This window comes from Amycolatopsis sp. A133 (genome assembly GCF_031082405.1).
Lineage (GTDB): Bacteria > Actinomycetota > Actinomycetes > Mycobacteriales > Pseudonocardiaceae > Amycolatopsis.
In genome coordinates this window covers 342,536-400,081 of the sequence record NZ_JAVHJU010000004.1, presented here as the reverse complement: position 1 = coordinate 400,081, position 57,546 = coordinate 342,536, and the positions used below count along the sequence as shown (strand labels likewise).

General features: G+C 72.1%; 51 protein-coding genes and 1 pseudogene (1 of these 52 running past the window's edge). 37 read left to right on the top strand and 15 right to left on the bottom strand.

Translation table 11 applies throughout. The features are described 5' to 3' along the window. Positions 1 to 102: 102 nt before the first annotated feature. The gene (locus Q5425_RS06060) at positions 103 to 516 is read right to left on the bottom strand and encodes a B-4DMT family transporter (protein WP_308671092.1); all 414 of its coding nucleotides are present in this window, start codon (positions 514 to 516) and stop codon (positions 103 to 105) included. Positions 517 to 584: 68 nt separating this feature from the next. On the opposite strand from Q5425_RS06060, the gene Q5425_RS06055 reads away from it, so the two are divergent. The 3 genes from Q5425_RS06055 to nusB are packed head-to-tail and all read left to right on the top strand — an operon-like array spanning position 585 to position 2,737. Further along, positions 585 to 1,673 (top strand): Xaa-Pro peptidase family protein, encoded by a 1,089-nt coding sequence (locus tag Q5425_RS06055; protein ID WP_308671091.1) that lies wholly within the window; start codon positions 585 to 587, stop codon positions 1,671 to 1,673. A gap of 45 nt (positions 1,674 to 1,718) precedes the next feature. Further along, complete coding sequence (gene efp, locus Q5425_RS06050; RefSeq protein ID WP_285989998.1) at positions 1,719 to 2,282, top strand: elongation factor P; 564 nt, start codon at positions 1,719 to 1,721, stop codon at positions 2,280 to 2,282. Continuing rightward, positions 2,282 to 2,737 (top strand): transcription antitermination factor NusB, encoded by a 456-nt coding sequence (gene nusB, locus Q5425_RS06045; RefSeq protein WP_308671090.1) that lies wholly within the window; start codon positions 2,282 to 2,284, stop codon positions 2,735 to 2,737. Before efp ends, nusB begins: the two co-directional genes overlap by 1 nt. Before the next feature lie 190 nt (positions 2,738 to 2,927). Here the strand turns inward: nusB and Q5425_RS06040 are convergent, their stop codons facing one another. After that, positions 2,928 to 3,416 carry a transcriptional regulator gene (locus tag Q5425_RS06040; protein ID WP_003096372.1) on the bottom strand — a complete coding sequence of 163 codons (489 nt, stop codon included), beginning with the start codon at positions 3,414 to 3,416 and terminating at the stop codon, positions 2,928 to 2,930. 249 nt (positions 3,417 to 3,665) lie between these two features. Here Q5425_RS06040 and pyrR point away from each other — a divergent pair, with 249 nt between their 5' ends. The 15 genes from pyrR to Q5425_RS05965 all read left to right on the top strand — a co-directional run bounded on the left by pyrR (position 3,666) and on the right by Q5425_RS05965 (position 20,141). Beyond that, positions 3,666 to 4,283, top strand: coding sequence for a bifunctional pyr operon transcriptional regulator/uracil phosphoribosyltransferase PyrR (gene pyrR / locus Q5425_RS06035; protein WP_308671089.1), 618 nt, complete (start codon positions 3,666 to 3,668; stop codon positions 4,281 to 4,283). Further along, a complete protein-coding gene (locus Q5425_RS06030; RefSeq protein WP_308671088.1) occupies positions 4,280 to 5,212 on the top strand; it encodes an aspartate carbamoyltransferase catalytic subunit in 933 nt (310 codons plus the stop codon). The genes pyrR and Q5425_RS06030 overlap by 4 nt, the downstream gene beginning before the upstream one ends. Beyond that, a complete protein-coding gene (locus tag Q5425_RS06025) occupies positions 5,209 to 6,495 on the top strand; it encodes a dihydroorotase (RefSeq protein ID WP_308671087.1) in 1,287 nt (428 codons plus the stop codon). The genes Q5425_RS06030 and Q5425_RS06025 overlap by 4 nt, the downstream gene beginning before the upstream one ends. After that, entirely contained in the window at positions 6,495 to 6,989 is a 495-nt protein-coding gene (locus tag Q5425_RS06020) for a transporter (protein WP_308671086.1), read from the top strand. Before Q5425_RS06025 ends, Q5425_RS06020 begins: the two co-directional genes overlap by 1 nt. Then, positions 6,986 to 8,107, top strand: coding sequence for a glutamine-hydrolyzing carbamoyl-phosphate synthase small subunit (gene carA, locus Q5425_RS06015; protein ID WP_308671085.1), 1,122 nt, complete (start codon positions 6,986 to 6,988; stop codon positions 8,105 to 8,107). The genes Q5425_RS06020 and carA overlap by 4 nt, the downstream gene beginning before the upstream one ends. Further along, positions 8,104 to 9,261, top strand: a complete 1,158-nt coding sequence (locus Q5425_RS06010) for an AAA family ATPase (RefSeq protein WP_308671084.1) — start codon at positions 8,104 to 8,106, stop codon at positions 9,259 to 9,261. Before carA ends, Q5425_RS06010 begins: the two co-directional genes overlap by 4 nt. Beyond that, the gene (locus tag Q5425_RS06005) at positions 9,258 to 9,869 is read left to right on the top strand and encodes a DUF4276 family protein (RefSeq protein ID WP_308671083.1); all 612 of its coding nucleotides are present in this window, start codon (positions 9,258 to 9,260) and stop codon (positions 9,867 to 9,869) included. The genes Q5425_RS06010 and Q5425_RS06005 overlap by 4 nt, the downstream gene beginning before the upstream one ends. Continuing rightward, positions 9,869 to 13,183: a carbamoyl-phosphate synthase large subunit gene (gene carB / locus Q5425_RS06000; protein WP_308671082.1), complete on the top strand. Its 3,315-nt coding sequence runs from the start codon at positions 9,869 to 9,871 to the stop codon at positions 13,181 to 13,183. The genes Q5425_RS06005 and carB overlap by 1 nt, the downstream gene beginning before the upstream one ends. Then, positions 13,180 to 14,028 carry an orotidine-5'-phosphate decarboxylase gene (pyrF, locus tag Q5425_RS05995; protein WP_308671081.1) on the top strand — a complete coding sequence of 283 codons (849 nt, stop codon included), beginning with the start codon at positions 13,180 to 13,182 and terminating at the stop codon, positions 14,026 to 14,028. Before carB ends, pyrF begins: the two co-directional genes overlap by 4 nt. Positions 14,029 to 14,135: 107 nt before the next feature. After that, positions 14,136 to 14,453 carry an integration host factor, actinobacterial type gene (gene mihF / locus Q5425_RS05990; protein ID WP_013224622.1) on the top strand — a complete coding sequence of 106 codons (318 nt, stop codon included), beginning with the start codon at positions 14,136 to 14,138 and terminating at the stop codon, positions 14,451 to 14,453. Continuing rightward, positions 14,450 to 15,106 (top strand): guanylate kinase, encoded by a 657-nt coding sequence (gmk, locus tag Q5425_RS05985; protein WP_308671080.1) that lies wholly within the window; start codon positions 14,450 to 14,452, stop codon positions 15,104 to 15,106. Before mihF ends, gmk begins: the two co-directional genes overlap by 4 nt. Continuing rightward, a complete protein-coding gene (gene rpoZ / locus Q5425_RS05980) occupies positions 15,103 to 15,372 on the top strand; it encodes a DNA-directed RNA polymerase subunit omega (protein WP_308671079.1) in 270 nt (89 codons plus the stop codon). Before gmk ends, rpoZ begins: the two co-directional genes overlap by 4 nt. Further along, positions 15,365 to 16,585: a bifunctional phosphopantothenoylcysteine decarboxylase/phosphopantothenate--cysteine ligase CoaBC gene (gene coaBC, locus Q5425_RS05975; RefSeq protein ID WP_308671078.1), complete on the top strand. Its 1,221-nt coding sequence runs from the start codon at positions 15,365 to 15,367 to the stop codon at positions 16,583 to 16,585. Before rpoZ ends, coaBC begins: the two co-directional genes overlap by 8 nt. Before the next feature lie 94 nt (positions 16,586 to 16,679). Further along, complete coding sequence (gene metK / locus Q5425_RS05970) at positions 16,680 to 17,882, top strand: methionine adenosyltransferase (protein ID WP_308671077.1); 1,203 nt, start codon at positions 16,680 to 16,682, stop codon at positions 17,880 to 17,882. A 162-nt stretch (positions 17,883 to 18,044) separates the two neighbouring features. Next, complete coding sequence (locus Q5425_RS05965) at positions 18,045 to 20,141, top strand: primosomal protein N' (RefSeq protein ID WP_308671076.1); 2,097 nt, start codon at positions 18,045 to 18,047, stop codon at positions 20,139 to 20,141. Positions 20,142 to 20,212: 71 nt separating this feature from the next. On the opposite strand, the pseudogene Q5425_RS05960 reads toward Q5425_RS05965, so the two are convergent. Both Q5425_RS05960 and Q5425_RS05955 read right to left on the bottom strand, forming a co-directional pair. Beyond that, positions 20,213 to 21,564, bottom strand: a pseudogene (locus Q5425_RS05960) (hypothetical protein). A gap of 79 nt (positions 21,565 to 21,643) precedes the next feature. Then, positions 21,644 to 22,453, bottom strand: a complete 810-nt coding sequence (locus Q5425_RS05955; protein ID WP_308671075.1) for a lysozyme — start codon at positions 22,451 to 22,453, stop codon at positions 21,644 to 21,646. Between the two features lie 204 nt (positions 22,454 to 22,657). Between Q5425_RS05955 and ggt the strand changes: the two genes are divergently transcribed. The 4 genes from ggt to Q5425_RS05935 all read left to right on the top strand — a co-directional run bounded on the left by ggt (position 22,658) and on the right by Q5425_RS05935 (position 27,712). Continuing rightward, complete coding sequence (gene ggt / locus Q5425_RS05950; protein ID WP_308671074.1) at positions 22,658 to 24,454, top strand: gamma-glutamyltransferase; 1,797 nt, start codon at positions 22,658 to 22,660, stop codon at positions 24,452 to 24,454. A 416-nt stretch (positions 24,455 to 24,870) separates the two neighbouring features. After that, positions 24,871 to 25,797, top strand: coding sequence for a methionyl-tRNA formyltransferase (gene fmt, locus Q5425_RS05945; RefSeq protein ID WP_308671073.1), 927 nt, complete (start codon positions 24,871 to 24,873; stop codon positions 25,795 to 25,797). Continuing rightward, positions 25,794 to 27,218 carry a transcription antitermination factor NusB gene (locus Q5425_RS05940; protein ID WP_308671072.1) on the top strand — a complete coding sequence of 475 codons (1,425 nt, stop codon included), beginning with the start codon at positions 25,794 to 25,796 and terminating at the stop codon, positions 27,216 to 27,218. Before fmt ends, Q5425_RS05940 begins: the two co-directional genes overlap by 4 nt. After that, on the top strand, positions 27,215 to 27,712 hold the full coding sequence (locus Q5425_RS05935; RefSeq protein ID WP_308671071.1) for a flavoprotein: 498 nt from the start codon (positions 27,215 to 27,217) through the stop codon (positions 27,710 to 27,712). The genes Q5425_RS05940 and Q5425_RS05935 overlap by 4 nt, the downstream gene beginning before the upstream one ends. A 179-nt stretch (positions 27,713 to 27,891) precedes the next feature. On the opposite strand, the gene Q5425_RS05930 is transcribed toward Q5425_RS05935, so the two are convergent. The 4 genes from Q5425_RS05930 to Q5425_RS05915 form a co-directional block, all read right to left on the bottom strand. After that, positions 27,892 to 28,998, bottom strand: a complete 1,107-nt coding sequence (locus Q5425_RS05930; RefSeq protein WP_308671070.1) for a serine hydrolase domain-containing protein — start codon at positions 28,996 to 28,998, stop codon at positions 27,892 to 27,894. 101 nt (positions 28,999 to 29,099) lie between these two features. Then, positions 29,100 to 30,491, bottom strand: coding sequence for an alkaline phosphatase (phoA, locus tag Q5425_RS05925; protein ID WP_308671069.1), 1,392 nt, complete (start codon positions 30,489 to 30,491; stop codon positions 29,100 to 29,102). Between the two features lie 171 nt (positions 30,492 to 30,662). Continuing rightward, positions 30,663 to 31,322, bottom strand: coding sequence for a response regulator transcription factor (locus Q5425_RS05920; protein ID WP_308671068.1), 660 nt, complete (start codon positions 31,320 to 31,322; stop codon positions 30,663 to 30,665). Beyond that, positions 31,319 to 32,518 (bottom strand): histidine kinase, encoded by a 1,200-nt coding sequence (locus Q5425_RS05915; protein ID WP_308671067.1) that lies wholly within the window; start codon positions 32,516 to 32,518, stop codon positions 31,319 to 31,321. Before Q5425_RS05915 ends, Q5425_RS05920 begins: the two co-directional genes overlap by 4 nt. Positions 32,519 to 32,640: 122 nt before the next feature. On the opposite strand from Q5425_RS05915, the gene rpe reads away from it, so the two are divergent. From rpe to Q5425_RS05890, 5 genes are all read left to right on the top strand, one after another. After that, a complete protein-coding gene (gene rpe, locus Q5425_RS05910) occupies positions 32,641 to 33,312 on the top strand; it encodes a ribulose-phosphate 3-epimerase (RefSeq protein ID WP_308671427.1) in 672 nt (223 codons plus the stop codon). A 91-nt stretch (positions 33,313 to 33,403) separates the two neighbouring features. After that, positions 33,404 to 34,033 (top strand): riboflavin synthase, encoded by a 630-nt coding sequence (locus Q5425_RS05905; RefSeq protein ID WP_308671066.1) that lies wholly within the window; start codon positions 33,404 to 33,406, stop codon positions 34,031 to 34,033. Next, complete coding sequence (locus Q5425_RS05900) at positions 34,030 to 35,358, top strand: bifunctional 3,4-dihydroxy-2-butanone-4-phosphate synthase/GTP cyclohydrolase II (protein WP_308671065.1); 1,329 nt, start codon at positions 34,030 to 34,032, stop codon at positions 35,356 to 35,358. The genes Q5425_RS05905 and Q5425_RS05900 overlap by 4 nt, the downstream gene beginning before the upstream one ends. Further along, positions 35,355 to 35,861 carry a 6,7-dimethyl-8-ribityllumazine synthase gene (gene ribH / locus Q5425_RS05895; RefSeq protein WP_308671064.1) on the top strand — a complete coding sequence of 169 codons (507 nt, stop codon included), beginning with the start codon at positions 35,355 to 35,357 and terminating at the stop codon, positions 35,859 to 35,861. The genes Q5425_RS05900 and ribH overlap by 4 nt, the downstream gene beginning before the upstream one ends. Next, positions 35,858 to 36,301, top strand: a complete 444-nt coding sequence (locus Q5425_RS05890; protein WP_308671063.1) for a PH domain-containing protein — start codon at positions 35,858 to 35,860, stop codon at positions 36,299 to 36,301. The genes ribH and Q5425_RS05890 overlap by 4 nt, the downstream gene beginning before the upstream one ends. A 143-nt stretch (positions 36,302 to 36,444) precedes the next feature. Here the strand turns inward: Q5425_RS05890 and Q5425_RS05885 are convergent, their stop codons facing one another. Both Q5425_RS05885 and Q5425_RS05880 read right to left on the bottom strand, forming a co-directional pair. Next, positions 36,445 to 37,221 carry an exodeoxyribonuclease III gene (locus Q5425_RS05885; RefSeq protein WP_308671062.1) on the bottom strand — a complete coding sequence of 259 codons (777 nt, stop codon included), beginning with the start codon at positions 37,219 to 37,221 and terminating at the stop codon, positions 36,445 to 36,447. Positions 37,222 to 37,291: 70 nt separating this feature from the next. Next, entirely contained in the window at positions 37,292 to 38,008 is a 717-nt protein-coding gene (locus Q5425_RS05880) for a trypsin-like serine protease (protein WP_308671061.1), read from the bottom strand. A gap of 167 nt (positions 38,009 to 38,175) precedes the next feature. Between Q5425_RS05880 and uvrC the strand changes: the two genes are divergently transcribed. The 4 genes from uvrC to whiA are packed head-to-tail and all read left to right on the top strand — an operon-like array spanning position 38,176 to position 43,017. Further along, positions 38,176 to 40,131 carry an excinuclease ABC subunit UvrC gene (uvrC, locus tag Q5425_RS05875; protein WP_308671060.1) on the top strand — a complete coding sequence of 652 codons (1,956 nt, stop codon included), beginning with the start codon at positions 38,176 to 38,178 and terminating at the stop codon, positions 40,129 to 40,131. A gap of 42 nt (positions 40,132 to 40,173) precedes the next feature. Next, complete coding sequence (gene rapZ / locus Q5425_RS05870) at positions 40,174 to 41,031, top strand: RNase adapter RapZ (RefSeq protein ID WP_003101350.1); 858 nt, start codon at positions 40,174 to 40,176, stop codon at positions 41,029 to 41,031. A 1-nt stretch (position 41,032) separates the two neighbouring features. Beyond that, positions 41,033 to 42,025 carry a uridine diphosphate-N-acetylglucosamine-binding protein YvcK gene (gene yvcK, locus Q5425_RS05865; protein WP_308671426.1) on the top strand — a complete coding sequence of 331 codons (993 nt, stop codon included), beginning with the start codon at positions 41,033 to 41,035 and terminating at the stop codon, positions 42,023 to 42,025. Then, positions 42,025 to 43,017: a DNA-binding protein WhiA gene (gene whiA / locus Q5425_RS05860; RefSeq protein ID WP_308671059.1), complete on the top strand. Its 993-nt coding sequence runs from the start codon at positions 42,025 to 42,027 to the stop codon at positions 43,015 to 43,017. Before yvcK ends, whiA begins: the two co-directional genes overlap by 1 nt. Positions 43,018 to 43,033: 16 nt before the next feature. On the opposite strand, the gene Q5425_RS05855 is transcribed toward whiA, so the two are convergent. Then, entirely contained in the window at positions 43,034 to 43,558 is a 525-nt protein-coding gene (locus tag Q5425_RS05855) for a hypothetical protein (protein WP_308671058.1), read from the bottom strand. A 146-nt stretch (positions 43,559 to 43,704) separates the two neighbouring features. Between Q5425_RS05855 and Q5425_RS05850 the strand changes: the two genes are divergently transcribed. Next, positions 43,705 to 44,664, top strand: coding sequence for a glucosyl-3-phosphoglycerate synthase (locus tag Q5425_RS05850; protein ID WP_308671057.1), 960 nt, complete (start codon positions 43,705 to 43,707; stop codon positions 44,662 to 44,664). Here the strand turns inward: Q5425_RS05850 and Q5425_RS05845 are convergent. Continuing rightward, positions 44,614 to 45,516, bottom strand: coding sequence for a sterol desaturase family protein (locus Q5425_RS05845; RefSeq protein ID WP_308671056.1), 903 nt, complete (start codon positions 45,514 to 45,516; stop codon positions 44,614 to 44,616). The two genes, Q5425_RS05850 and Q5425_RS05845, sit on opposite strands and share 51 nt — an antisense overlap. A gap of 70 nt (positions 45,517 to 45,586) precedes the next feature. Here Q5425_RS05845 and Q5425_RS05840 point away from each other — a divergent pair, with 70 nt between their 5' ends. Next, the gene (locus Q5425_RS05840) at positions 45,587 to 46,195 is read left to right on the top strand and encodes a TetR/AcrR family transcriptional regulator (RefSeq protein WP_308671055.1); all 609 of its coding nucleotides are present in this window, start codon (positions 45,587 to 45,589) and stop codon (positions 46,193 to 46,195) included. 235 nt (positions 46,196 to 46,430) lie between these two features. After that, complete coding sequence (locus tag Q5425_RS05835) at positions 46,431 to 46,799, top strand: hypothetical protein (RefSeq protein WP_308671054.1); 369 nt, start codon at positions 46,431 to 46,433, stop codon at positions 46,797 to 46,799. Positions 46,800 to 46,847: 48 nt separating this feature from the next. Here the strand turns inward: Q5425_RS05835 and Q5425_RS05830 are convergent, their stop codons facing one another. From Q5425_RS05830 to Q5425_RS05820, 3 genes are all read right to left on the bottom strand, one after another. Continuing rightward, positions 46,848 to 49,412, bottom strand: a complete 2,565-nt coding sequence (locus Q5425_RS05830; RefSeq protein ID WP_308671053.1) for a PQQ-dependent sugar dehydrogenase — start codon at positions 49,410 to 49,412, stop codon at positions 46,848 to 46,850. A 203-nt stretch (positions 49,413 to 49,615) separates the two neighbouring features. Further along, the gene (locus Q5425_RS05825) at positions 49,616 to 50,449 is read right to left on the bottom strand and encodes a coproporphyrinogen III oxidase (RefSeq protein WP_308671052.1); all 834 of its coding nucleotides are present in this window, start codon (positions 50,447 to 50,449) and stop codon (positions 49,616 to 49,618) included. 39 nt (positions 50,450 to 50,488) lie between these two features. Then, positions 50,489 to 50,926, bottom strand: a complete 438-nt coding sequence (locus Q5425_RS05820) for a PPOX class F420-dependent oxidoreductase (protein ID WP_308671051.1) — start codon at positions 50,924 to 50,926, stop codon at positions 50,489 to 50,491. Positions 50,927 to 50,988: 62 nt separating this feature from the next. Here Q5425_RS05820 and Q5425_RS05815 point away from each other — a divergent pair, with 62 nt between their 5' ends. The 3 genes in view from Q5425_RS05815 to Q5425_RS05805 are tightly spaced (at most 11 nt apart) and all read left to right on the top strand, a layout consistent with a single transcriptional unit that may run on beyond the window. Next, positions 50,989 to 52,461, top strand: coding sequence for a hypothetical protein (locus tag Q5425_RS05815; protein ID WP_308671050.1), 1,473 nt, complete (start codon positions 50,989 to 50,991; stop codon positions 52,459 to 52,461). Next, positions 52,461 to 53,261, top strand: a complete 801-nt coding sequence (locus Q5425_RS05810) for a hypothetical protein (protein ID WP_308671049.1) — start codon at positions 52,461 to 52,463, stop codon at positions 53,259 to 53,261. Before Q5425_RS05815 ends, Q5425_RS05810 begins: the two co-directional genes overlap by 1 nt. A gap of 11 nt (positions 53,262 to 53,272) precedes the next feature. Beyond that, positions 53,273 to 57,546, top strand: the 5' portion of a protein-coding gene (locus Q5425_RS05805; protein ID WP_308671048.1) for a hypothetical protein. It continues 175 nt past the right edge of the window; only the first 4,274 of its 4,449 coding nucleotides appear in the window; its start codon is at positions 53,273 to 53,275; its stop codon lies off the right edge, out of view.

Below are 57,546 nucleotides of genomic sequence, written 5' to 3'. Positions count from 1 at the left end.
GGGTGACGGCACCACCACCGCCACCGTGCTCGCCCAGGCCCTGGTCAAGGAAGGCCTGCGCAACGTTGCCGCCGGCACGGCAGAGCACGTACCCGGCGCCCTTCAGCGTTCGCGGTCGGCGCTCGGTGAGCGCCCGATCCGCCCGCCGACGAACAAGCCCAGCCCCGCCGGGATCAGCACCAGCAGCGCCGAGAACGCCGCCCCGCCCGTCAGGGCTCCGCCCAGCTCGGACACGCCCGTCTGGTCCACGAACACCGCCCGGCCGATCACGTACAGGATCCCCGCCACCGGCCCCGCGACCAGCGCCGCGATGAACCACACGCGCCCGCGGTCCGGGAGGCCTCGCCAAGCGTCGAGGGCGCTCCACAGCGCCGCCGCCCCGACCAGGACCGCCAGCGCCAGGGAAACCGCCAGGGCCTGGTCGGTCGGGTGGTACACGGCGTACTTCGCCAGCAGCGTGAGGGCCACGCCGTGCAGCACCGCCATCACCAGTCCGCGAATCACCCAGGCGCTCATCCTGCGGAGTGTAGGCGGCCTACTGGCGAGTCGCTTCCCCCGGGAACGCCGCGCACTAGGGTGGACGGGTGCCCGAAACCCATGGACGACGCCGGGCGGCGCTGCGTGGGCTCCTGACCGGAGCCGGTGTTGATGCGCTGCTGGTCACCGATCTGCTGAACATCCGCTACCTGACCGGGTTCACCGGCTCGAACGCCGCCGTGCTGGTGCACGCCGAGGGCGACGGGAAGACGCTCTTCTGCACCGACGGCCGCTACACCACCCAGTCGGCCGCCGAGGTGCCCGACCTCGAAACCGTCGTCGACCGGGCGAGCGCCGCCGCCCTCGTGGCCAAGGCCGCCCGGGACACCAAGACCTACGGCAAGCTCGGGTTCGAGAGCCAGCACGTCAGCGTCGAGGCCTACGAAGCCCTCAACGAGCACGTGCCGCTGAAGCGGACCCCCGGCCTGGTCGAGCGGCTGCGCGAAGTCAAGGACGAAGCCGAGGTCGAAGCCCTGCGCCAGGCGTGCGCCGCCGCCGACCGGGCGCTGGACGACCTGCTCGCCGCCGGGGGCCTGCGCCCCGGGCGGACCGAGCTGGAAATCGCCCGTGACCTGGAGAACCGGATGCTGGAGCACGGCTCGGCCGAGCCCAGCTTCGCCTCCATCATCGCCGCCGGCGCGCACTCGGCCATCCCGCACCACCGGCCGACGCACGCCGAACTCAAGCGCGGCGACTTCGTCAAGATGGACTTCGGCGCGACCGTCGACGGCTACCACTCCGACATGACCCGCACCTTCGTCCTCGGCGCCCCCGCGGACTGGCAGCGGGAGGTCTACGACCTCGTGCACGCCGCGCAGGCCACCGGGCTCGCCGCCGTCGTCCCCGGCGTCCCGGTGTCCGAAGTGGACTCCGCGGCGCGGGGAGTGATCGTGGCCGAGGGCCGTGGGCCGGAGTTCGCGCACGGCCTCGGCCACGGCGTCGGCCTGCAGATCCACGAGGCGCCCAGCCTCGCCGCGACGGGCGTCGGTACACTGGCCGCCGGTATGGCGGTCACCGTCGAGCCCGGCGTGTACCTGGCGGGGCACGGTGGCGTGCGCATCGAGGACACGCTCGTCGTGCGGGCTGGGGAGCCCGAACTCCTCACCCTGAGCACCAAGAACCTCGTGGTCGTCTGACGGCGGCCCCGAACCCGAAGATCCGACACAGGAGACTGCAAGCTCGTGGCCACGACCAACGACCTGAAGAACGGGCTCGTCCTCAACCTCGAGGGCCAGCTGTGGACCGTCACCGCGTTCCAGCACGTCAAGCCGGGCAAGGGCGGTGCCTTCGTGCGCACCACCCTCAAGCACGTGCTCACCGGCAAGGTGGTCGACAAGACGTTCAACGCGGGCACGAAGGTCGAGACGGCCACGGTGGACCGCCGGAACATGACCTACCTCTACAAGGAGGGGCAGGACTTCGTGTTCATGGACGGCGACACCTACGACCAGATCACGGTGCCCGCCGAGGTCGTCGGCGACAACGCCAACTACATGCTCGAGAACACCGAGGTCCAGGTCGCGGTGCACGAAAACGAGCCGCTGTACGTCGAGCTGCCGACGTCGGTCGAGCTGCTCGTCCAGCACACCGACCCCGGCCTGCAGGGCGACCGCTCCACCGGCGGCACCAAGCCGGCGACGCTGGAGACCGGCGCGGAGATCCAGGTCCCGCTGTTCCTGTCCACCGGCGAGAAGATCAAGGTCGACACCCGCGACGGCCGTTACCTGGGCCGCGTCTCCAGCTGATGCCGACGTCGAAACCCCACCCGAACCGCGGCGGCGCGATCAGCCGCCGTCAGGCACGCCGCCGCGCGGTGGAAATGCTGTACGAGGCCTCGCAGCGGGACACCGACCCGGTGACGCTGCTGGCCGACCGGGTCGGCGCGACCGAGGTCGACCCGATCGCGGACTACACGATCAGCCTGGTCGAGGGCGTCACCGCCCGCCGGGTGCAGATCGACGAGCTGCTGGCCGAGCACGCGCAGGGCTGGACCCTGGAGCGGATGCCGAAGGTCGACCTCGCGGTGCTGCGGGTCGGGGTCTACGAGCTGCTCTGGGCCGAGGACGTGCCGGACCCGGTCGCGATCGACGAGGCCGTCGGCCTGGCGAAGGAACTGTCCACGGACGACTCGCCGCGGTTCGTCAACGGCGTCCTGGGCCGGATCGGCACCATCGCCGACCGCCTCCGCGCCGTGCTCTGAGGCTCGTTCAGGGGTGAGCTCTGCTCGCGGAGAGCGCGAGCCGAGCCTCACTCCGCCGTGTCTTGTGGGGGCGCAGCCCCCACACCCCGCCCGGGGGCAAGCCCCCGGACCCCCGGGCGTGGTCGCCTGCAGCGCGAAATCGTCTGAGCGGGCTCGCCCCCGAACGAGCCCGGCGCGCCACATCGGGCGATCAGTCCTCCTTGGAGGGCCGCGCCTCCGGCGGCAGAACGCCCCAGTCGATGAGCTGCTCGGTCAGCTCGCCGGGGGTCATGTCGTAGATGATCGCCAGGGACCGCAGGTCCTCGGTGCGGATCGAGAGCACCTTGCCGTTGTAGTCGCCGCGCTGGCTCTGGATCGTCGCCGCGTAGCGGGCCAGCGGGCCCACCTTTTCGGCCGGCAGCTGCTGCAGGCGCTCCAGGTTGATCACGATCTTGGTGGCGGGCTCCGCACCGGAGGGGACCCGGCCCTCGGGCAGCAGCTCGACCACCGGCACACCGTAGAAGTCGGCCAGCTCGGCCAGCTTCTGGACGGTGACGGCGCGGTCGCCACGCTCGTACGAGCCGACGACGACGGCCTTCCAGCGCCCACCGGACTTCTGCTCGACCCCGTGCAGGGACAGGCCCTGCTGCTGGCGGATCCCGCGGAGCTTGGCCCCGAGCGCCTTGGCGTAATCGCCCATCTGGTCGTTCTCCGTTCTTCACCCCCTCCCGGTCGGGGTGACCGGGCCGGGGGACTCGCTGAGTCGAATACTCAGAGTAATGGTTACGCATTGTTGTCACCAGGTCAAGCAGAAGCTTGCCGCGAATCACGCCACACCACCCGGAAGACTGAGCAAAGTGCCTGCTACTGTCGGTGCGAAAGCCCCGACCAGCAGGGGATACAGACGTCCTTTAAGGACCCGTCCGGTGAGGCGGGGAAGGAGTCCGAAGTGTCGTCACGCCCGCGTGACGCGGCTGGTTCGGCCGGGGAGCGCGAGCTCCTGACGGCCGGCGATGTCGCACGCACGATCGCCCGAATGGCCCATCAGGTCATCGAAAAGACCGCGAACGGTGCGGAGAGCACTACCCCGCCCGTGTTGCTCGGCATCCCGTCCCGGGGCACGCCGCTGGCGGTCCGCCTGGCCGACAAGATCGGCGAGTTCTCCGGGGTCCGCCCGCCCACCGGCGCCCTCGACGTCACCCTCTACCGGGACGATCTCCGCCGCCGCCCGCCGCGCGCGCTCGAGCAGACGCAGCTGCCCACCGACGGCATCGACGACCGCGTCGTGATCCTGGTCGACGACGTCCTCTTCTCCGGCCGGACGATCCGGGCCGCGCTCGATGCCCTGCGTGATCACGGCCGCCCCCGCGCCGTGCAGCTGGCCGTGCTGGTCGACCGCGGTCACCGCGAGCTGCCGATCCGCGCGGACTACGTGGGCAAGAACGTGCCGACCGCCCGCACCGAGGGCGTGTCCGTCCTGCTGGCCGAGATCGACGGCCGCGACGCGGTCCTGCTGCGCCCCGCAGAAGCCCCAGCAGCCGCGGAAGCCCCTGGAGAGGACTCGTGAAGCACCTGCTCGCCACCGACGGCCTGGACCCGGCGCTGGCCACGGCCGTGCTCGACACCGCCGACGAGCTGAAGCACACCCTGCTCGGCCGCGAGGTCAAGAAGCTGCCGACGCTGCGCGGCCGCACGGTGATCACCCTGTTCTACGAGAACTCGACGCGCACCCGGGTGTCGTTCGAAATCGCCGGGAAGTGGATGAGCGCGGACGTGATCAACGTTTCCGCGGCCAGCTCCTCGGTGAACAAGGGGGAGTCGCTGCGGGACACCGCGCTGACGCTGGCCGCCGCGGGCGCCGACTGCGTGATCGTCCGGCACCCGGCCAGCGGCGCCGCCCAGCGGCTCTCGGAGTGGCTCGCCGAGCCCGGCACGTCGGTGGTCAACGCCGGCGACGGCACCCACGAGCACCCGACGCAGGCGCTGCTCGACGCGGCGACGCTGCGGGAGCGCCTCGGGTCGCTGAAGGACCGGCGGATCGCGATCGTCGGAGACGTCCTGCACAGCCGGGTCGCCCGCTCGAACATCCACCTGCTCTCGGCCCTGGGTGCCGAAGTCGTGCTCGTCGCGCCGCCGACGTTGCTGCCTTACGGTGTGGAAAGCCTTCCGGTGACCGTTTCGCACGATCTGGACGCCGAGCTGCCCGCGGTCGACGCGGTGATGATGCTGCGAGTCCAAGCCGAGCGCATGCACGGCGGGTTCTTCCCGAGCGCGCGCGAGTACTCGATCGCGTACGGCCTTTCGGAACGGCGGCAGAAGCTGCTGCCGGACCACGCGGTCGTCCTGCACCCCGGCCCGATGTTGCGCGGGATGGAGATCGCGAGCGCGGTCGCCGACTCCCCGGCCTCGGCCATCACCGAACAGGTCCGCAACGGCGTCCACGTCCGCATGGCGGTCCTCTACCACCTCCTGGCCAGCGAAGGAGCCGCAGCGTGAGCACCGTGATCCAGGGCGCCCGCCCCTACGGCGAAGGCGACCCGGTCGACGTCCTGATCGAGGACGGCGTGATCACCGCGATCGGCGCCGTCGACGTCCCGGAAGACGCCGACGTGCTCGACGCGAGCGGCCAGGTGCTGCTGCCCGGCTTCGTCGACCTGCACACCCACCTGCGCGAACCCGGCCGCGAAGACACCGAGACGATCGACACCGGCTCGGCCGCGGCGGCGCTCGGCGGCTACACCGCGGTGTTCGCCATGGCCAACACCGACCCGGTCGCCGACAACGCCGTGATCGTCGAGCACGTGTGGCGGCGCGGCCAGGAGGTCGGCCTGGTCGACGTCCACCCGGTCGGCGCGGTCACCGTCGGGCTCAAGGGCGAGAAGCTCGCCGAGCTGGGCACGATGGCGAACTCGCAGGCCCGGGTCAAGGTGTTCTCCGACGACGGCCTCTGCGTCGCCGATCCGCTGCTCATGCGCCGCGCGCTGGAGTACTCGACCGCGCTGGACGTGGTCATCGCGCAGCACGCGGAGGAGCCGCGGCTGACCGTCGGCGCCCAGGCCCACGAGGGCGAGCGCGCGGCCCGGCTCGGCTACCCCGGCTGGCCCGCCGCCGCCGAGGAGTCCATCGTGGCCCGCGACTGCCTGCTGGCCCTGCACGCGAACGCCCGGCTGCACGTCTGCCACGTCTCCACCACGGGCACCGCGGACGTGCTGGCCTGGGCCAAGGAGCGCGGCACCCAGGTGACGGCCGAGGTCACGCCGCACCACCTGCTGCTCACCGACGAGCGCCTGGCCACCTACGACCCGGTGAACAAGGTGAACCCGCCGCTGCGCACCCAATCGGACACCGCGCGGCTGCGGACCGCGCTGGCCGAAGGGGTCATCGACTGCGTCGCCACCGACCACGCGCCGCACGCCGTCCAGGACAAGGACACCGAGTGGACCGCGGCCCGGCCGGGCATGCTCGGTCTCCAGACGGCGCTGTCCATCGTGGCCGAGACCATGGTCCGCACCGGCCTGCTCGACTGGCGCGGCGTCGCCCGCGTCATGAGCGAACGGCCCGCCGAGATCGGCAACCTGGCCGACCACGGCCGCCCGATCGCGGTCGGTGAGCCGGCGAACCTGACGCTCGTCGACCCGGACGCCGAGTGGACCGTCCGGGGCGCGGAGCTGGCCAGCATCGCGGCCAACACCCCGTACGAGGGAATGCGGCTGCCCGGCGTGGTGACCGCGACGCTGCTGCGCGGGCGGATCACCGCGCGGGACGGGAAGATCTGCTGATGGAGCGCTTCTGGCTCGTGCTGGCGATCGTCGCCTTCTTCCTGCTCTGCCTGTACGGCATGTACGTGGGCTGGCGGCGCAAGTCCCGCTCGCAGAGCGCCCGGGTGCCGCCGTTCCCCGCCGTACCCGAAGACGCCGGCGAGGCGCTGCTGGAGTCCACCGGCGTCTACCTGGCCACCACGACGGCCGGGAACTGGCAGGACCGGATCGTCACCCGCGGCGCGGGACTGCGCACCGGCGCGGTTTGGCGCCTGCACCCCGGGGGTATCGCGGTCGAACGCGGCGGAGCGCCCGACTTCTGGATCCCGCGGGAGGCCGTCACCGGCATCCGGCGGGACACGAAGATCGCCGGGAAGGTGATGGGCACGGACGCGCTGCTGGTGGTCACCTGGCGGCTCGGCGACGCCGAGCTCGACACCGGTTTCCGCGGCGACGACCTCGACGACTATCCACAGTGGATCGAACAGATCGAGATCAAGGGAGGTGCCCAGTGAACGCGCGCGCTCAGGCCGCACTGGTGCTCGAAGACGGCCGGGTGTTCCGCGGCGCTGCCTACGGCGCGCAGGGGCGAACCCTCGGCGAGGCGGTGTTCTGCACCGGCATGACCGGTTACCAGGAGACGCTGACCGACCCGTCCTACCACGGGCAGATCGTGGTGCAGACCGCACCGCAGATCGGCAACACCGGCTGGAACGACGAGGACGACGAGTCCTCGAAGATCTGGGTCAACGGCTACGTGGTGCGCGACCCCGCGCGCACGCCGTCCAACTGGCGCTCTCGCCGGACGCTGGACGAGGAGCTGGTGCGCCAGGGGATCGTCGGCATCGCCGAGGTCGACACCCGCTCGCTGACGCGGTACCTGCGTGAGCGCGGCGCGATGCGGGCCGGGGTCTTTTCCGGCGACGCGCTGGGCACGGTCGACGACATGGTCGCTGCGGTGCTGGCGAGCCCGAAGATGGAAGGTGCCGACCTGGCCGGCCAGGTTTCGACGCCCAAGCCGTACGTGGTGTCGCCTGACGGCGAGCCGCGCTTCCGGGTGGCGGCGCTGGACCTGGGCATCAAGTCCAACACCCCGCGCCAGATGATCAAGCGGGGCATCGAGGTGCACGTCCTGCCCTCTTCCGCTTCGCTGGAAGACGTGCTGGCGATCGAGCCGGACGGCGTGTTCCTGTCGAACGGCCCGGGCGACCCGGCCACCACGGTGCACGCGACCGAGCTGACCAAGCAGGTCCTCGGCCGCGAGATCCCGCTGTTCGGCATCTGCTTCGGCAACCAGGTGCTGGGCCGCGCACTCGGGCTCGGGACGTACAAGATGCGCTACGGCCACCGCGGCATCAACATCCCGGTGATCGACGTGGCCACCCGGTCGGTGGCGATCACGGCCCAGAACCACGGGTTCGCCCTGGAGGGTGAGCCGGGGCAGCGTTTCGAGACCCCGTTCGGGGCGGCGCAGATCAGCCACTACTGCCCCAACGACGACACGGTGGAGGGCGTGCGGGCGCTGGACGTCCCGGCGTTCTCGGTCCAGTACCACCCCGAAGCCGCGGCCGGCCCGCACGACGCGGCACCCCTGTTCGACGATTTCGTTTCGCTCATGGAGAAGCGGCCGTGACCCTCACGACCGGCATCGAGCGGCTCCGGATCCGGAACTACCGGGTGCTCCGGGACGTCGAGCTGGACGGCCTGACGCCGGTGACGGCGTTGCTCGGGCCGAACGGGAGCGGGAAGTCCACGATGTTCGACGCGCTGGACTTCCTCTCCGAGTCGCTCCGGGTGGGGCTGCGCTCGGCGTGGGACCGGCGCGGGGGTACCTCCGACATCGTCACCCATGGTGCGACCGGGCCGGTCGAGATCGAACTGACGTGTCGCATCGAAGGCGCGGTGGGCGCGTACCGGCTCGCCATCGAGTACGACGATGACGAGCCGGTGGTGGCCGAGGAGAAGCTGACTTGGCAGCCCGAGGGTGCCGAGACGCCCTTCGACGCCTTGCACTTCCGGCGCGGTGACGGTGGGTTCGCCAATGCCGGTGCATGGGAACTCCTCGAATTGGCGGCCCCTGACCTCCTCGGGCTGGGCGTGGTGAGCCAGCTTGCAGGCAAGGTCGAAGTCGGCAGGTTTCGCCGGTTCATCGGGCAGATCGTTCTTGCGGACCTGAATCTCGACGCAATGCGGAAGGGTTCGAGGGAGAGCAGAACGGTCTGGCTCAGACCGAACGGGGAGAACTTGGGTTCCGTCGTCCGGCTGTTCAGCCTTGAGCTCCCTCAAGAGTGGGAGAACATCAGGGCGTCGCTGCGGAAGTATGTCCCGGGGCTCGAAGACATCGAATCTTTTCAGCAGGGTGACGGCAGCTGGATTGTTCGTCTGCGCGAGCAGGGGAAAGAAGAGCTGGTCGGGCCGGAGAACATCTCCGACGGCACGCTGCTGCTGCTCGGCTACCTGTTGGCATTGCGCACCTACGCCTCGGTCCTCCTCATCGAGGAGCCGGAGAACCAGGTCCACCCTCGACTCCACTATTCGCTCGCCGAAGACGCGCGCGGCGCGCGAGCCGACCAGGTCATCGTCGCGACCCACGCGCCTCGCTTCGTCGACGCGTTGCGACCGGACGAGGTCTGGACGTTCGCCCGCGGGAACGACGGTAACGCCCAGGCCAAAAGGGCTTCCGACGAAGCGCCGATCGTCCGCATGGTCGAGTCCGGGGGAGCGCTCGGCGACCTCTGGACCGAGGGATACTTCCGGTTCGGCGACCCGCTCGGGGAGCGCCCGTGACCGTGCTGGCTCCCTGCCGCCTCGAAGTGCTCGTCGAGGAACCGTCCGCGGAAGAGGCGCTGAAAGCTCTTCTCCCGAAGATCGTCCCTGGCGTCGACTTCCGGATCGTCCCCTTCAACGGCAAGACCGATTTGCTGCGCAAGCTCCCCGTCCGGCTCCGTGACTACACCTGCTACTGGGCCGAAACGGGCTTGCGCATCGTCGTGCTGCTCGACCGGGACAACGACGACTGCGCCGAGCTCAAGAACCGCCTCGTCGAGATCGCTCGAGAAGCCGGACTGCCTGGCGAGGCGACGCTGTTCCGCATCGTGATCGAGGAACTCGAGGCCTGGTTCCTCGGCGACGTCCCGGCGTTGAACGCGGCCTACCCCCGGGTGCCGCTCAGCCTGGACAGCCAGACCAAGTTCCGCGACCCGGAGAACATCACCGGCGGGGCGTGGGAGGGCTTGGAGCACGCGCTGCAGAAGCACGGCTACCACAAGAAGGGCCTCCAGAAGGTCCGGGCAGCGAGCGAGATCGCCCCCCACATGGACATCGAGAACAACCGATCCAAAAGCTTTCAGGTCTTCCGCGACGGCTTGCGGCGCCTGGTGAAAGAAGGAAACTGATGCCGAAGAGGACGGACATCCAGCACGTGCTGGTGATCGGCTCCGGGCCGATCGTGATCGGGCAGGCCGCGGAGTTCGACTACTCCGGTACCCAGGCCTGCCGGGTGCTGCGCAGCGAAGGCCTGCGCGTCTCCCTGGTGAACTCGAACCCGGCCACCATCATGACCGACCCCGAGTTCGCCGACGCCACCTACATCGAGCCGGTGACGCCGGACTTCGTCGAGAAGGTCATCGCGGCGGAGCGGCCGGACGCGATCCTCGCCACCCTCGGCGGGCAGACCGCGCTCAACTGCGCCGTCGCCCTGCACGAGCGCGGTGTGCTCGACAAGTACGGTGTCGAGCTGATCGGGGCCGACATCGACGCCATCCAGCGTGGTGAAGACCGGCAGAAGTTCAAGGACATCGTGCGCACCATCGGTGCCGAGGTCCCGCGCTCCCGCGTCTGCCACGACATGGACGAAGTCCGCGACACCGTCAAGGACCTCGGCCTGCCGGTCGTGATCCGGCCGTCCTTCACCATGGGCGGGCTCGGCTCCGGCATGGCGCACACGCCCGAGGACCTCGAGCGGCTCGCCTCCACCGGGCTCGCCGAATCTCCGGTCACCGAGGTGCTCATCGAAGAGAGCGTGCTCGGCTGGAAGGAGTACGAGCTCGAGCTGATGCGCGACAAGCACGACAACGTCGTGGTCGTCTGCTCGATCGAGAACATCGACGCGATGGGCGTGCACACCGGCGACTCGGTCACCGTCGCGCCCACCATGACCCTCACCGACCGCGAGTACCAGGTGATGCGGGACGTCGGCATCGCGGTGCTGCGCGAGGTCGGCGTCGACACCGGCGGCTGCAACATCCAGTTCGCGATCAACCCGGCCGACGGCCGGATGGTCGTCATCGAGATGAACCCGCGCGTTTCGCGGAGCAGTGCGCTGGCGAGCAAGGCCACCGGCTTCCCGATCGCCAAGATCGCCGCGAAGCTCGCCATCGGCTACACGCTCGACGAGATCCGCAACGACATCACCGGCGAGACGCCGGCGGCGTTCGAGCCCACTTTGGACTACGTCGTCGTCAAGATGCCGCGGTTCGCCTTCGAGAAGTTCCCCGGCGCGGACCCGACGCTGACCACGACGATGAAGAGCGTCGGCGAGGCGATGTCGTTCGGCCGCAGCTTCCCCGAGGCGCTCGGCAAGGTGATGCGGTCGATCGAAACGAAGGCGTCCGGCTTCTGGACGCTGCCCGACCCCGAGGGCGTCACGCTGGAGTCCACTTTGGACGAGCTGCGCACGCCGCACGAGGGCCGGCTGTACGAAGTGGAGCGTGCGCTGCGGCTCGGCGCCACCGTCGAGCAGGTCCACGAAGCGAGTGGCATCGACCCGTGGTTCATCGACCAGATCGCCTACATCGGCGAGGTCGGCGCCGAGGTCCGCGACGCACCCGTGCTCGACGGCGACCTCCTGCGCCGCGCCAAGCGCACCGGCCTGTCCGACCGCCAGATCGCCGCGCTGCGGCCGGAACTGGCCGGCGAGGACGGGGTCCGCACCTTGCGCCACCGCCTCGGCGTGCGGCCGGTGTTCAAGACCGTCGACACGTGCGCGGCCGAGTTCGCGGCCAAGACGCCTTACCACTACTCGGCTTACGAGTCCGACCCCGACGCGCAGTCCGAAGTGGCCGTGCAGTCGGACAAGCCGAAGGTGCTCATCCTCGGCTCGGGCCCGAACCGGATCGGCCAGGGCATCGAGTTCGACTACTCCTGCGTCCACGCGGCGATCGCGTTGCGGGAGGCCGGGTTCGAGGCCGTCATGATCAACTGCAACCCGGAAACCGTGTCCACCGACTACGACACGTCCGACCGGCTGTACTTCGAGCCGCTGTCCTTCGAGGACGTCCTCGAAGTTGTGCACGCCGAGCAGGCGTCCGGCACGGTCGCCGGCGTCATCGTCCAGCTCGGCGGCCAGACCCCGCTGGGCCTGGCGAAGAAGCTCGCCGACGCCGGGGTCCCGGTGGTCGGGACGCCGCCGGAGGCCATCCACCTGGCCGAGGACCGCGGCGCGTTCGGCGAAGTCCTCACCGACGCCGGCCTGCCCGCTCCGCGCTACGGCACGGCGACGTCGTTCGAGGGCGCGAAGCGGATCGCCGACGAGATCGGCTATCCGGTGCTCGTCCGGCCGTCCTACGTGCTCGGCGGCCGCGGCATGGAAATCGTCTACGACGAGGAGACCCTGGCCGGCTACATCCGCCGCGCCACCGAGGTCACCCCGGAACACCCGGTGCTGGTGGACCGGTTCCTCGACGACGCCATCGAAATCGACGTCGACGCGCTGTTCGACGGCGAGGAGCTCTACCTCGGCGGTGTCATGGAGCACATCGAGGAAGCCGGCATCCACTCCGGCGACTCCTCCTGCGCGCTGCCGCCGATCACGCTCGGCCACACCGACCTGCAGGCCGTCCGGCGCTCCACCGAGGCGATCGCCCGCGGTGTGGGCGTGCGGGGGCTGCTGAACGTCCAGTACGCGCTCAAGGACGACGTCCTGTACGTCCTGGAGGCCAACCCGCGCGCGTCCCGGACGGTGCCGTTCGTGTCCAAGGCGACGGCGGTCCCGCTGGCCAAGGCCGCCGCGCTGATCATGACCGGCTCGACGATCAAGGACCTGCGCGAGAGCGGGGTCCTGCCGGCCGATGGCGACGGCGGGCAGATGCCGGCCGACTCGCCGGTCGCCGTCAAGGAAGCCGTGCTGCCCTTCCACCGCTTCCGCACCCCCGAAGGCCACGGCGTCGACTCGCTGCTCGGCCCGGAGATGAAGTCCACCGGCGAGGTGATGGGCGTCGACGTCGACTTCGGCAAGGCGTTCGCGAAGTCCCAGAGCGGCGCGTACGGTTCGCTGCCGACGTCCGGCCGGGTGTTCGTCTCGGTGGCCAACCGCGACAAGCGCTCGCTGGTGTTCCCGGTGAAGCGCCTGGCGGACCTCGGGTTCGAGATCCTCGCCACCTCCGGCACCGCGGAAGTGCTGCGGCGCAACGGGATCCCGTGCACGGTGGTGCGCAAGCACTACGAGGGTTCGACCGAAGCCGAGCCGAACATCGTGGACGTCATCCTGAACGGCGACGTCGACATGGTGATCAACACCCCGTACGGGAACAGCGGCCCGCGCGTCGACGGCTACGAAATCCGCACCGCGGCCGTGTCGCGCGACATCCCGTGCGTGACCACCGTGCAGGGCGCCGCGGCGGCCGTGCACGGCATCGAAGCGCTGATCCGGGGCGACATCGGGGTCAAGTCCCTGCAGGAGCTCCAGGCGGCGCTGAAGGCGAAGTCGTGAGCGGGCGGGAGCGGTTCGGGGCGCGGCTGGCGAAGGCCGTCGCGGCCCGCGGCCCGCTGTGCGCCGGGATCGACCCCCACCCGGGCCTGATCGAGGCCTGGGGGCTCCCGGTGGACGTCTCGGGCCTGGAGCGGTTCGCGCTGTCCGCCACGGAGGTCCTGGCGGCGCACGCGGCCATCGTGAAGCCGCAGTCGGCGTTCTTCGAAAGTTTCGGCGCGGACGGCGTCCGGGTGCTGGAACGGGTCGTCGAAACCGCCCGCGACGCGGGTGCGCTGGTGCTGCTGGACGTCAAGCGCGGCGACATCGGTTCCACGATGGGTGCCTACACCGCCGCGTACGTCGCCGAGGGCGCGGCGATCGCGGCCGACGCCATCACCGTCTCCCCGTACCTCGGCTTCGGCTCGCTGGACGCGTGCGCCGCCACGGCCGTCTCGGCGGGCCGCGGCATCTTCGTGCTTGCGCGGACTTCGAACCCCGAAGCGGCCGGAGTGCAGAACGCGAAGCTGCCGGACGGACGGACCGTGGCGCAGGCGATCGTCGATTCCGCGGCGGCACTCAACGCAGGCGCGGAACCGCTCGGCGATGTGGGTGTCGTCGTCGGGGCCACCGTCCCGCCGGGGGAGCTCGACCTCTCGCGGCTGAGTGGTCCGGTGCTGGCGCCCGGTTTCGGGGCCCAGGGAGCCACTGTGGCCGATTTGCGGGCCCTGTTCGGTGCGTCCCTGCCGGGCGTGCTGCCCGCCTCGTCCCGGGACATCCTGAAGCACGGTCCGGAGCAACAGGCTTTGCGCCAAGCGGTCGAACGGGTCGCCGAAGTGCTGGCCGACCCGCAGGAAAACGACCAATAGCAGGGCGCGGAACGGGCCCCCACCAGGCACCCCCGCATTGTGGCCGGTGCTCACGGGTGGGTACCGTCGCGTCACCCACCCAGTTTTGAGAACTACCGGAGGAAAACGTGGCACTTCCCCAGCTGACAGAGGAACAGCGCGCTGCGGCGCTGGAGAAGGCCGCCGCCGCTCGCAAGATCCGTGCTGAGCTGAAGGAGCGGCTGAAGCGGGGCGGTACCACTCTGGTCGACGTGCTGAAGCAGGCCGAGGAGAACGAAGTCCTCGGCAAGATGAAGGTTTCGGCTCTGCTCGAGGCCCTCCCGGGCGTCGGCAAGGTCCGCGCGCAGCAGACCATGGAACGACTGGAGATCGCCCCCAGCCGTCGTCTTCGCGGCCTCGGCGACCGGCAGCGCAAGGCGCTGCTGGCCGAGTTCAGCGGCGAGTGAACGGCGCCGGTCGTGACTACCCGGTGAACCGGGGCGCCGACCGCGGCGGTGAGCCGGTGACGGGGGACCTCCCCCGGCACCGGCTCACCGTCGTATCGGGGCCTTCGGGGGTCGGGAAGTCGAGCGTGGTGGGCGAGCTGCGGAAGCTGGAGCCCGACGTCTGGTTCAGCGTCTCGGTCACCACCCGCGAACCGCGTCCCGGCGAAGTCGACGGGGCGCACTACCACTTCGTCGACCGCGCGGAGTTCGACACGATGGTCGCCGACGGCCGGCTGCTGGAATGGGCCGAGTTCGCCGGCAACCGCTACGGCACCCCGCGCGAGCCGGTCGAGAAGGCCCTCGCCGAGGGCCGCCCGGCCGTCCTGGAGATCGAGCTGCAGGGCGCCCGCCAGGTCCGGGCGGCGATGCCGGAGGCCCGGCTGGTGATGCTGATGCCGCCGTCGTGGGAGGAACTGGTCGGCAGGCTCACCGGCCGCGGCACCGAAAACGAGGCCGCGGTACAGGCCCGGCTGGCCGAAGCGGAGCGCGAACTGGCGGCGGCGGGGGAGTTCGACCACCGCCTCGTCAACGCCGACCTGCGGGAGGCCGCCGAGCACTTGCTAAGCTTGATTACTGCTGACCAGTTTTCCGAAGAAGCGGAGCACCACGAGTGACCACCCAGGTAACTTTGACCGAAGAGCTCGAGGGCATCACCAACCCGCCGATCGACGACCTGCTCGAGAAGGTCAGCTCGAAGTACGCGCTGGTGATCTACTCGGCCAAGCGTGCCCGCCAGATCAACGACTACTACGCCCAGCTGGGCGAGGGTCTGCTGGAGTACGTCGGCCCGCTCGTCGAGCCGGGCCCGCGCGAGAAGCCGCTCTCGATCGCGCTGCGCGAGATCCACGGCGGCCTGCTCGAGCACACCGAGGGTGAGTAAACCCCGCGTCGTCCTGGGCGTGGGCGGCGGGATCGCCGCCTACAAGGCCTGTGAGGTCCTGCGCGGGCTGACGGAGTCCGGTCACGACGTCCGCGTGGTCCCCACCGAAGCCGCGTTGAACTTCGTCGGCGCGGCCACCTTCGAAGCCCTCTCCGGGCACCCGGTGCACACGGGTGTGTTCACCGAGGTGCCCGAGGTCCAGCACGTCCGCGTCGGCAAGGAAGCCGATCTCGTCCTGGTCGTCCCGGCCACGGCGAACCTCCTGGCCAAGGCCGCCCACGGCCTCGCCGACGACCTGCTGACCAACACCCTGCTCACCGCCCGGTGCCCGGTCGCCTTCTTCCCGGCGATGCACACGGAGATGTGGGAGCACCCCGCGACCCGCGACAACGTGGCCCTGCTGCGCTCGCGCGGCATGGTCGTCACCGAGCCCGACTCCGGCCGGCTGACGGGCGCCGACACCGGCAAGGGCCGCCTGGCGAACCCGGCCGAGATCGTCGACCTGGCGCGGCTGCTGCTGGCCCGCCCGGACGCCCTCCCGCGCGACCTCGAAGGCGTCCGCGTGGTCGTGTCCGCGGGCGGCACGCGCGAACCCCTCGACCCGGTCCGCTACCTGGGCAACCGCTCGTCCGGCAAGCAGGGCTACGCACTGGCCCGCGTCGCCGCCCAGCGCGGCGCCGAGGTCACCCTGGTCGCCGCGCACACCGTCGCCCTGCCCGACCCGGCGGGCGCCACGGTGCAACGCGTCTCGACGGCGGAGGAGCTGCGGCAGGCCGTGCACGCCGCGGCCCGGTCGGCGGACGTCGTCGTGATGGCCGCCGCCGTCGCCGACTTCCGGCCGGCGAACCGGGCCGAGCACAAGATCAAGAAGTCCGACGGCCGGCCCGACCCCGTCATCACCCTCGACCGCAACGCCGACATCCTCGCCGAACTGGTGCAGAACCGGCGTCCCGGACAGGTCGTCGTGGGATTCGCCGCGGAAACCGGCGACGAGCACGGCAGCGTCCTCGACCACGCCCGCGCGAAGCTCAAGCGCAAGGGCGCCGACTTGCTGGTCGTCAACGCCGTCGGCGACGGCAAGGCGTTCGGCACCGAGGACAACTCGGGCTGGCTCCTCGGGGCCGATGCCACAGAACAACCCCTACCTCTCGCGCAGAAAGCCGCTTTGGCGTCCACGGTGTGGGACGCTGTTGTGAGCTTCATGAAGCGTTGACCGTCCCCCGAGCGATAGTCAGTACGCTTGCACCAAATAAGGGGTGCCTAACTTGCGGGGCATCCGACGTCTAGGTGAGGAAGTGACGGCCACCGTGACCGCGTCTAGCAGCAGATTGTTCACCTCGGAGTCGGTGACCGAAGGGCACCCCGACAAGATTTGCGACGCCATCAGCGACTCGATCCTCGACGGCCTGCTGTCGAAGGATCCTCGCAGCCGCGTCGCGGTCGAGACCCTGATCACCACCGGCCAGGTGCACGTGGCCGGCGAGGTGACCACCGAGGCGTACGCCGACATCCCGACGATCGTCCGCGACGTCATCCTCAAGATCGGCTACGACTCCTCCGCCAAGGGCTTCGACGGCAACTCCTGCGGCGTCAACGTCGCGATCGGTTCGCAGTCGCCCGACATCGCCCAGGGCGTCGACACCGCGTACGAGTCGCGGGTGGAGTCGGACGACGACGAGATCAACCGCCAGGGTGCCGGCGACCAGGGCCTGATGTTCGGCTACGCCTGCTCGGACACCCCCGAGCTGATGCCGCTGCCGATCGCGCTGGCCCACCGGCTCTCGAAGCGGCTGACCGCGGTCCGCAAGGACGGCGTGCTGCCGTACCTGCGCCCGGACGGCAAGACCCAGGTGACCATCGAGTACGCCGGCGACCAGCCGGTCCGGCTCGACACGGTCGTCGTGTCCTCGCAGCACGCCGATGGCATCGACCTGGACCGGATGCTCAGCGTCGACGTCAAGGAGCACGTCGTCGGCCCCGAGCTCGAGGGCCTGGGCATCGACACGTCGAACGCGCGCCTGCTGGTCAACCCGACCGGCCGGTTCGTCATCGGCGGCCCGATGGGCGACGCCGGCCTGACCGGGCGCAAGATCATCGTCGACACCTACGGCGGCATGGCCCGCCACGGCGGCGGCGCGTTCTCCGGCAAGGACCCGTCCAAGGTCGACCGCTCGGCCGCGTACGCGATGCGCTGGGTGGCCAAGAACGTCGTCGCCGCGGGCCTGGCCCAGCGGACCGAGGTCCAGGTCGCCTACGCGATTGGCAAGGCGGCCCCGGTCGGCCTGTTCGTCGAGACGTTCGGCACCGAGACGGTCGACCCGTCGAAGATCCAGCAGGCCATCACCGAGGTCTTCGACCTGCGGCCCGCCGCGATCATCCGCGACCTCGACCTGCTGCGCCCGATCTACGCCCCGACGGCGGCGTACGGCCACTTCGGCCGGCCCGAGCTGGGCCTCCCGTGGGAGAGCACGGCCCGCGCCGAAGCCCTCAAGGCCGCGGCGGGCGCCTGACGCACGATCCGGTGAAGGCCACCCCGCGGGTTCCCCGGGGTGGCCTTCCTCGTGTCCGAGGGAATCTCACGTGATGCCCCTCCAATCACGCGTGATGCCCTCCCAGTCACGCGAGATGCCTCTCCGGTCCCGTTGTCGGTGGGGTCTGGTAGAGATCAGGGCGTGAGCAGCACCGAGCCCGCCGCTCTCTGGGACCTCCCGGAGCAGCCGCCCGCACCCCAGGCGGCACCCTCGCGCGCCCGGAAGAAGCCGAAGCCGGGGGAGAAGGCGAAGGGCGCCCCGCAGCCCGCGCCCGAGCGGCCGGTCGCGCGGGTCGTCGTCGACATCCCGCTGGCCCACCTGGACCGCACCTTCGACTACCTCGTGCCGGAGAAGCTGCACGAGACCGCCGTGCCGGGCTGCCGCGTCCGCGTCCGGTTCGCCGGGCAGCTGGTCGACGGCTACCTGATCGACCGCGGCGAGACCAGCGACTACGGCAGCAAGCTGGCGTTCCTCGACCGCGTGACGTCGGCCGAGCCGGTGCTGCCGCCGTCGCTGCACGCGCTGTGCCGGGCGGTCGCCGACCGCTACGGCGGCACGCTGTCCGACGTCCTGCGCCTCGCGATCCCGCCCCGGCACGCCAAGGCCGAGGGCGAGCCGCCGCCCGCGCCCGCGGCGCTGCCGGCGGCACCGGACACCGCGGCCTGGGCGCGCTACCAGCGCGGCCCGGCGTTCCTGGAGGCCCTCGCCGAGGCCAAGCCCGCGAACGCCGTCTGGCAGGCCCTGCCGGGCGAAGACTGGCCGCGGCGGCTCGCCGAGGCCGCGGCTGCCGTGGCCGCCGCGGGCCGGGGGGCGGTGCTGGTGGTGCCGGACCACCGCGACCTGACCCGGGTGCACGCGGCCTGCGCGGCGCTGGTGGGCGAGGACGCCGTGGTGGCGCTGATCGCCGGCCTCGGGCCCGCCGAGCGGTACCGGCGCTGGCTGGCCGTGCTGCGCGGCGCGGTGCGGGTGGTGGTCGGGACGCGGGCGGCGATGTTCGCGCCGGTCCACGACCCCGGCCTGTTCGCCGTCTGGGACGACGGCGACGACCTGCACCTCGACCAGCACGCGCCGTACCCCCACGTCCGGGACGTCCTCATGGACCGCGCCCACGCGGCGAAGGCGTCCCTGCTGGTCGGCGGGTTCGCCCGGACGGCCGAAGCGCAGCTCCTGGTCGAGTCGGGCTGGGCCGTGCCGGTGCTCGCGGATCGTGCGACGCTGCGGTCCGCGGCCCCCCGCGTCACCCCGGTCGGCGAAGACTTCGACGTCGCCCGCGACGAGGCCGCCCGGGTCGCGCGCCTGCCGGCGGTGGCGTTCGAAGCGGCGCGGCAGGCGTTCGCGGCGGACCTCCCGGTACTGGTGCAGGTGCCGCGGCGCGGGTACGTGCCCGGCCTGGCCTGCGGGAACTGCCGGACACCGGCGCACTGCCGCCGCTGCGCGGGGCCGCTGGCGCTGCCCGGCGGCTCGCTCGACGGGCAGCCGAAGCCGCCGGCGTGCCGCTGGTGCGGCGTCCCCGAAACGGCGTTCCGCTGCACGGCGTGCGGCTCGGTCCGGCTGCGCGCGGTGATCGTCGGCGCGAAGCGGACGGCGGAGGAGCTCGGCCGCGCGTTCCCGGGCGTCCCGGTCCGCACGTCGGGGGCGGCGGAGGTCCTCGAATCGGTGCCGGGCAAACCGTCGCTGGTGGTGTGCACCCCGGGAGCGGAGCCGGTGGCGGAGGGCGGTTACGGCGCAGCGCTGCTCCTCGACGGCTGGGCCCTGCTGGGCCGCCAGGACCTCCGCGCGGGCGAGGAGACGTTGCGCCGCTGGATGGCGGCGGCGGCCCTGGTCCGCCCGGCCGCGTCCGGCGGTCGTGTCATCGTCGGCGCGGAGGCGGGGCTGGCGGTGGTCCAGGCCCTGGTCCGCTGGGACCCGGCGTGGCACGCGGGCCAGGAGCTGGCGGAGCGCCGCGAGCTGGGCTTCCCCCCGGCGATGCGGATGGCGAGCGTGGAGGGCAGCCCGGACGCGGTGGCCGGTTTTCTCTCGGATCTGCCCCTGCCGGAGTCGGGCGAGGTCCTGGGCCCGGTCCCGATCGGCGAGGTGGACGAAGAGGGCAACGCCGAGCGAGAGCGGGCTTTGGTCCGCGTTTCCCGGGCCGAGGGCAAAACCCTGGCGGCCTCGATCCACGCGGCGGCGGCCCGCCGGGACGCGAAGAAGGCGACGGAACCGATCCGCGTCCAGGTGGATCCGCTGGACCTCATTTAGAGAGCCGTGCCGCCCCCTCGATCCCGGGTGGCCGAAGGGGAATCAGGCGTGGCCGAAGGGGCGGCACGGCGTCAGCCCGGCAGGACCGTGCCCGGCAGCGACTCCATCGCGGCGCGCGGGGAATCCGCGGTGGGCGGGGGAGTGGCCGGAGTCCGGTCGCCCGCGGCGGCGGCCGTGGCCAGCAAGACCACCTCGGCCGCGATGGCCTGCCGCCGCGCCTCGAAGTCCGGGTCCGTCAACGCTTCCGGTGCCGTGGGCTGGCCCAGCACCGGTGTGTGCAGGTGGCCGCCCGGCAGGGCGGTCAGGCCCAGGCCGAGGCGCAGCCGGTTGCTGCGGAACATCGATTCGTTCGACAGGTAGTTCCCGCCGCCTCCCGACGCCGCGATCTCCCCGGGCGCCGGGGCGTCCGAACGGCACACCGGGGTCCGGCGCCCGGGTGCGTGGCGTCCGGCCAGACGCAGAACGCCGGGTTGAAGTTCACCGGGTAGGCGCCGGTCACCTCGAGCATCCGCGCGTACGGCAGGGTCGTCTCGATGAACTGGACGTCCGGCTGCGGCCAGCCCGCCGCCGGCGGGACGCCGCCCGTGACGGACACGTTGTTGTTGTCCGGGAAACCGCCGCGCCAGGCGCCGGCCCAGCGCTCGATGTCGAACCGGCCCGGGCGGCCCTGGCTGATCGTCATGAGCACGTCCGGCCGCCGGCCGCGGTCGCGCAACGCCGTGCCGTACGCCGCTTCGACGATGCCTTCGTCGAAGTAGCCCCACACCACCGGGAAGTTCACCGCCTGCACCACTGCGGGGCCCGACGGCGTGGCCAGGACCCGTCCGTCCAGCTGCAGCGCGGACGCCCCGGCCGGGTTCGAGATCCGGACGCCGGAGCCGTCGAGCTGGAACGGGTCGAAGCCGCTCACCAGCACCCGCCGCGTCTTCCCGAGCGGGAACCGGACGTCGTCGAGGCCGCGTGAACCCCGGTCGAACGCCGTGAGCAGGGCACCCCGGTCCGGCAGCGCGAACGACGGCCGCCACTGCCGGATCGCGCTGCTCAGCTGCAGCCGCGCCCAGTACAGGGGCCGGTCGTCGAACCGGTCGAGCGTGCCCAGGCCCGGACGGCGGCCCTGGGCGCGATCGACGGCCGTCCGCCACAGCCGGTCACCGGCCTGCGTGACGACGCGCGCGGCGCGGCGCGGGGTGCGGGCGGCGCACAGATCGCGCTTCACGCCGGCGACGAACGGGTCGAGCCCGGCCAGCCGCACGAGTCCGGGGCCGACAGCGGGGCCGCCGGCCGGCAACGAAGCGGTCAGGCGGTGTTCCTCGACGGTCAGCGCGGCGGCGGAACCGAAGCAGCCGGGCGCGGCCGCGGCGGTCGTGGGGAAGGCGACCAGCGGAACGGCGGTGAGCAGGGGGAGCAGAGCGGACAGGCGCACGGGTTTCCCTCCACGTCGTGGGCGACGCGGTCGAGTCTTCGCCGGCCGCGTCACCCACGGAACCCGCACAAAGTCGGGATCAGCCGGTCGCCAGCACCTTCAGGCGCGAGATGTCCGCGCTGAACGTGTCCTGGTCGATCGGCGACGAGCTGTACTGCCAGAACGTGTAGAAGCCCCAGTGGTACGGCAGCGTGCCCGCCGACGACGCGTAGCGCGCCACCCACAGCGGGTTCGTCGAGCTGAAGTCGCCGGTGTTGGCGGTGCACTGGCTCCACCAGCTCGTTGCCGTGTAGATGACCGGCCAGCGGGTCGTCTTTGCGTGGTACTCGTCGCTGAACGCCTTGATCCACGCGACCATCTGGGCCGGGGTCTTGCCGTAGCAGGCGTTGTCCGGGCCCCATTCGATGTCGAGCGTCCCCGGCAGCGTCTTGCCGTCCTTCGACCAGCCGCCGCCGTGGGCGACGAAGTAATCCGCCTGCGCCGCGCCGCCCGAGAGGTCCGGGCGGCCGTAGTGGTACGCGCCGCGGATCATGCCGACGTTGTACGACCCCGTGTACTGCTGGCTGAAGTACGCGTTCTGGTAGCCGGTGCCCTCGGTCGCCTTGACGTAGGCGAACCTCTTGCCCGCGCTCCAGTACGACGCCCAGTTGACGTTGCCCTGGTAGGAGCTCACGTCGATGCCGGGGACGCTCGCGTCCACCGACGCCGGGGCGAGCCCGGCCGGGGCCACCCCGTCGTGGGCGCGGATCGACGCGCCCATCTCGTGGTTGTCCGGTGCGTCCTGGCCCGGTGCCGCGCCGGCGGTGCCGGGCATCGCGGCCAGCAGGGACGCCGAGAGCGTGAGCGCGGCGCCGAGCAGGCGGTGCCGGTGCCGTCTTGGTGCAGTCATCTTCGGTGGTTCCTTCCGGTTGCCCTCGCGGTGCGCGGTGTGCAGGCCGCGCCGCACGATTGTGTTACAGGGCGCACCGGATCGTCACTGCTCCATGTGATTTAATTTCCCGAACCCCTAAATCGCGTTAAATGTTCACAATAGGGGTTTTTCGGCCCCATTGACGTCTTGTAGGAGGGGAAGTCAAGGGGCAGACTCGCCCGCATGCCCGCGCACTGGAGCCGAACCACGCTCGTCCTGGCCGTCGCCGCCGTGCTCACCGCCGGCGTCGCTGTGCCCGCCTCCGCCGCCACGCCCACCCCGAAGTCGCCGGTCGCCGTCGGCTACGGGGGCGCCGTGGCCAGCATCGACGCCGACGCCACCGCGATCGGCACCCAGGTCCTGCGCGACGGCGGGAACGCCGTCGACGCGGCCGTCGCGGTCGCGGCCGCGCTCGGGGTCACCGACCCGTTCTCCGCCGGGGTCGGCGGCGGCGGGTTCTTCGTCTACTACGACGCCAAGACCCACCGCGTGCACACCCTCGACGGCCGCGAGACCGCGCCGAAGACCGCCGGCGAGAACCTCTTCGTCGAGAACGGCAAGCCGCTGCCGTTCGCCGACGCCGTCACCAGCGGCCTGAGCGTCGGCGTGCCCGGCACGCCCGCGACCTGGGCCGAGGCGCTGCGCAAGTGGGGGACGCGGTCGCTGGCGAAGGCGCTGAAGCCCGCGGAGAACCTCGCGCGCAAGGGCTTCGTCGTCGACCAGACGTTCCAGACGCAGATCGCGAACAACGCGGCGCGGTTCTCCGCGTTCCCGTCGACGCGGTCGCTGTACCTGCCGGGCGGCGCACCGCCCGCCCCCGGGACGGTCTTCAAGAACCCCGACCTGGCCGCCACGTACGCGCAGCTCGAACGCCACGGCGTCGACGCGCTGTACCACGGCCCGATCGGCGCGGACATCGCCAAGACCGTGCAGAAGCCGCCGGTCGACCCGGCGTCGACGCTGAACGTCCGGCCCGGGAAGCTGACCACCGGCGACCTCGCCGCGTACGACGTGATCGAGCGCAACCCGACTCATGCGCGTTACGAGGGTCTCGACGTCTACGGCATGCCGGCGCCGTCGTCGGGCGGGCTGACGGTCGGCGAGGCGCTCAACATCCTCGAGAACTTCGACCTCAAGCACGCGAGCAAGGCCGACTACCTGCAGTACTTCCTGGAGTCGACCCGCTTCGCCTTCGCCGACCGCAACCGCTGGATCGGCGACCCGGCGTTCGTCGACGTCCCCGCGCGCGAGCTGCTGAGCCGGCGCTTCGCCGACTCCCGGGCGTGCCTGATCTCGAAGGACAAGGCGGCGACCAGCCCGGTCGCCCCGGCCGACCCCCGGAAGCCGGTTCCGTGCGCGGCCGGCTCTGTGGCGGCGCCCACGCCGTACGAAGGCGAGAACACCACGCACCTGACGGTCGCCGACAAGTGGGGCAACGTCGTCGCGTACACGTTGACGATCGAGCAGGAGGGTGGCAGCGGCATCGTGGTGCCGGGCCGCGGGTTCCTGCTGAACAACGAGCTGACCGACTTCTCGTTCACGCCGGTGACGCCGGGCGTGCCCGACCCGAACCTCCCGGGCCCGGGCAAGCGCCCGCGTTCGTCGATGGCCCCGACGATCGTGCTGGACCACGGCCGCCCGTTCTTCGCGACGGGTTCGCCGGGCGGAGCGTCGATCATCACCACGGTGCTGCAGGTGATCCTCGGCCGCCTCGACCGGGGCTTGTCCCTGGAGGACGCGATCGCGGCCCCGCGGGCATCGCAGCGCAACTCGGCAGCGGCCCAGGTGGAGCAGGCGTTCTTGGACCAGCCGGAGACGGCGGACCTGCGAGCCCGCGGCCAGGGCTTCTCGACGGCTCCGGCGGAGATCGGCGCGGCCACGGGAGTGGAGCGCCTGAGGGACGGCCGCTGGCTGGCGGCGGCGGAACCGGTCCGCCGCGGCCAGGGCGCGGCGCAGGTGGTGTGGCCCACCCGCTGGTAGGCGCGCCCCCGCCCTCCCTGGGGGTCCGGCACCGGCCCCGCTCTCCCCTGAACGGAGAGGGTGGGGCTCCGGCACGGTCGCGTGAATGGTTCCGCCGCCGCTGCCGGCCGGGTGCGGCGCGCGGGAACGTCGCGAATGACTCATTCGGGACCTCCGGTGCCGCGAATGAGTCATTCGCGGCACCGGCGACAGCCGGGCGCGACTTCGCCGGGATCCGGGGGGTCCCCCGGATCCAGCGTATCGAGCGAGGCAGACGAAAAGGCGGGAAAGGCCGCGCCGTCGGCCTGGTTGTCCACATCTCTGTGACCCTGTGGACAACCAGGCCCGAGCTGGGCGCGCCCTGCTGATGGGGGCCTTCTAGACTCGGCTGCGATGTTCCAGCCACCTGAAACCCTGCTTCCGCCGGGGGTGGGCCGATGAAGCTCGTCTTCGCCGGCACCCCCGACCCGGCCGTCCCCGCCCTGCGCGCCCTGCTCGATTCCGGGCGGCACGAGGTTGTTGCCGTCGTCACCCGGCCCGATGCGCAGGCCGGGCGCGGCCGGCGGGTCGTCCGGTCGCCCGTCGGGGCCCTCGCCGACGAACACGGCATCGAGGTCCTGACGCCCGCGCGCGCCGGGGATCCCGCCTTTCTCGCCCGGCTGACCGAGCTCGCGCCGGATGCCTGCCCGGTCGTCGCCTACGGGGCCCTGCTGCCGCAGGCCGCGCTCGACATTCCGCGGCTGGGCTGGGTGAACCTGCACTTCTCGCTGCTGCCCGCGTGGCGGGGGGCCGCGCCCGTGCAGGCCGCGATCCGCGCCGGGGACGAGATCACCGGCGCCTCGACCTTCCGGATCGTCAAGGAGCTGGACGCCGGCCCGGTCTTCGGTGTCGTCACCGAGGCGATCGGGGCCACCGACACCGCCGGTGCGCTGCTCGGGCGGCTCGCGGAGTCCGGGGCCAAGCTCCTGCTGTCCACTATGGACGGCCTGGCCGACGGCAGCCTGGTCGCGCGGGAGCAGCCCGCCGAAGGCGTCACCTACGCGCCGAAGGTCACGGTCGAGGACGCGCGGGTGTCCTTCGCCGACCCCGCGTCGGCGGTCGACCGGCAGATCCGGTCGGTCACGCCCGAGCCGGGCGCGTGGGCGGAGTTCCGCGGGGAACGGTTCAAGCTCGGCCCGGTCACGGTGCTCGACGAACCCGGCCCGCCGCCGGGCGAGATCGTGGTCGAACGCAAGCGGGTGCTGGTCGGGACGGCGACGAAGCCGTTACGGCTCGGCGAGGTCCAGGCACCCGGTAAAAAACGGATGGCGGCCACCGATTGGGCGCGCGGAACCAGAATCGACCAGGGAGAGCGCCTCCGGTGAACGACCACAGGGAACGACGTCCGTCACGGCCGCAGCGGGGCCGTCCGGCACCGCGCAAGGAGGGGCCGCGCCGCCCGCCCGAGGTGGACCCGGCCCGGCAGGCCGCGTACGACGTCCTCGCCGCCGTCCGGACGAAGGACGCCTACGCCAACCTGGTCCTGCCGGACCTGCTGCGGGAACGCCGGATCACCGGCCGCGACGCGGCGCTGGCCACCGAGCTGACGTACGGCACGTCGCGGGCGCAAGGCCTGCTCGACGCGATCATCGAGTCCTGCGCCGAGCGCCCTCTCAAGCAGACCGACCCGGCGGTGCTCGACGCGCTGCGCCTCGGCGTCTACCAGCTGCTGCGCACGCGCATCCCCGAGCACGCTGCCGTGACGTCCACTGTGGACCTCGTGCGTGCGGAAGCCGGTTCGTGGGCCACGGGTTTCGCGAACGCCATCCTGCGCAAGGTGTCCGAAAAGGACGAAGCGACATGGCTCGACGAGCTGGCGCCGGACGAGGCGGCCGACCCGATCGGCGCCTACGCGCTGCGCACGGCACACCCGCGCTGGATCGCGCGGTCCTTCGCCGAAGCGCTGGGTGACAAGGGCGCCGGCCTCAAGGCCGCCCTGGAAGCCGACGACGCGCGCCCCGAGGTGCACCTCGTCGCCCGCCCCGGCGAGATCAGCGCCGACGAGCTCGCCGCGATCACCGGCGGCGACCCGGCGCCGTACTCGCCCTACGGCGTCCACCTGCCCGCCGGCGCCGGCGACCCGGCCGACGTCGAGCCGGTCCGCGAGCGGCTGGCCGCGGTCCAGGACGAGGGCAGCCAGCTCTGCGCCATCGCCGCGACGAAGGTGCCGCTGGAAGGCTCCGACGAGCGCTGGCTCGACCTGTGCGCCGGTCCCGGCGGCAAGGCCGCGCTGCTCGGCGCGCTGGCGGCGATGAGCGGGGCGGCTGTCGACGCCGTGGAGAAGGCGCCGCACCGGGCGAAGCTCGTCGAGAAGGCGACGATCGGGCTGCCGGTGAAGGTGCACGTCGGCGACGGCCGTGAAAGCGGGCTGGAGCCGGGCTACGACCGGATCCTCGTCGACGCGCCGTGCAGCGGGCTCGGCGCGCTGCGGCGGCGGCCGGAGGCGCGCTGGCGCCGTCAGCCGTCCGACGTCGCGGACCTGACGAAGCTGCAGGGCGAGCTGATCACCGCGGCCTACGCCCTGCTGCGGCCGGGTGGCGCGCTCACCTACGTCGTCTGCTCGCCGCACCTGGCCGAGACCGAAGGCGTGTTCGCGGAGACGGCGCGGCGGCTGAAGGCCGAAGTGCTGGACTCGCGCGAGTTCTTCCCCGGCGTCCCGGAGCTCGGGGACGGGCCGTACGTCCAGCTGTGGCCGCACCGCCACGGCACGGACGCGATGTTCTGCGCCGTGCTGCGCAAACCGTGAGGGACCTCGGGCTGGTCGCCAGCTCGTGCGGCGGGCTGGACACCCGGTTCGCCGCCGAGCTGGCCCGCCCCGCGGCCGACCGCGGCTGGCGGACGGCGATCACGCTGACGCCGGCCGCTCACCGCTGGCTCGACGCGACCGGTGCGCTGGCCGAGGTCGCTTCGGGCACGGACCTGCCGGTCCGGAGCGTGAGCCGCTTGCCGGGCGAGCCGCGGCCGCACCCGGACCCGGCGGTGTTCCTGTTCGCCCCGGCGTCGGCGAACTCGGTGGCGAAGCTCGCGCTGGGGATAGCGGACAACCAGGCCCTGACGGTGCTCGGCGACGTGCTGGGCGCGCCGGGCATCACGATCGTGGTGGCCTACCAGATCCAGGACACCCGGGCGCACCACCCGGCGTGGCAGCGCCACCTCGACACCCTGGCGGGTGCCGGGGTGACGCTGCACCGGCTCGACGTGCGGCGGCCGTGGACCGAGGTGCTGGACCTGCTGCCGTAAGTCCGCCGCTGGGGGAGGGCTGGGGTGGGAGGCGGCGCTGTCCGCGGGGTGCCGAGTGGGCACCGGCCGCGGGGGCCGAGAGGGCACCCGCCGCGGGGGCGCCCCCCGTTTTCCACGCTACCGGCGACCACCGACAGTTCCGGCCACCGGCATTCGGACCCCCGGCCAAAGCCCACCGCCTACGAGCACACCGCCGCCTCGGTGACGTCGTAAAGGTGCCGATTCACCCCCGCCGGCGGGGGGTTCTGGTTCAGCACCACCGCCGCCCGGCGGTCGTGCGGGCCCACTCCTGCCAGGTTCGTGAAACCGATGATTCCGCCCTGATGACCCCAGAACTGCCCGCACGACACCGGGAGCCGGCCCAGGCCGAGCCCGTAGCCGGCGCCCGGGACGCCCAGGTCGGCGGGGACCGTTCGCTGCATCTCCGCCAGCTCGGCCGGGCGCAGCAGCCGCCCGTTCAGCAGTGCGCCGTAGAAACGGTTCAGGTCGGCCGGGGTCGATACCAGGCCGCCCGCCGCCCAGGCGATCGTTGCGTCGAAGTCGCTGAAGTCCACCAGCTTCCCGTTGCCCGGTACGTAGCCGATCGCGTGCGGTGCGGGCAACCGCTCGTCGCCGCGGCGGGGCAGGTACGTGTCGTGCAGGCCCAGTGGCCGGGTGATCCGGCGGGCGATTTCGTCGGTCAGCGCGTGGCCGGTCACCTTCTCGGCGATCATCCCCGCCACGATGTAGTTCGTGTTGGAGTACGACCAGCTCGTGCCCGGCGGGAACAGCGCCGGGTGCTTCAGCGCCATCGCCACGAGCTCGGCCGGCTCGGCTCCGCGGTGCCGCAAGGCTTCCGGGTCGGTCCGGTCGAACTCGTCCGTGTAGTTGTAGAGCCCGCTCGTGTGCTGGAGCAGCTGCCGGACCGTGATCCGCCGGTCGGGCAGGAGGCCCGGCAGGTACCGCTCGACCGGCGCGTCGAGCCGCACCCGGCCCTCGGCCACGAGCTGCAGGACCACCGTGGCGACGAACGTCTTGGTGACGCTGCCCGCACGGTAGGAACCGTTGCGCGGGAACGGTTTCCCGGTGGCGAGGTCGGCCGTGCCGCTGCGGACGACCCGCGTCCGGTGGCCGTCCTGGAGCACGGCTTCGGCGCCCGGGACGCCGTCCTGCGCCGTCAGGACGTCGAGGCCGCGCTGCACCGGATCCGCCGTGGCGGCGAGCGCCGGTGCGGCGGTGGTGGCGGCGAGCAGGGCGACGAGCGTGCCGACGGCGACGATCCGTCTGCCCGGTAAGGACTTTCGCATGAAGAGAACCCCCTGGTGTCTCGGTGATCCCAGGTTAGGGAGCCGAAACGCCAGGGGGTATGGGGCAGACCACCCGGTCTTGCTGGGGTCTACCCCACCATTCAGCGCAGGCGCAGGGCCCGCTTCAGGGTGCCGAACACGTCGGTCTGGTTGGTCAGGCCGACGATGTTGGCCGCCTGCGGGCCAAGCCCCGCGATGCGCACCTGCGTGCCCGTGTGCGACTGCGAGCCGCCCGCTTCCGCGGTGCCGTAGGCCAGCGTCATGTTCGCGCCCTCGTTGGTGACGAGCGTCGCGGTCAGGCCCGGCGTGGCGGTGGGCTCGACGATCTGGCTGCTGTGGCCGTGGTCGGCGGTCACCAGCACCAGCGTGTCGGGGTGGCTGCGGGCGAACGCCGTGCCCGCCGCGATCGCCGCGTCGAAGTCGACCGTCTCGCCGATCTGGCCGCACGGGTCGGCCGCGTGGTCCTGCTTGTCGATGCTCGCGCCCTCGACCTGCAGGAAGAAGCCCTTGTCACTGCGGCGGTCGTCCAGCAGCTCCAGCGCCTTGCGGGTCTGGTCGGCCAGCTTCGGCTGGGTCTTCGGCAGGTTCGCGTTCGGCGTGCAGCGGGCCGGCGCGGTGCCGCCGTGCACGGCGGCCGGGCCGGTCCAGTTCACCGGCATGTTGCCGTCGGCGAACAGGCCGAGGACCGGCTTGCCCTTCTTCGCCGCGGCCAGGTCCGCCGCGGTGCCGACGACGGTGTAGCCCGTGGCCTTGGCCTGGTCCAGCACGGTCCGGCCGGCGAACTTCCCGGCCTTGACCTTCTGGTTGAAGTACTTTGCGCCGCCGCCCAGCAGGACGTCGGGGCGGGTCTGCACGAGCTGCTCGGCGATCGAGCCGGCGCCGCCGTTCTCCTTGGCGTTGACCGCGCACTTCGCGGTGGTCTCGTCCGGGCCCTTGCAGTCGCGGCTGACGACGTGGGCACCGAGGACGGCCGGGGTGGCGTCCTGGACCTCGGCGGTGGTGACGTCCCCGGTGCGCAGGCCGTTGCGCTTGGCCAGCTCCAGGATCGTCGGCACCGCGTTGCCGTAGGCGTCGACGGAAATGGCGCCGTTGTAGGTCTTGGTGCCGGTGGCCCAGCCGGTGCCCGACGCGGCGGAGTCCGTCACGTATTCGGGCTTGGCCGGGTTGTTCTTCTCCACGGCGTAGGTGGTGTAGTCGCCGGTCAGCGGCAGCTCGTCCATCGCGAGCCGTCCGGCGGCGCCGCGCTCGTAGTTGCGCGCGGCGGTGATCTCGGACTGGCCCATGCCGTCGCCGATGAACAGGATCACGTTGCGGGCGTGCCCGCCTTGGACCGCGGCGCGGACGTCGGCGGTGCGGTCGCCCGTACCGGCCGACCGGGCGTCGGCGTTGCCGGAGCCGCTCGTGGCGAGGGCGACCGGGGCGGCGGCGACCAGCGCGGCGCCGAGGGCGCCCGCGACCAGCCACCGGCGGCGGACGGCGAACAGCGAAGCCATGGTTCTCCTCGGGTGGGGACTTCGGGGGATTTCCGCCCGGATTTCGGGCACGGCCCATTAGTCCCCGTGCATGTGTGCCGCGGACGGCCGCCGGGTGAGCACCGGGTGGCGGCTGATCGAACTCCTGGCTTCCGCGCGGTGACGGGGAGCACGTCGGCCGGAGCACGTCGGTCAGGGACCGGCCAGGTGCCCCGGTTCGACGACCCCGGCCTCGTAGGCGATCACCACGGCCTGGCTGCGGTTGCCGGCGCCGAGCTTCGCGAAGATGTTGCCCACGTGGGTCTTCACCGTCTCCAGGCTGATCACCAGCGCCGCCGCGATGTCCTGGTTGGACAGGCCGGTGGCGATGAGCCGCAGCACCTCGGCTTCGCGGCGGGTGAGCGTCTTCGCCGCCCGCGCGTGCTCGCCGCCCGGCGGACGGCCGCGCACCAGCCGCCGGATCGCCTCCGGGAACAGCAGCGATTCGCCGGTGGCGACCGTCCGCACGGCGTGCGCGATCTCCTCCTTGCGCGCCCGCTTCAGCAGGAATCCGCTCGCCCCGGCCAGCAGTGCCTCGTGCACGTAGTCGTCGTTGTCGAACGTGGTGACGACCAGGATCTTCGGCGGTTCCGCGAGCGCCGCGAGCACCTGCCGGGTGGCCTCGATGCCGTCCGTGCCGGGCATCCGGACGTCCATCAGCACGACGTCCGGCCGGGTCCGCCGCACCGCTTCCAGGACCTCGCCGCCGTCGGCCGCCTCGCCGACCACCGGCAGGCCCTGCTGTTCCAGCAGCGCCCGCAGGCCGGTGCGGACCAGCGGCTCGTCGTCGGCGAGCAGCACCGACGGCGTCACGCGCCCGCCCGCAGCGGGATGGTCGCGCTCAGCCGCCACTGCCGGCCGTCCGGACCGGCGTCGAGCTCGCCGCGCAGGGCTTCGACGCGCTCGGCGAGCCCGGCCAGCCCGCGCCGCCCGGTCCGGGGCCCGTCGGCGGCCAGCGCGTTGACGACCGCGATGCCGAGGCGGTCCGGCCCGGCCTCGACGCGGACGTCGACCGCGCCGGGACCGGCGTGGCGCAACGCGTTGGTCAGGCCCTCCTGGACGATCCGGTAGCCCTCGCGTGACACCGTGGCGGGCAGCGCGGCCACCGGCCCGGTGACGGTCAGGCGGACGTCGAGCCCGGCTTCGCGGGCGCGCACGGCGAGGACGTCCACTTCGGCGAGCGTGCGCGTCGGTGCTTTTGCGGCCGGTTCCTCGCGAAGCAGGCCCAAGACGTGGTCGAGGTCCTCGAGGGCGCTTCGAGACGCTTCTTCGATCGTGCCGAGTGTGCGCCGGACCTGGGCGGGGTCGGCCTCGACCAGGGCGGCCGCGGCCGCCGCCTGGATGGTCGACGTCGTGAGCGTGTGCCCGATGGAGTCGTGCAGCTCGCGGGCGAGCCGGTTGCGCTGGGCGAGGACAGCCGAGCGGCGTTCGGCCAGCGCCGCGCGCTCGGCCGCGGACGGGCCCAGCAGCGCCGTGGCGCCGGCCCGGAACACCGGGGTCGCCGCTGCGGCGAGCAGCAGCGCGAGCGCCAGCATGGCGAGCGCGACCGGCACGGTCCACGCGCCGGCGACGGCGGTCGTGCCGAAGAACGAGAAGCGCGCCCCGTCGCCGGTCAGCCACAGCACCGGGGTCAGCATGCCGAGCGCCAGGATGCCGCCGATCGTGAGCAACAGCCCGCTCAGCCCCGCGTGCAGCACCAGCCAGGCGGCCGAGCGCAGCCGGTCCGGCCAGGCGGGCCGCGCCCGGCCGGGCGACGGCAGGTCGGTGCCGAGCACCGCGTTGGCGACGGCGACGCCGAAGCGCCGCATGGGTCCGCTCAGCCCGGCCATCGCCAGCACCGTGGCGACCACGAGCAGCGCGAGGGCGAACAGCAGCCGGGGCGTACCGGGGTACAACGCGGCGACGAGGGCGAACGGCATCGCGGGCAGCGCCAGCGCCATCCCGAGCAGGGCGTAGGGCACGCTGCGGTAGCCGCCGAACTGGACCAGGGAACGCAGGAAACCGGACATGCCGCCGAGGTTAGGGGGCGCCCGGGGGCCGTGACCTCCCTCTCCGGAGCCAGATCCTGGTCACAACCGGTTAGCGAGCGTTAGCGCCGTCCTCCTACACTCGGGACGTGGCCGACCGACCTTTGATCGCACCCAGCATCCTCGCGGCGGACTTCGCCCGGCTCGGCGAGGAGATCGCCGCTGTCGCCGGCAGCGGGGAGACCCGCGCCGACTGGGTCCACGTCGACGTCATGGACGCGCACTTCGTGCCCAACCTGACCCTCGGCCTGCCCGTGGCCAAGGCCCTGATCGACAGCACCGACCTGCCGATCGACTGCCACCTGATGATCGACGACCCGGACCGCTGGGCGATCGGGTACGCCGAGGCCGGCGCCTACAACGTCACCGTGCACGCCGAGGCCGCGAAGGACCCCGTGGCGCTGGCGAAGAACCTGCGCGCCGCGGGCGCGAAGGCCGGTCTCTCGATCAAGCCGGGCACCGCGCTCGAGCCGTGGCTCGACGCGCTCAAGCACTACGACACGCTGCTGGTCATGTCGGTCGAGCCGGGCTTCGGCGGGCAGTCGTTCATCGCCGACGTCCTGGAGAAGGTCCGCACCGCGCGGCGGCTGGTCGACACCGGCCACCTGAAGCTGATCGTCGAGATCGACGGCGGCATCAACACCGACACGATCGAGCAGGCCGCCGAGGCGGGCGTCGACTGCTTCGTCGCCGGATCCGCCGTCTACGGCGCCGGCGACCCGGGCAAGGCGGTCGCCGCGCTGCGTGAGCAGGCGGCCCGCGGCCGCGCCGGCTGACGCGGGAGCGGCACCGGAGAAGCCACCGGGCCGCCGCGGGTGTTGGATGGGAGGACCGGCTCACAGACTGGCTTACAGGGAGGCAGCGCACGTGTTCACCGGCATAGTCGAGGAGATCGGCGAGATCACCGCGGTCGAGCAGCTGACCAACGCGGCCCGGCTGCGCGTCCGCGGCCCGCTGGTCACCAGCGACGCCGGGCACGGCGACTCGATCGCGGTCAGCGGCGTGTGCCTGACCGTGGTCGAGGTGGCGGGCGGCGAGTTCACCGTCGACGTCGTCCACGAGACGCTGCAGCGGTCGAGCCTGGCCAAGGTCGCGGTCGGCGACCGGGTCAACCTCGAACGCGCCACCCCGGCCGGCGGCCGGCTCGGCGGGCACATCATGCAGGGTCACGTCGACGGGACCGGCGTGTTCCTCGGCCGCGACGAAAACGGCGTCACGACGTTCGCGCTGCCCGCGCACCTGGCGCGGTACGTCGTCGAGAAGGGCTCGATCGCGGTCGACGGGATCTCCCTGACGGTGGCCGCGGTCGGCGCCGACCAGTTCAAGGTGGCGTTGATCCCGACCACCCTGGAGGCGACCACGCTCGGCGGCCGGGAGGCCGGCGACCTGGTCAACCTCGAGGTCGACGTGGTCGCGAAGTACGTGGAAAAGCTGGCCGAGGCCCACATCCGCGACCAGGTGCACAATCGGGACGGCGGCACGGAGGAGCGGTCATGAGCGAGACGAGTGCGGCAGAGCCCGAAGCGGGCTGGACCCCGTGCGGCAGCGGAGCGGTGTTCGACGCCGACGCCATCGAGCGGGCGATCGCGGACATCGGGGCCGGCCGCGCGGTCGTCGTGGTCGACGACGAGGACCGCGAGAACGAGGGCGACCTGATCTTCGCCGCCGAGAAGGCGACGCCCGAGCTGCTGGCCTTCATGGTCCGCTACACCTCGGGGTACGTCTGCGTGGCGCTCACCGAGTCCGAAGCGGACCGGCTCGACCTGCCGCCGATGTACCACACGAACCAGGATGCGCGGGGCACCGCGTACAGCGTCACGGTCGACGCCGCCGAGGGCATCAGCACCGGCATCTCCGCCGCCGACCGCGCGCACACGATCCGGCTGCTGGCCGACCCGTCGTCCACGGCGAAGGACTTCCGCCGTCCCGGCCACGTCGTGCCGCTGCGGGCCAAGGAAGGCGGTGTGCTGCGCCGCCCCGGGCACACCGAGGCGTCGGTCGACCTGGCCCGGATGGCCGGGCTCGCCCCGGCCGGCGTGCTCTGCGAGATCGTGTCGCAGAAGGACGAAGGCGACATGGCCCGCCGCGACGAGCTCGAGGTGTTCGCCGCCGACCACGACCTCGCGATCATCACCATCGCCGACCTGATCGCCTACCGCCGCCGCACCGAGAAGCAGGTCGAGCGGGTCGCCGAGGCCCGCATCCCGCTGGCCGCGGGCACGTTCCGCGCGGTCGGCTACGACTCGCTGCTGGACGGCATCGAGCACGTCGCGTTCGTCTACGGCGAGATCGGCGACGGCCAGGACATCCTGGTGCGCGTGCACTCGGAGTGCCTCACCGGCGACGTCTTCGGCTCGCTGCGCTGCGACTGCGGCCCGCAGCTGGAGGCGGCACTGGAAGCGGTGGCCACCGAAGGCCGCGGCGTCGTGCTCTACATCCGCGGCCACGAGGGCCGCGGCATCGGCCTGCTGCACAAGCTGCAGGCCTACCAGCTGCAGGACGACGGGGCGGACACCGTCGACGCCAACCTCGCCCTCGGTGTCCCGGCCGACGCCCGCGACTACGGCACCGGCGCGCAGATCCTGTGCGACCTCGGCGTCCGCACCATGCGGCTGCTGTCGAACAACCCGGCCAAGCGGATCGGTCTCGAGGGCTACGGCCTGCGCGTCACCGGGCGGGTGCCGCTGCCGATCTCGCCGAACCCGGAGAACCTGCGCTACCTGCGGACCAAGCGCGACCGGATGGGCCACGACCTGGCCCAGCTGGAGCACTACGACCAGGTCGGCGCGGGCCCCGAGCACGCCGATGGAGGAGCACTGTGAGCGGCGAAGGCCGTCCGGACGTCAAGCTGGACCTCTCCGACTGCAAGTCGCTGAAGCTCGGCATCGTCGCCACCCGGTGGAACGCGGACATCACCGGCGTCCTGCTGGAGCGGGCGCTGGTCGCGGCGAAGGAGGCCGACCTCGAGGAGGAGCCGACGGTCGTCCACGTCGCGGGTGCGGTCGAGCTCCCGGTGGTGGCGCAGGCGCTGGCCCGCAACCACGACGCGGTGGTCGCCCTCGGCGTCGTCATCCGCGGCGGCACCCCGCACTTCGAGTACGTGTGCGACGCGGTGACGGCCGGCCTGACCCGGGTGGCGCTCGACGAGAGCACCCCGGTCGGCAACGGCGTGCTGACGTGCGACACGCACGAGCAGGCCGTCGACCGGTCGGGCCGTCCGGGCGCGAAGGAGGACAAGGGGTACGAGGCGACGGTGGCCGCCCTGGACTCCGCGCACGTGCTGCGGAGCCTGCGCCAGCCGTGGACCGAGCGGGGTTTCGTGTGAGCGTGCAGACTCTCCTGGTGATCCGCCCGCGGCGCGCGATGATCATGTGCAGCGTGCTGGCGGTGGCGCTGCTGGCGGTGTTCGTCGTGGTGGCGGTCCTGCTGCGCAACGGCGACACGGGAGTGCGCTTCCAGCGCTCCGACCAGGCGGCGATGGTGGGCATCGGCATCCTGCTGGCGTGCGGGGTGATGCTGTTCGCGATCGCGCGGGTCCGGGCGGACGCCGAGGGCATCGAAGTCCGCAACGTGCTGGTCACCCGCCGTTTCGCGTGGAGCGACGTGCTGTCGGTGAGTTTCCCCGACGGGGCGTCGTGGGCGCGGCTGGAGCTGCCGGACGACGAGTACCACGCGGTGATGGCGGTCCAGGCCGTCGACCGGGACCGGGCGGTGGAAGCGGTGCGGGCCCTGCGGAAACTGCACCGCGCGGCCACGGGCGGCTGACGCGCGGCTTCTCATGCGCCCCAATGTGGCGTTGGTTGCGTCCAACGCACCGAACGCCACATTGGGTGCGTCTGACGCACCGAACGCCACATTGGGTGCGTCTGACGCACCGAACGCCACATTGGGGCGTTTGGGGCCGGGGGTCAGAGGTTCAGGTCGACCACGATCGGCGCGTGGTCCGAAGGGCCCTTCCCCTTCCGCGCATTCCGGTCCACATAGGAATCCGTCACCGCCGACGTGAACGGCTCGTTCCCGTACACCAGGTCGATGCGCATGCCCTTGTTGTTCGGGAAGTTCCCCGCCCGGTAGTCCCAGTACGTGAACGGGTGGTCGTACTTCAGCGGCCGCGGGAAGACGTCCGACAAGCCCAGGTCCCGCAGCCGGGCCAGGGCGTCGCGCTCCGGCTTCGTCACGTGGGTCGACTCCGCGAACAGCGCGATGTCCCACACGTCCGCGTCCGTCGGCGCCACGTTGAAGTCGCCCAGGACCGCGAACGGCCCCGAAGACACCTCCGAAGCGACCAGGGACCGCAGCGCCTCCAGCCACTCCAGCTTGTACGCGTAGTGCGGGTTGTCCGGCTCGCGCCCGTTGGGCACGTACACCGACCACACCCGCACCCCGCCGCACGTGGCCCCGATCGCGCGGGCCTCCGACGCCCCGTCGAACTGCGGCTCGCCCGGCAGCCCGCGGACCACGTCGGACAGGCCCACCCGCGAGACGATGCCCACGCCGTTCCAGCGCCCGAGCCCGTACGCCGCGACCTCGTAACCCAGCGCCTCGATCTCGGCCGCCGGGAACGCCTCGGTCGTGTTCTTCAGCTCCTGCAGGCACAGCACGTCCGGCGCCGTCTCCTCCAGGAAACCCAGCACGCGGGGCAGGCGGGGGACGATGGAGTTCACGTTCCAGGTGGCGATCCGCATGCCCGCGAGCATCCCACACGCCACCGACAGAACCGGGGCGGCGCCGCAGCGCCGCCCCGGAAAAGCCCGGTCAGACGCCCGAAGTCGTCCGGATCCAGGACCGGCTCGCCGCCACGCTCGCGTAGTTGTTTGTGCCGCGCGTGTTCGACCCGCTCTGGTTCTGGACCGTCGACGCGACGCCGACCTGGACCCCGCCGGAGACCTGCGGCCCGCCCGAGTCGCCCTTCCACGCCGAGCCGTTGACGCCGACGCTCTGGATCGCGCGGCCGCCGTAGGCGTCCGTGGAGCGGCCGGTCACCTGGACGTTCGCCGTCTTCAGCGACGTCGCCGGCGGGCCGGTCGGGGTGGTGCGGCCCCAGCCGTAGATCTGGTTGGTGCTGCCGGTGGCCGGGTCCGAGCTGCCCAGCGAGATCGGCGAGGTGCTCGTGGCCGCGGCCAGGTGCAGCAGCGCGATGTCGCCGTTCGGGGACTCGTACTCGCGGTCGACGGCGATCTTCGTGCCCGACAGCAGCGTGTTGCTGCCGACCCGGACGTACATGCCCGAGCCGTCCTGGTCGAGGCAGTGCACGGCGGTCAGCACCCAGCGCGAGGCGATGACCGTGCCCGAGCAGTTGAAGCCCTGGTAGTCGCGCCCGGGCGTGTTCACGTACACCTGGGCACCCCAGGAAACCGACGGCGCGGTGGTGCCGCCGACGATGTCGGTCTGGGCGGAGGCGGGGACGACCGCGGCGAGGGTCGCGGCGACGGCGACCGCGGAGGCGGCGCCGAAGAGACGGAGAGAACGCAAGGCGGTGATCCTTTCGGTGGGGGACCGGATCGGCCGGTCGGAAAGTAACCACCGCGTCACAGGTGCGGACACCGACGAAGGTCGGAAACGGACGAACACCCTACTTCCGGTGGGGCAGTCCCGGGGGTGTGCGGAAACTGTCGGTGCCGCCCCATAGTCTTGACAACGTGGCTGACCCGACCACCTACCGTCCCTCGCCGGGGAGCATCCCGGATGCCCCTGGCGTGTACAAATTCCGCGACGCGACCAAGCGGGTCATCTACGTCGGCAAGGCGAAAAGCCTCCGGAGCCGGCTGAACTCCTACTTCGCCGACCTCGCCGGCCTGCACCCGCGCACCCGGCAGATGGTGACCACGGCCGCGAGCGTCGAATGGACCGTCGTCACGACCGAGGTCGAGGCGCTCCAGCTCGAGTACAACTGGATCAAGGAGTTCGACCCGCGGTTCAACGTCCGCTACCGCGACGACAAGAGCTACCCGATGCTCGCGGTGACGTTGAACGAGGAGTTTCCGCGCCTGCACGTCTACCGCGGCGCGCGCAAGAAGGGCGTCCGGTACTTCGGGCCGTACGCGCACGCCTGGGCCATCCGCGAGACGCTGGACCTGCTGCTGCGCGTCTTCCCGGCGCGCACCTGCTCGGCCGGGGTGTTCCGCAGGCACGGCCAGATCGGCCGGCCCTGCCTGCTCGGCTACATCGACAAGTGCTCGGCGCCGTGCGTGGGCCGCGTCTCGGCCGACGAACACCGGGACATCGTCGAGGACTTCTGCGACTTCCTCGCCGGCAAGACCGACGTCATGATCAAGCGCCTCGATACCGAGATGGCCGCCGCGTCCGAAGAGCTGGAGTTCGAGCGCGCCGCCCGGCTGCGCGACGACCTCGGCGCGCTGCGCCGGGCCATGGAGAAGCAGGCCGTGGTGCTCGGCGACGGCACGGACGCCGACGTCGTCGCATTCGCCCACGACGACCTCGAGGCCGCCGTCCAGGTCTTCCACGTGCGCGGCGGCCGGGTCCGCGGCCAGCGCGGCTGGGTCATCGACAAGGCCGAGGAGATGGACGTCCCGGCGCTGGTCGACCACTTCCTCACCCAGTTCTACGGCGACGAGGCCGAGCTCGACGCCCGCGACGACGTCGACGCGGGGCCGGTGGTGCCGCGCGAGGTCCTGGTGCCGGAGCTGCCGGCGGACGCCGACGCGGTCGCGGAGTGGCTGAGCGGGCTGCGCGGGACGCGGGTGCAGCTGCGGGTACCGCAGCGCGGCGACAAGAAGGCGCTGGCCGAGACCGTGCAGCGCAACGCGGGGGAGGCGTTCACCCAGCACAAGCTGCGCCGCGCCGGCGACCTCACGGCCCGCTCGGCGGCGCTCACCGAGCTGCAGGAGTTCCTCGGCCTCGACACCGCGCCGCTGCGCATCGAGTGCATCGACATCAGCCACATCCAGGGCAGCGACGTCGTCGCGTCGCTGGTCGTCTTCGAGGACGGGCTCGCGCGCAAGTCCGAGTACCGGCGCTTCGCGCTGCGGGAGGCGGCCACCGAGGGTGACGTCGCTTCGATCGCCGAGGTCGTGCGACGCCGGTTCTACCGCTACCTCAAGGAAACCGCGGAGGAGTCGAGCACGCCCGGCCTCGACCCGGAGACCGGGCGGCCGAAGAAGTTCGCCTACCCGCCGAACCTGCTGGTCGTCGACGGTGCGGGCCCGCAGGCCACCGCGGCCGCGGACGTGCTGGCCGAGCTCGGCATCACCGACATCTCCGTGGTGGGGCTGGCCAAGCGGCTCGAAGAGGTCTGGCTGCCCGCCGACCCCGATCCGGTGATCCTGCCCCGGACGTCGGAGGGGCTGTACCTGCTGCAGCGGCTGCGTGACGAGGCTCACCGCTTCGCCATCGCCTACCACCGCGAGAAGCGGTCCAAGCGGCTGGTGACGTCCGAATTGGACAGTGTGCCCGGGCTGGGGCAGGCTCGCCGCAGCGCGCTGATCAAGCACTTCGGCTCGGTGAAGAAGCTCAAGCAGGCCAGGGTCGAAGAGATCGAGGCGGTGCCCGGCTTCGGCAGGCGCACCGCGGAGGCCGTGGTCGCCGCGCTGGCCGGGGAGTCCGGCGCGAGCAACGGCACAGGAGCAGGGGAGTAGGGAAACACAGTGAGTGCGCAAGAGGAGATCCGCGGCTCCGGCATGGAGGTCGCGGTCGTGTCCGGGTTGTCGGGGGCGGGCCGCAGCACCGCGGCCAAGTGCCTGGAGGACCTGGGCTGGTTCGTCGTCGACAACCTGCCCCCGGAGCTGATCGCCACCATGGTCGAGCTGGGTGCGCAGGCCCGCGGCGCGATCACGAAGGTGGCGGTGGTGATGGACGTGCGTTCGCGCGCGTTCACCGACGACCTGGCCTCGGTGATCAAGGACCTCGACGCCCGGGGCTACAAGCCGCGGGTGCTGTTCCTGGAGGCGACCGACGCCGTGCTGGTGCGGCGCTTCGAGGCCGTCCGCCGCGGCCACCCGATGCAGGGCGACGGACGGCTCGCCGACGGCATCACCGCGGAGCGGACGCTGCTGGAGCCGCTGCGCGAGGAGGCCGACCTGGTCCTCGACACGTCGTCGCTGTCGGTGCACGACCTGCGCGCCAAGATCGAGGACGCGTTCGGCTCGGAGGCGAGCACCCAGACCCGGGTCACCGTGCTGTCGTTCGGCTACAAGTACGGTCTGCCGATGGACGCCGACCTGGTGATGGACGTCCGGTTCCTGCCCAACCCGTTCTGGATCCCGGAGCTGCGCGAACACACGGGCCTCGACGGCGAGGTCCGCAACTACGTCCTCTCCCAGGAGGGCGCCGAGGAGTTCCTCGACCGCTACCACCAGCTGCTGCGGCTGATCGGCGCCGGCTACAAGCGCGAGGGCAAGCGGTACCTGACGCTGGCCGTCGGCTGCACCGGCGGCAAGCACCGCAGCGTGGCGCTGTCCGTGGAACTCGCCCAGCGTCTGTCCAAAGAGGACGGAATGGCCGTGAAGGTGGTGCACCGCGACCTTGGTCGTGAATAACGTGCGCGCGGTCGCCCTCGGGGGCGGCCACGGACTGCACGCCACGCTGTCCGCGGTGCGGCGGGTCACCCCCGACGTCACCGCGGTCGTGACCGTGGCCGACGACGGCGGATCGTCCGGCAGGCTGCGGCGCGAACTCGGCCTGCTGCCGCCGGGCGACCTGCGGCAGGCGTTCGCGGCCTTCGCCGCGGAAGACGGCGGCACGCTGTGGGCCGAAGTCTTCCAGCACCGCTTCGGCGGCGACGGCGCACTGGCCGGGCACGCGGTGGGCAACCTGCTGCTGGCCGGGCTGTTCGAGGTCCTCGGCGACCCGGTCGCCGCGCTCGACGAAGCCTGCCGGCTGATGGGCGTCTCGGGCCGCGTGCTGCCGATGTCGCCGGAGCCCCTGGAGATCGAGGGCCAGGTCAGCGGCCTCGACAGCGAGGACCCGGCGGCGCTGCGCACGATCCGCGGCCAGGTCGCGGTGGCCTCGACCCCGGGTCAGGTGCGGCGGGTCAGCCTGCGCTCGCCGGGCCGGGCCGGGCGTCCGCCGCTGGCGTGTGACGAAGCGGTCGAAGCGGTGCTGAACGCGGACGTCGTGTTCCTCGGGCCGGGCTCGTGGTTCACCAGTGTCCTGCCGCACCTGCTCGTGCCGGGGCTGCACGACGCGCTCGTGCGCACGGCCGCGACGAAGGCGCTCGTGCTCAACCTTGTCCCCCAGCCGGGGGAAACCGCGGGATTCTCGCCGGAGCGGCACCTCGACGTCCTCTTCGAGCACGCGCCCGATCTGCGGGTCGACGCGGTGATCGCGGACCGCGATTCCGTGCCCGACCCGGCGAATCTCCGCCGCGCGGCGGAACGGCTGGGCGGCCGGGCGCACCTGGGGGCGGTCGCCGACCCCGAAGTGCCGGGACGGCATGATCCTGATGCGCTCGCGCGGACGATGCGGGAGGCTCTCGGTCTCGGCAGGGACGGGGAGCACGGGGGAGGAGCGAAAGGCAGGGAGGGGCAGTAATGGCGATGACCGCCGCGGTGAAGGACGAGCTGAGCCGGCTGGAGATCACGAAGATCGGGCCGCGCCGGGCGGAGGTCGCGTCGCTGCTTCGCTTCGCCGGCGGGCTGCACATCGTGGCCGGCCGGGTGGTCGTGGAGGCGGAGCTGGACACGGGCTCGGTCGCGCGACGGCTGCGCAAGGAGATCCACGAGCTGTACGGCCACCATTCGGACGTCCACGTCATCACCGCCAGCGGGGGCCTGCGCAAGGGCACCCGGTACGTCGTGCGCGTGGTGAAGGACGGCGAGGGCCTGGCCCGCCAGACCGGGCTGATCGACCAGCGGGGCCGCCCGGTGCGCGGGCTGCCCGCGGCCGTGGTGTCCGGCGGCGTGGCCGACGCCGAAGCGGCGTGGCGGGGTGCGTTCCTCGCCCACGGGTCACTGACCGAGCCGGGCCGCTCGTCGTCGCTCGAGGTGACCTGCCCGGGCCCGGAGGCGGCGCTGGCGCTGGTCGGTGCGGCGCGCCGGATGGGTATCCAGGCGAAGTCCCGCGAGGTCCGCGGCGCGGACCGGGTGGTGGTCCGCGACGGCGACGCGATCGGCGCGCTGCTGACCCGCCTCGGCGCGCACACGAGCGTCCTGCAGTGGGAGGAACGCCGCATGCGCCGCGAGGTCCGCGCGACGGCGAACCGCCTGGCCAACTTCGACGACGCCAACCTCCGCCGCTCGGCCCGCGCGGCGGTGGCGGCGGCGGCCCGCGTGGAGCGCGCCCTGGAGATCCTCGGCGACACGGCCCCGGACCACCTCCTGGCGGCCGGCCGGCTCCGGCTGTCCAACCGGCAGGCGTCCCTGGAAGAACTGGGCCAGCTGTCGGAGCCGCAGATGACGAAGGACGCGGTCGCGGGCCGCATCCGCCGGCTGCTGGCCATGGCGGACAAGCGGGCCAAGGACCTGAACATCCCGGACACCGAGTCCGCGGTGACGCCGGAAATGCTGGAGGAAGAAGAGGCCTGACGAGGACGTGGCGCGGTCAGCCGTCGTCGTCCGCGCGGCCGTGGTGGGGGCATTCGGCCTCGTGCTTCGCGTTCCAGGCCGCGCGCATCGTTTCCTGCTGTCGTCCGAACTTGGCGTCGCGGCGTACTTGCCAGGGCGAGCGGGCCAGGCAACGGGTGACCAGCAGCTGGTGGGGCGCGTAGTCGTTGCCGCTGTCGGCGACCTCGAGCCCGGCCGCGGTGAGGATCTTCCGCATCGCCTCGGCCATCGCCTCGCCGATCGCGCCCGCCAGGCGGCCGAAAGCCGCGCATTCGGCGCCTTCCTGGAGCGGGTCCTCGGCCCAGGCTTCCGCGCTCGCGTCCCAGAAGACGGTGTGTGCCTGCCAGTCGACCGTCACGCCGCGCAGGTCGAGCACGTCGACCTGCACGACGGCGCCGGTCACGCCGACCGGGGTGTCGCCGGACGTCACCGTCAGCCCGGCCGCCACCAGCTCCTCCCGGACGGTGGTGGCGAGAACGTCCAGGCGGAACCGCCGGTCCTCGTCGTCGTGCACAGCTGTCATGGTGTCCCCCCCCCTGGTGGCTCGGATCGTAGCGCCGCGCGGGGTTAACCGGAGCCGCCATCTCGTAACACCCCGGTAGCACCGCGGTGCGGCCCTCGAAATGCGCGACCTCGAACCTCGGAGCCGAACGAGGGAAGGGGAACCGCATGCTGAAGGTTTCGCCGGAGATCGGCACCTGGCTCGCCCGGCGCAGCGGCAAGGCCGGGGATTGGACCACGGAGGAGCTCGTCGCGGCCAAGCGCGGCACCACCGTGTCCGTCGTCATCCCGGCCCGGAACGAGGAAGCCACCGTCGGGGCGATCGTCGCCGCCATCCGCGATGAGCTGCACGGCGTGCTCGTCGACGAAATCCTCGTCGTCGACAGCCGGTCCACCGACGCCACCGCCGAGGTGGCCGCCGCCGCGGGGGCCACCGTCGTCGCGCAGGACGCGGTCTTCCCGGCGCTCGAAGGGCTGGCCGGCAAGGGCGAAGCGCTGTGGAAGGGCGTCGCGGCGACCACCGGCGACCTCGTCGTCTTCGTCGACGGCGACCTCCACGACTTCACCACGGACTACGTCACCGGGCTGCTCGGCCCGCTGCTCACCGATCCGTCGGTGGCCTACGTCAAGGGCTTCTACCACCGGCCGCTCGGCACCGAAGCGGACGGCGGCGGCCGGGTCACCGAGCTCGTCGCGCGGCCGCTGCTCAACATGTTCTGGCCGGAGCTGGCCGGCTTCGTCCAGCCCTTGGCCGGCGAATACGCGGGCCGCCGCGAAGTGCTGGAAAGCATCCCGTTCGTCGCCAACTACGGCGTCGAGATCGGCCACCTCATCGACCTGCTGGAACAGCGCGGCCTCGACGCACTCGCCCAGGTCGACCTCGGCCACCGCGCGCACCGCCACCAGAGCACCCAGGCGCTGGGCCGGATGGCCGGGCAGATCATGCAGACGCTCTTCGACCGCCTCGAGCGTTACGGCCGGCTCGTCACCGCGGTCCCGCCGGCCACGCTGCTCGCACAGTTCCGGCGCGGGACGTCGCCCGGCGTCGAACGCGAGATCGTGCTGACCGACCTCACCTCACCGCAGCGCCCGCCCCTGAACAGCCTCGCGCTGAGGGACATCGCGTAGGTCGTGTCCGGGCCGCCAGCCGGGCGGCCCGAACACGTACCCCGCGCGCTCGCGCCAGGTCCGCGCCGCGCGCAGGTCGCGCAGGATCGAGCCGTACTCGTGGAAGCCGACCTTGAGCAGGTGGTACGTCCCGATGTTCGTCGTCAGCCCGTAGGTCGGCCGCTTGCCCTCCGGCACAAAACTGCCGAACAGCCGGTCCCAGACGATCAGGATGCCGCCGTAGTTGGCGTCCAGGTACTCGGCGTCGCTGCCGTGGTGCACGCGGTGGTGGGACGGGGTGTTGAAGACGTACTCGAACCAGCGCGGCAGCTTGCCGACCTTCTCGGTGTGCACGAAGAACTGGTAGACGAGGTCGATCGACAGCCCGGTGAGGATCATCCACGGCGGGATCCCGCACAGCGCCAGCACCGACCAGAACGGCAGCTGGAAGTACGGGGTCCACTTCTGGCGCAGCGCCGTGGAGAAGTTGTAGTGCTCGCTCGAGTGGTGCACCTGGTGCCCGGCCCAAAGCAGCCGCACGCGGTGGCTGGCCCGGTGGTAGGCGTAGAACACCAGTTCCTGGCCGAGCAGCATGAGCACCCACGTCCACCAGTCGCGCGGATCGAGCTGCACCGGCGCGAGTTCGAAGAGCGCGGCGAACACGACGAGCATCACCAAGCGGAACAGCGCGTTGACGCCGACGGCGACGGTGCCCATCAGCATGCTCGTCCGGGTGTCGGCGACGCTGTAGCCGACGACGTCGTCGTCGTGGCCCAGGACGTGCACCGCCACGATTTCGATCGTCACGAACAGCAGGAACACCGGAACCGCGAACAGCACGGGATCGCGCAGGTGCGCCAGGAACTCGGCCACGTCGCCTCCTCGAATCTGACCTGACGGTAACTTACCGTCGGGTCACTTTACGCACGGTAGGCTCTCGCGTGTGACGGAGTCAAGGGCGGTCGGGACCAAGGGGATGCCCCGCGAAGAGCGCGAGGCCCAGCTCGTCGTGGCCGGCACCGAAGAGTTCGGCCGGGCCGGGTACGCGGGGGCGTCGATGGTCGAGATCGCCCGCCGGGTCGGGGTCACCAAGCCGTTGCTGTACCAGTACTTCGGCTCGAAGGACGGGCTCTACCTGACCTGCCTGCACCGCGCGGGCGACCGGCTCACCGAGGGCGTCGCGACGACCATGGCGGCCGGCGGCGAGCCCGACCAGATGCCGCTGAAGGTCCTGTCCGCGATCTTCACGACGTTCGACCACGATCGCTACGCCTGGCGCCTCCTGCGCGACGCGACGGTGCCGGCGACGGGGGACATCGCCGCGGCGGCCGCGGACTACCGCCGCCGCCTCGACGCGTTCGCCGTGCTCGGCGCGACGCAGCTGCTGACCTCCCGCGGCCTGGCCGACCCGGCGGACATCGAGGCGGTCGCGCAGGTGTGGACGGGCGTGGTCGACTCGCTGATCGGCTGGTGGATCGACCGCCCGGAGGAAGACGCCGGCGCGATGACGGCCCGCTGCGCCCGGATCATGGGCGGGCTCTTCGGCTGGTGAGGTGCGGTGCGGGGCTTCGGTCTCCATCCGCGGGATCTGTCCACAGTGGACGTCGCCGTGGGCCACGGTGCGCAGGCCGGTCGGCATGGCGGAGACCACCGTCCGTTGCGATTTGCCGCTTTGCCCGCTTTCGCGGACACGGAGAGTGCCCCGCGCAGATTCCTTGCTCGAATGGCGTAGCGAAACCGGCCTCATCCGCGATTAATCTGGGAAGCCGTTCGTCGAGAGGTGTCCCATGCCCGAACCAGCCGCATCCGTCCCGGCCGATCCCCGGCTCGCCGCGCGGTTCACCGAGGACCTGCTCGACGGCTGCCGGGTCCTGGCCAAGGATTACGGCTACCGGCCCGCCCAGTTCGAACGCATGGTGCGCGAGCACGGCGGTGTCGAGGCGGCCCGCCTGCTGCTGCGCGGGGCGGGCACCGCGGGCGGGTTCACCGTGCTCTGGGAGAAGAACCAGCTCGGCCGCAGCTCCGAGGCGGTCATGCTCCGCGAGGAGTACGCCGACCTGTTCACCCCCGACGAGCTCCTGCTGGCCCGGCGCCGGCTGGAAGAACACGGGTTCGACGTCGACGCCCACCTGCGCCGGGTGGCGGGGACGCAGTGAGGGCGGCAGGGGTGACCGGCGCCGCTCCGGTCACCCCTGCCGCGGCTTTCAGGCGGCGGCGCTGGACTTGCCGCGCAGCACGACGTTCGCCGTCGACGCGCCCTTGATCGCCGTTTCGATCTGGGCCATCGTCGAGGACGACGTCAGGCCGGGGACCGAGGCGGTGTTCAGGGCGTAGAGCGTGAACGTGTACGGGTGGCTGGAGCCGCCCGGGCAGGGGCCGAAGAACTTCTGCGCGTTCGCCCCGCTGCCCATCGCCTTCTGCTTGGCGCCACCCTGGTCCGGCACGGTGTAGCCCGCGCCCAGCCCCTCCGGGAGGGAACGAGCCGCCGCGGGGACGTCCCAGATCGCCCAGTGCAGCTTGGTGCCGTTGTTGGCGACGTCGGCGAACACGACGGCGTAGCCCTTGGCGCCGTCGGCGGCCCCCCACGCGAGCGGCGGCGACGGGTCCTGGCCCGCCGTGCCGTCCCCGGCGCAGGTGTACTTGTCCGGGATGGTCGTGTTGTCGGCGAAGGCGGAGCTGGCCAGCTTGAAGCCGCCGGGGGCGGTACCGCCCGGGAACTTCAGCCGCACGATCACGTTGTCCAGCGCCGACGGCGTGCCGCCGTTCTTGTCGTTGTTCGTCGACGTCAGCCACAGCCCGCCGTCCGGGGTCTTGGTGACCGAGCGCAGCCGGCCCCAGCGGCCGGAGAACAGCGTCGACACCGTGCCGATACCGGTGCCGGCGGCGTTGATCTGCGTGGCGAACAGCTGCTGCCCGGTGACGCCGGCGATGTAGATCCAGTCGTTGACGATCTCCAGCCCGCTCGGCCCGGCCTGCGACGTCGACCAGGTCTTCTTCGGGGCGAGGTAACCGCTGCAGCTGCCCTGCGTGCCTTCGCAGCTCGGCCAGCCGAAGTTGCCGCCCTTCTGGATCAGGTTGAGCTCGTCCTGGCTGCTTTCGCCGAACTCCGCCGCCCACAGCTGGCCGCGGGAGTCCCAGGCCAGGCCTTGGGGGTTGCGGTGGCCGTAGCTCCAGACGTACCGGGCGTTGCCGCCGGTGGCGTAGAAGGGGTTGTCCGACGGCGCCGAGCCGTCCGGGTCGAGCCGCAGGATCTTGCCGTTGAGCGAGCTCTTGTTCTGCGCGTTGTCGCTGTTCTTGGCGTCACCCACGGTGGCGTACAGCTTGCCGTCCGGGCCGAACTTGATCCGGCCGCCGTTGTGGTAGCGGTTCTTCGCGATCCCGGTGAGCACCGGCGTCGACGTCGAGGACAGCGTGGTGCCGTCGTAGGTCATCTTCACGATCCGGTTGTCCCCGGATGCCGTGTGGTAGAGGTAGATCGTGTGGTCGGAGGCCCAGTTCGGCGAGATCGCCAGGCCGAGGAGGCCGCCTTCGCCGTTCGTGCCGACCGCGCCCGGCACCTTGCCCAGCGTGGTCTTCTGGCCGGACGGCGTCACCAGCAGGACCTCGAACCGGTCCCGCTCGGTCACCAGCGCGTTGCCGTTGGGGAGGAAGCCCACCGACCAGCCGAGGTCGACCTTCGTGATGTCCCGGTCGTACTCCGGGATGCCTCCGGCGCCGCCCGGGGCGCTGGTCTTCGCCGTGACGGCGTTGCCGGCGGCCGAGGTGTTGCCGTCGGGGTCACGGGCCTTGACGGTGAAGGTGTAGGAGGTGTTCGGGCCGAGGTCGGTGATCGTCGTGTTCAGTGACGTCGTCGTCGCCACCTTCGCGGTGCCCTGGTAGACGTCGTAGCCCGCGATCGTGCCGCTGTTGTCCGTGGAGGCGTTCCACGCCAGGGAAACGCTGTTCGCGGTGACGCCGGTGGCGCGCAGGCTGCCCGGCACGCTGGGCGGGGTGGTGTCGTCGCTCGGCGGCGTGGTGAAGGTGACCACGTTGCTCTGCTGCGAAGGGTTGCCTGCGGCGTCGTAGGCGCCGACCGAGATGTCGTACGCCGTGTTCGGGGTCAGGTTGTCGACGGTCGCGCTCGTGGTCGTCCCGTCCACGGTCTTGAGGATGTTGCCGCCGCGGTTGACCTCGTAGCGGACGACGCCGACGTTGTCCGTCGCGGCGGTCCAGGTGAAGGTCGCGGCCGTCGGCAGGATGGTGCTCGCCTTGAGGTTCGACGGCGGCGAGGGCGGTTCGCCGTCGACCGGCGCGGTGAAGGTGTCGGTGAGCTTGTCGGCGTTCGGGCCGCCGTTGGCGGTGGTCGCGGTGGTGCGGACCTTGTTGACGCCGGCGGTGAGCTGGACGGTCGCGGTGACGGTCTTCCAGGTCGTCCACGCGCCCGTGCCGGGGAAGTCGACGGTGCCCTTGTCGCCGCCGTCGACGGTCAGCTTCACCGGCCGGTTGTCGGCGGTTCCGTTGGCGTAGCGGAAGGTCAGCGTGTGCGTGCCCGCCTGGGCGGCGTTCACGGAGTATTCGACGTAGCTGCCGGCGACGTTGTCGAAGTTGACGAACCCGGTGCCGGAGTAGCCGGCGTGGTTCGACTCGACGGCGCCTTGCGAGATCGTGGCGCTTTCGGACTCGTAGCCGGTGTCCGCGGCGGAAGCGGTTACCGGGCTGACGGCGGTGAGGCCGAGCGCCGCGACGGCGGTACCGGCCAGTGCCGCGCGCCACGGTGGACGGGGTGCCACTGGGAGCCTCCTGCGTTGTCGGGGGACAGGGGGTGACCGGGGGCGGAATGGTCGGCGGACCACCGGCGAGCAATAGTTAGGAAAGTTTCCTATCTATGGGACAGATCACACACCCTCCGAGCGGGCCCTGTCAATACTCGACACGACGGCTCACGCAGTGTGCCAATGCTTTCCCGCTCAGCGGTGCGCCGGACCGCTCGGGGTCAGCCTGCCGTCACCGGGGTTTCGGCGGCCCAGTCGCGCGGAACGAGGAACGACGCCAGGTCCGCCTCCGCGCTCCCCGGCTCGGGCGTGAACTCGGACTCCCACCGCGCCAGCGGCGGCAGCGCCGTGAGGATCGCTTCGGCGTCGGCCCGCACCGCGGTCGCCGCGTCGTGGACGAGCGTGAACTCCACGTACCGGCCCCGGCGGTAGAGCTGCCACTGCCGTTCGCGCTCGCCGTGCGGGATGTCCCTGCGCCGCCGCACGATCGGGAAGTACGCCGGCGCGATCGTGGCGATGCCCGCCGCCGTGAACGCCGCCGCGCGCCGCCAGCCGTCCGGGCCGGGCAGGCGCAGGTGGTCGAACACGATGCCGCCGATGCCGCGGGCCTCGTCGCGGTGGGGGAGCCGGAAGCGGTCGTCGCACGCGCGCTTCGCCTGCGCGTGGAACGCCGGGTCGAGCGTGTCGCAGAAGCTCTTCAGCACCCGGTGGAAGTGGGTCGCGTCCGAGGCGAAGCCGTAGCAGGGGAGGAGGTCGACGCTGCCGCCGAACCACCACGCGTCCGCGGTTTCGCGGTAGCGGAAGTGCGCCTGGAACGCCGGGACGTACGGGTTGCGCGGGTGGAGCACGACCGACAGCCCGGCTGTGAAGAACTCGTCCGTGAAAACCGTGCCGACGACGGCCCGTTCGAAGACCTGCCCGTTTTCCAGCACCCGCGTGCGGCCGGACCGGCCGAAGCGCCCCTCGCCGTCGAGGCGTTCCAGCTCGGCCACCAGCTCCCGCTGGCCGGCGCTGACGATCGCCTTGACGGCGTCGTGTCTGTCCCCTGAAGGCATACCCCCACCCCCAGGAGGCAGATTACCAGCGAACCGGGGTCAGCCGGCGATGTCGGCGCGGGCGATCACCTTCGTGATCTTCGCCCGGACGAGGGATTCCTCCGGGACGGCGTTGCGCTTGCCGTACGCCTCGGCCTGCTCGGCACCCATGTACCGGCCGCCCAGTTTTGTCGCCCAGGCGAGCATGTCGTCGAGGTCGTGGGTCAGCCGCGCCTCGGCGGTGAACTGCACGTAGGAGTACGGCGGCCGCTGGTCGTCGACGGCCAGCGAGATGCGCCCGTCCCGGGCGATGGCCTTGCCCTTGAGCGTCTCGGTGCCGGTGGTGAAGATCAGCTCGTCGCCGTCCGGGCCCTCGTTCAGGAGGAACCAGATCGGGGTGACGATCGGGGAGCCGTCCTTCCGGACCAGGCCCAGCATGCCGGTCCGGGTGCCTTCGGACACGAACTTCCACCACTCGTCACGGCTCATCTCACGCATGAGAGGGACGTTAGCCCGTCACCCGGGCGTGCGCAGAGGGTGGCCGACTAGCCTGGCCTGCTGTGCGAGACGACACCGGGGCAACGGGACTGGCCGACGAGGGGCTGACGCGCCGCCTCAAGGCGCTGGCCTGCACCGCGCCGCTGCACGACCTGGACGCGCGGAAGGCGAAGCTCGACTGGGCCGACGCCACGATCTACCAGATGGCCGAGATCGCGCTGCACACGATCGACCAGGTCACCATCGCGATGGACTTCGACACCGGCGCCGGTCACGACGAGGTCATCGACCGGCTGCTGCCGTTCATCGCCCAGCAGGCGCCGTCGCGGATGCCCGAAGAGCACGTCCGCGTGGCCAAGTGGGTCCTCGACAACCTCATCAACGTCGGCACCACCGACCGCGGCTTCCGGCGCGTCTACGGCTCGATCGGCCCCGGCGGCTACCAGCGGCGCCAGTTCGACTTCAAGCTGCTCGTCGAGCTGGCCGCCCCGGACGGCGAGGTCTACCTGCGCGCCACCGACGAGGCCATCAACGTGCTCGTCGGCGCCCTCGACACCGACGTCGAGTCGGCCCAGATCGCCGCCGAGGTCAAGCTCGAGAACCTGATCAACCGCGGCCGGCTGGCCGACGCGAAGCTCGCCGCCGAGCAGGCCCGCTACCGGACCGTCCAGTACGGCGAAACGCTGCGCGCGAAGCTCGACGCGACCCGCCGCGACGTCCGTTCGGTCGACTGGGAGCGCGAAGTCCCGGAACTGCTGGACAGCGCGCTGAGCCACATCGAAGCCCGGTTCCGCGCCGAGAACGCCATCCTCAAGAACATCACCACCGCCCGCGACGACACCGAGGACCTCGACCGCAAACGCCGGGCCGCCGAGCTCGTCGACATCGTCGGCGACTGCATCCGCCGCCACACCCGCCTGCAGTCCCGGCTGGCCGACGCGGGTGCGGTGTTCCGCGCCGAGCAGGACCGCCAGCAGTTCTCCGGCCCGCCCCAGCGCGCCACCCTCGACCTGTTCGGCCAGCTCCTCGTCCCGACGCTCGGGCTGCCGCTGGCCGACGCCGTCGCCCCGGCCGAGCACTTCTTCCACGCCGTCGCGGGCATCTCCGCGCCGGTCGTCCCGTCGCTGTCGTCGCTGGTCTCGCTGCTGCTGCGGCCCGCACCCGAGCGGGACCACCTGGTCGGGGAAATCCCCGAGCCGGAGCTCATGCCCGCGGAAACAACCGATCGCTTCGGCGACGACGTCTGGCGCGCGGCCGACGAGCTCCTCGACCTCCCCGAAGTGCCTCGCCGGCTGTCGGGCCTGCTCGAAGAGGCCCGCCGCAGCCGCCAGCCCGGCCTCGCCGCCCTGGTCGCGCTGCGCGCTGTCCACGCCTACAGTCCCGGGGTCGGTGCGGCCCGCCGCCAAGGCGACCGGCAGGTGCTGCTCGCCGTCGACGACGGCACGCTCCTGGACGACCCGGAGTTCGGCGGCGCCGACCTGCTCCTGTCCACCGCCGCCGTAGAGCGGGCCGACGAAGAAGAGGAAGTCGCGTAATGGCGCTGTCCCACAGCAGCGTGGACGCCGAAGCCGCGGCCCGCCTGGTCGCCTTCGGCATGCGGCCGAAGCAGCTGCCGGCCCGCGACGTCGTGTACGGCGACCTCGTCCGCCGCTACAACGAAGACAACGCGTTCAAGGCCCTCACCCACGCCGTCGCCGCCGGGCTCGGTCTCATGGTCCTCGAGGTCAACCAGCAGGCCGGCGCGGTCCTCGCGGCTACCGACGAGTCCGTGTTCGAGATCAAGATGGACTCCTACGCCCGCCAGGCCAAGATCCGCGAGCGCCGCGAGACCGAGAAGGTGCTGCACGGCCTGATCCACCTCGCCACCGCGGCGCTGGGCTACCCGCGCCCCGACGACCTCGCCAACGACACCTACATCGGCCGCGTCAGCGTCGAGCAGGTCGACGCGATGGTCCGCGAAGCCGCCCGGATGCTCGACGAACGCGCCGCGGCGGCCGAGGCCAACAACGACCCCCTGGCCGACGCGCTCGAGCTCGAACAGGCCTGGCGCGCCTACGCCCGCCGTCCCGCCGCGGCCGCCACCAAGGACGGCCGCCTCGCCGCCGACACCACCCGCGGCATGGTCAGCCGCGCCCTGCGGTTCCTCGCCGACCAGGGCTTCCTGGTCCCGGTGAGCGACGAACAGGGCGGCACCTACCGGACCACGCCGCGCTACCAGATCCAGGTCCGCGAACTCGCCGCCGACACCGCCTTCGACGACTTGCTCGCGCTCGACGTCGTGGCCGTCGCCACCGCCGGGGGCACGCTGCGCGCGGCGGCGTCCGACACGCTTTAAGAGGGGATTCGATGTACGAGCTTTCGCGGGTCCGCCTGCATTCGGTGGGCCCCGCGGGTGCCCGCTACCAGGACGTCGTGCTCGACTTCAGCGGCGTCGGCGCCAAGATCACCGCGCCCCAGCAGGACGCCCTGTTCAGCGCCGGCATCCACGCGACCGGGCCGGCCGAGCTGCGGCGCCCGTCCCCGGCGAGCGTGCTGTTCCTCGAGAACGGCGGCGGCAAGTCCGTGCTCATCAAGCTGATCTTCTCGGTCATGCTGCCCGGCCGCCGCCAGGTCGTCGGGACCACCAGCACCAAGGTGCTCGAGAAGTTCGTCGCGGCCAAGGACGTCTCGCACGTCGTGCTGGAGTGGCTGCACGTCGAGAGCGGGCACCGGATCATCACCGGGAAGGTCTCCGAATGGCGCGGGCACGTCGTGTCCGCCGACTCCGAAAACCTCGTCGACTCCTGGTACTGCTTCCGCCCGACCGCCGCGCTGGGGCTCGATTCCCTGCCGGTGACCCAGGACGGCCGGCTGCTCACCATGTCCGGCTTCCACGACAAGCTCACCGCGGCCCAGCTGGCCGAGCCCGAGCTGGAACTGTCCTGGACCCGCCGCCACCACGAGTGGACCGGCCGCTTGGACGGTCTGGGCCTCGACACGGAGCTGTTCCGGTACCAGCGCGCGATGAACGCGGGCGAAGGCGAGGCGGCGGACGCGTTCGCCTTCGGCACCGACGACGCGTTCGTCGAATTCCTGCTGCGCGCGGTCATTTCCGAGGACGAGCCGAAGGACCTCGCCGAGGTCGTCGCGACCTACGCGCACAACCTGGCGCAGCGCGGGGATCTGCTCTCCGAACGCGACTTCGTCGCGGGCGCCCTCGACCTGCTGGGGCCGCTGGCCGCCGAAGAAGGTGTCGCCGCGCAGTCGCGGAAGATAGCTGGATCGGCGAAAGCCGACATGGCCGAGCTGGCCGGCCGCGTCGTCGCCCGCAACGAACTCGAGAACGCGCGGCTGTCCGGGCTCGAAGACCACGTCAGCGAGGTCAAGTCCGCGGAGAAGCTCGCCGAGGGCGACCACCGGCGGCTCGCCGCGGCCGTCACGGAACTGCGCCGCCTGGTCGCGGTGCTGCGGCTGGACGAGGCCCAGGAGGCCCGCAAACGCGTCGACGCCGAACTCGCTTCGGCGAAAACCGAAGCGGAGGCCTGGCGCGAGACGGCGACGGTCCTCAACCAGCTGAACGCGGCGCGCAAGGCGAAGGACCTGCGCGAGCTCGTCGGCAGCCGCGAAGAGAAGGCGCGTCCGGCGTTGCAGGCGCGCAATGACGCCGCTTCGGCGCTCGCACGCGGGTTGCACGCCTTGGCCCAGGACGCCCAGCGGCAGGCCGACAAGGCCGAGGCGCACGCGGGCGCGCTGCGCGCCGAAGCCGAGAAGGCGCAGACCGAGCGGGACGAGGCCGCCAACCTCGCGGCCGCCCGGCGGGCCGAAGCACGCGGGCTGACCACGCGGATCACCGAGCTGCGCGAGGAGGTCCAGAACGCCGTCCGCGCCGGGCTGCTGCCCTCGGGCGCCGACGTCGCCGAGGCTTCTCGCGCGGCCCGTAGCGCCGCCGAGGCGGCCACCGCCGAACTCGCGCGGCGGGAGCAGGAACTCGACCGCATCGGCGCGGATCTCCAGGCCGCGCAACGGGCGGTGAACGAGGCGCACCAGCTCGCGGGCACCACCCAGGACCGCCTGGAACGCGCCACCGAGGACCTCGGCCGTGCGCACCGCCGGACCGACGCCCTCGCGGCCGAAAGCCGGCTGGTCGAGCTGCTCGGCGCGGACGACGTCGCCCTGGAAAGCGACCTCCCGGTGCTGCTGGAGCGGCTGCGCGAAGCGAGCGCGGCCGTCGAGAAGGAGCAGACCGCGCTGCGGATGGAGGAGTCCGCCGACGAGCGGGCCCTGGCCGCGCTGGGCTCCGGCGGGCTGCTGCCGCCACCGCAGGACGTCCAGGCCGCCCTGGACGCGCTGGAGGAAGCCGGGATCACCGCGTGGTCCGGCTGGCGCTATCTGTCCAAACTGGACGCTCCGCGGCGGGCCGAGGTGCTGGAAAACCTGCCACAGCTGGTTTCCGGCGTCCTGCTCAACGACGCCGCGCACACCGACCGCGCTCGCGAAGTGCTGACGAAGCGGCGGTTGCTGCCGTCCGCGACCATCGCCGTCGGCACCACCGAAGCGCTGCTGGCCGAAGCGGCCGCCGCGCCGGGCGTCGAGTTCCTCGTGCCGCCGAACCCCGCGATGTACGACGAAGAAGCCGCCGACGCCGAGCGGGAAGCCGTGGCGCGGCGGCACACCGAGCGGCAGCGGCGCCTCGAAGCCCTGTCCGCCAAACTGTCCGCGGACGGCGCGTTGACGTGGAAGCTCACGACGTGGCGCGAGGACTACCCGCCCGGCGCCATCGCGACCCTGGCCGAGCAGGCCCAGGCGGCCCGGACCGCGCGGGAGACCGCACGCACGGCGCTGGAGCAGGCCGACGCGGAATTCGCGCGGCTGAGCGAGAAGTCGGCGTCCCTGCGCGAGCGCGTCCCGGAGCTGCGGGCGGCCGCGGCCGAAGCCGAGGAGAAGGCCCGGCGGCTGGGCGAGCTGGGCGTTCGCAGTGCCCGGATCGCCCAGTGGACCGAAGAGGCCGAGCGCGCGACCGAGATCGCCGAGCGCGCCGACCTGCAGGCGTCCGACGCGGCGGGCAAGGCCGCGCGGCTGCGCGAGCAGGCGGGGGAGGAGCAGCGCACCGCCGACGGCCACCGCCGGACCGCGACCACCGCGCGCGCCGAGCTGGCCGAGGTCCCGGGCGCGGCCGAAGCGGCCGCGGGCCCGGTGCCCGCCGAGCCCGTCGACGCGCTGCGCCGGACCTACCTGTCGGCGTCCGAGTCGTACGCGAAGGTCGAGGTCGGCAGCGACCTGCGGGCCGAGCTGGAGCAGGCCGAATCCGCCGAAGCGGCCGCCGGGTCGGCCGTCGAATCCCTGGACGAGGCCGTCCGGGCCCGCGCGGCCGAGCTGCTCGAGACACCCGACGGCTCCGACGCGTCGGCGCGGGCGGCCGCACTGGCCCGCGCCCGCCGTGTCGTCGACGGCCTGGAGGACGAGCGCACCGAAGCGATCGGGCTCGTTTCGACGCGGCGCGCCGAACTGGACGCGCTGCCGCTGCAGAACGGCGTCAACGGCGAGAAGCCGCGGGACATCGAGCACGGCCTGGAGCTGATCGACGCGGCCGGGCTGGAGGCGTCCGCGGCCGCGCGGAAGTGGGAAGAGCTGCAGGAACGCCGGGCCGCGGCGGAAGCGACGCTGGAGTCGGCCCGCAGCTCGGCGTCGGGCTTCTCGCTGCTCGCCGAATCGCTGGCGCACCTGGTGACCGACACGGATGCGGCCGCTTACGACGGCGACGTCGACACGGCCCGCGCCCAGCACGCCCGGCTGAACGCGACCTTCACCGAAGCCCAGGAAGCCGCCGACGCGGGCGACCGGCGGGTGCGGGCGGCCGCCGACCAGCTCGCGCAGTACGCGACGGAGAAGCGGTTCGAGAAGCTGAGCACGCCGGTGCGGCAGCAGGTCATCTCCGTCAAGCGCGACCAGCTGCCCGCGCACGCCGCCGAGTGGGCGGAGGCGCTGCGGCCCCGGCTGCGCTCGCTGACCGACGACCTCGCCCAGATCGACCGGCACCGCGGCGGCATCATCACCCGCCTGCAGGGCATGGTCGACGGCGCGCTCCGGACGTTGCGCTCGGCCCAGCGCGTTTCCCGGCTGCCGGACGGCCTCGGCGACTGGTCCGGGCAGGAGTTCCTCCGCATCCGCTTCACCGAGCTGGAGGACAACGACCTCACCGAGAAGCTCGGCGAGGTCGTCGACGAAGCCGCCGTCGGCAAGACCGCGGACGGCCGGGACGTCAAGCGCGACGGGCTTTCCCTGGTGCTGCGCGGAGTCCGGGCGGCGGCGCCGAAGGGCTTCCGGGTCGACATGCTCAAGCCGGACTCGGTGCTGCGCACCGAACGCCAGCGCGTCTCGGAAATCCGCGACGTGTTCTCGGGCGGCCAGCAGCTGACCGCGGCGATCATCCTGTACTGCACGCTGGCCGCGTTGCGGGCCAACAACCGCGGCAAGGCCCGCAACCGGCACTCGGGCGTGCTGTTCCTCGACAACCCGATCGGCCGCGCCTCCGCCGGGTACCTGCTGGAGCTGCAGCGGGCGGTGGCCGAGGCGCTGGGTGTGCAGCTGATCTACACGACGGGCCTGTTCGACGCGGGCGCGCTGTCGGAGTTCCCGCTCAT

Bases quoted from the DNA above. Each gene is read 5' to 3' on its own strand.
- Q5425_RS05855 (WP_308671058.1), bottom strand. From the start codon at position 43,558: ATGACAGCTGTGCACGACGACGAGGACCGGCGGTTCCGCCTGGACGTT.
- Q5425_RS05900 (WP_308671065.1), top strand. From the start codon at position 34,030: ATGAGCGAGACGAGTGCGGCAGAGCCCGAAGCGGGCTGGACCCCGTGC.
- Q5425_RS05930 (WP_308671070.1), bottom strand. From the start codon at position 28,998: ATGCGAAAGTCCTTACCGGGCAGACGGATCGTCGCCGTCGGCACGCTC.
- nusB (WP_308671090.1), top strand. From the start codon at position 2,282: ATGCCGACGTCGAAACCCCACCCGAACCGCGGCGGCGCGATCAGCCGC.
- Q5425_RS05810 (WP_308671049.1), top strand. From the start codon at position 52,461: ATGGCGCTGTCCCACAGCAGCGTGGACGCCGAAGCCGCGGCCCGCCTG.
- Q5425_RS05835 (WP_308671054.1), top strand. From the start codon at position 46,431: ATGCCCGAACCAGCCGCATCCGTCCCGGCCGATCCCCGGCTCGCCGCG.
- carB (WP_308671082.1), top strand. From the start codon at position 9,869: ATGCCGAAGAGGACGGACATCCAGCACGTGCTGGTGATCGGCTCCGGG.
- whiA (WP_308671059.1), top strand. From the start codon at position 42,025: ATGGCGATGACCGCCGCGGTGAAGGACGAGCTGAGCCGGCTGGAGATC.
- ggt (WP_308671074.1), top strand. From the start codon at position 22,658: ATGCCCGCGCACTGGAGCCGAACCACGCTCGTCCTGGCCGTCGCCGCC.
- Q5425_RS05955 (WP_308671075.1), bottom strand. From the start codon at position 22,453: ATGACTGCACCAAGACGGCACCGGCACCGCCTGCTCGGCGCCGCGCTC.
- Q5425_RS06060 (WP_308671092.1), bottom strand. From the start codon at position 516: ATGAGCGCCTGGGTGATTCGCGGACTGGTGATGGCGGTGCTGCACGGC.
- Q5425_RS05915 (WP_308671067.1), bottom strand. From the start codon at position 32,518: ATGTCCGGTTTCCTGCGTTCCCTGGTCCAGTTCGGCGGCTACCGCAGC.
- fmt (WP_308671073.1), top strand. From the start codon at position 24,871: ATGAAGCTCGTCTTCGCCGGCACCCCCGACCCGGCCGTCCCCGCCCTG.
- phoA (WP_308671069.1), bottom strand. From the start codon at position 30,491: ATGGCTTCGCTGTTCGCCGTCCGCCGCCGGTGGCTGGTCGCGGGCGCC.
- Q5425_RS06020 (WP_308671086.1), top strand. From the start codon at position 6,495: ATGGAGCGCTTCTGGCTCGTGCTGGCGATCGTCGCCTTCTTCCTGCTC.
- Q5425_RS05850 (WP_308671057.1), top strand. From the start codon at position 43,705: ATGCTGAAGGTTTCGCCGGAGATCGGCACCTGGCTCGCCCGGCGCAGC.
- Q5425_RS05825 (WP_308671052.1), bottom strand. From the start codon at position 50,449: ATGCCTTCAGGGGACAGACACGACGCCGTCAAGGCGATCGTCAGCGCC.
- Q5425_RS05820 (WP_308671051.1), bottom strand. From the start codon at position 50,926: ATGCGTGAGATGAGCCGTGACGAGTGGTGGAAGTTCGTGTCCGAAGGC.
- rapZ (WP_003101350.1), top strand. From the start codon at position 40,174: ATGGAGGTCGCGGTCGTGTCCGGGTTGTCGGGGGCGGGCCGCAGCACC.
- Q5425_RS05885 (WP_308671062.1), bottom strand. From the start codon at position 37,221: ATGCGGATCGCCACCTGGAACGTGAACTCCATCGTCCCCCGCCTGCCC.
- Q5425_RS06040 (WP_003096372.1), bottom strand. From the start codon at position 3,416: ATGGGCGATTACGCCAAGGCGCTCGGGGCCAAGCTCCGCGGGATCCGC.